The organism is Salmonella sp. 32070601201500089SM (assembly GCF_017573605.1).
Taxonomy (GTDB): domain Bacteria; phylum Pseudomonadota; class Gammaproteobacteria; order Enterobacterales; family Enterobacteriaceae; genus Salmonella; species Salmonella enterica.
This window is the reverse complement of sequence record NZ_JAGETK010000009.1, coordinates 173,015-230,685: the sequence shown is the minus strand read 5'-3', so window position 1 is coordinate 230,685 and position 57,671 is coordinate 173,015. Positions and strand designations below refer to the sequence as shown.

The following is a 57,671-nucleotide window of genomic DNA, read 5'->3' as shown; positions in this document are numbered from 1 at the left end:
AAGACGACGGGGATTAATGGCAACCGCAGCCGCCTTTACCACCACCACCGCAGCAGCCTTCGCCGCCGTGCTCGTGACCATGGTCATGACCATGACCGCCACAGCAGCCGTCTTCACCGTGATCGTGGTGGTGATCGTGCGCGCCGTGAACATGACCGTGAGCCAGTTCTTCTTCAGTCGCTTCACGAATCGCAACAACTTCTACGTTAAATTTCAGATTCTGGCCCGCCAGCATGTGGTTACCATCAACCACAACGTGATCGTCTTCCACTTCGGTAATCTCTACCGGTACCGGGCCCTGGTCGGTTTCCGCCAGGAAACGCATCCCTACCTGCAGTTCATCAACGCCCATAAAGACGTCTTTAGGCACACGCTGCACCAGATTTTCGTCATACTGGCCGTAAGCGTCGTTCGCGCCAACAGCGACATCAAATTTGTCGCCAACTTCATGGCCTTCCAGCGCGGTTTCCAGACCAGAGATCAGGGAGCCGTGACCGTGCAGGTAATCCAGCGGCGCACTCACCGGAGACTCATCAACCAACACACCGTCTTCTGTACGTACCTGATAGGCCAGGCTGACCACCAGGTCTTTTGCTACTTTCATGATATCTCCTGAGCATGGGAAGAATAGTGGCGCAGATTGTAGCGGAATTCTGCAGCCGTGTACCCCTTAGCTTAAAAAAACCTGCGGCATATCGCTAGTCCGGATGAAAAATCCCGATCACTTGCTCTTCTTTGCGAACATGCTCGCGAACGTCTTTATCCGCTTCCCGCATTTGATGCCCGCACTTAACGCATTCAACAATATCGACATTATTTTCACGCCACATCGCCATTGTGTCCTGCGCCTGACAGGCCGGACATTTCGCGCCTGCAATAAAACGTTTACGGATTGCCATTGTTTTACCCCTACTCAAATTCATCCCAGCCATCCAACTGGCGCCGTTCCTGTTGCATTTCGCGCTGAAAAATCTCCTCCAGCTCGCGTCGGGCCTCTCTGGCGCGCGAAATCTGTACCATGTCGCTATGCTCCGGGATCAGCTCCCGCAACATTCGCATATCCAGCCGGCGAAAATGCAACTGCGCGCGTTGCGCCTGATGCGGATGCATACCTAACGACACCAGAGTTTTACGTCCCAGTTCCAGCGCGCTGGAAAACGTTTCACGGGAAAACTGCGTGACGCCAGCCTGTAATAACTCATGGGCCTCCACACGTCCACGCGCTCGCGCAAGAATATGCAGATGAGGAAAATGCTGCTGACACAGCGCCACCAGCTTCATCGTGTCTTCCGGTTCATTACACGTGATGACTATCGACTCTGCCGCTTCCGCGCCCGCAGAACGCAGCAGCTCGACTTGTGTAGCGTCGCCGTAATACACTTTATAACCATATTTGCGCATCAGATTAACGGCGCCGATATCGCGTTCCAGCACGGTGATACGCATCTTATTTGCCATCAATAAGCGAGCGATCACCTGACCAAAACGGCCAAAGCCGACGACAATCACCTGGGGCTTATCATCCTCAACCCACGGCTTTTCATCATTCTCTTCCGGGCCATTAAGACGGCGCGATAACCACTTATCAATCCCTTTCATCAGTAGCGGCGTGGTCATCATTGATAATGTGACAGTCACCAATAATAACGCCATCTGATCGCCCTGAAACAGGCGCTGAGAAGAGGCGGTAGAAAAGAGCACAAAAGCGAACTCGCCCCCCTGACTCAGCACGCTGGCAAACTGCATCCGTTCAGAACTTCTTATTCCATATAGCCGCGCCAGCAGATACAGCGTCAGCATTTTTATGACGACCAGAATAACAACGCTCGCCGCCACCCACAGTAAATGGGTATAAAGTACGCCGAGATTTAGCGACATACCGACGGAGATAAAGAACAGCCCAAGCAGTAAACCTTTAAAGGGATCGATAGCGTTTTCCAGCTCATGCCGGTATTCGCTCTCTGCCAGTAAAACGCCGGCAATGAAGGTTCCCAGGGCCATCGACAGTCCCAGCGCGTCCATAAATAAGGCGGCGCTCAACACCAGCAACAGCGTCGCGGCAGTGAAGACCTCCCGCACGCCGGACGCAGCAATAAAACGAAATACCGGGCGCAACAGGTAGCGGCCGCCAATCAGCATTACCGCGAAAGCCAGTACCTTCATTGCCACTTTAAACCAGTCGAAATGCTCGTCGGCCGATCCCGCCAATAAAGGCACCAACGCCAGCGCGGGGATCACCGCTAAATCCTGAAACAGTAAGACGGAAAACCCTAACTGCCCGGACTCGCTACGATTCATGCCTTTCTCGCGCATCAGTTGTAGCGCCATCGCCGTCGAAGACATCGCCAGGCCAATCCCGCCGACGACCGCCGCCTGCCATAAGAAATCAGCAAGCATCAATAATCCCGCCAGCACCGCCGCGCTTAACAGCACCTGAGCAGCGCCGACGCCGAAGATAGAGCGCCGCAGTTGCCAAAGCCGTGACGGATTGAGTTCGAGACCAATGATAAACATCAGAAACACGACGCCCAGTTCGGAAAAGTGCAGGATCTCGTCAACATCGCTGATAAATCCCAGCCCCCACGGACCGATGGCGATTCCCGCCAGCAAATACCCTAGCACCGCGCCGATGCCCAGCCTCGCGGCCAGCGGCACCGCCGCTACCGCCGCGAAGAGGAACAACACTCCCGCGGTCAATAAATCAGCACCTTCCATCAATAGCCTCCCGCGCTCACAGGATTCGCCAGCCACTCGCCATAGGCTTTCGCATGACTGGCCAGCGTCTGCGGCGACTGGCGGCGCGCCCAGTACACAATAATGGGCGGCATCCAGTGCATCCGGCACATGGCCGCGGTCAGTTCAAAAGGGCGGAGTACATCGCTCATTGGATAGCGGTTTAGCGCGTCATACCGGTAAGCGCTCTCCGGCTCGCCGGTCGTAATCACGCTACGCCAGTACTTTCCCACCAGTTGGTTTCCCCCTGGTCCGCTGGCGAACCCCCGACTCAAAACGCGATCAAGCCATTCTTTCAGTAAAGCCGGACAGCTATAGGTGTAAAGGGGATGCTGAAAAACAATGACGTCGTGCTCACGTAACAGGGCTTGTTCATAGGGCGTGTCGATAAAAAAATCAGGATAGCGCGCATAAAGATCGTGCACGGTTACGTTATTGTGCTGTATGGCCGGTTTAAGCAGTACCCGGTTAGCAACCGAGTCCTGAGATTCCGGATGGGCATACAACAGCAAGACTTTCGCTGGCTGAGACATCAATCCCCCTCCCGGTTGTTTTGGGTCGATACATGCCATTCTTCAGGCCGCTTCTACGTTGACAGCGTTTGTTCAACTCAGAAACGTACTCCATGTCCGCCGCTGGGGATTAATGAGAGATATTCTTGTCCCTCACCAAAGGCGGCCTGAATGATTTTGTGTATCGTTGTTGTTTTGAGCTACCATTGCGCTCCAGCGCGGCGGTACGCCCGAATATTACATTATCATAATGATAAATTAACATAGTCTGAACATACGGCGCCTTATGATTGTTTTCTCCTCGTTACAAATTCGTCGCGGCGTGCGCGTCCTACTGGACAATGCCTCGGCTACCATTAATCCAGGCCAGAAAGTCGGCCTGGTGGGTAAAAACGGCTGCGGTAAATCTACCCTGCTGGCATTGCTAAAAAATGAAATCAGCGCCGATGCCGGGAGTTTTACCCTGCCCGGAACCTGGCAATTAGCGTGGGTGAATCAGGAAACACCTGCGTTGCCTCAGCCAGCGATTGAGTATGTCATTGACGGCGACCGTGAATACCGGCAGCTGGAGGCGCAGCTTAACGACGCCAACGAACGTAACGACGGACATGCTATCGCCTCCATACATGGCAAGCTGGACGCCATCGACGCATGGACCGTTCGTTCGCGCGCCGCCAGCCTGCTACACGGTCTCGGCTTCTCTAACGATCAGCTGGAACGTCCGGTCAGCGACTTTTCCGGCGGCTGGCGGATGCGCCTTAACCTGGCCCAGGCGCTGATTTGCCGTTCCGATTTACTGCTGCTCGACGAACCGACCAACCACCTCGATCTGGATGCCGTCATCTGGCTGGAAAAATGGCTGAAGAGCTATCCGGGCACCCTGATTCTGATCTCCCACGATCGCGATTTTCTTGACCCGATAGTGGATAAAATTATCCATATCGAACAGCAGACTCTGTTCGAGTACACCGGCAACTACAGCGCGTTTGAAGTTCAGCGCGCCACGCGCCTGGCGCAGCAGCAGGCGATGTATGAGAGTCAGCAGGAGCGTGTGGCGCATCTGCAAAGCTACATCGACCGTTTCCGCGCCAAGGCCACCAAGGCCAAGCAGGCGCAAAGCCGTATCAAGATGCTGGAGCGTATGGAGTTGATTGCGCCGGCTCATGTCGACAACCCGTTCCATTTCAGCTTCCGCGCGCCGGAAAGCCTGCCGAACCCGCTGCTGAAGATGGAAAAAGTCAGCGCAGGTTATGGCGATCGCATCATTCTGGAATCCATCAAGCTGAACCTGGTGCCCGGCTCGCGTATCGGCCTGCTGGGCCGCAACGGCGCGGGGAAATCGACGCTGATCAAGCTGCTGGCGGGCGAACTGGAACCGTTGCACGGTGAAATCGGCCTCGCCAAAGGCATTAAGCTCGGCTACTTCGCCCAGCACCAACTGGAGTTCCTGCGCGCGGATGAATCCCCGTTGCAACATATGGCGCGTCTGGCGCCGCAGGAACTGGAGCAGAAGCTGCGCGACTATCTCGGCGGCTTCGGTTTCCAGGGCGACAAAGTAACGGAAGAGACGCAACGCTTCTCTGGCGGCGAGAAAGCGCGTCTGGTGCTGGCGCTGATCGTCTGGCAGCGTCCAAACCTGCTGCTGCTCGATGAACCGACCAACCACCTGGATCTCGACATGCGTCAGGCGCTCACCGAAGCGCTGATTGATTTTGAAGGCGCATTGGTCGTCGTGTCGCACGACCGCCACCTGATTCGCTCCACCACTGACGACCTCTATCTGGTTCACGACAAAAAGGTCGAACCGTTCGACGGCGACCTGGAAGATTATCAGCAGTGGCTGAGCGACGTGCAGAAGCAGGAAAACCAGGCCGACGACGCGCCGAAGGAAAACAACGCCAACAGCGCCCAGTCACGCAAAGATCAGAAGCGTCGCGAAGCCGAGCTACGCACTCTGACGCAGCCGCTGCGTAAAGAGATTACCCGTCTGGAAAAAGAGATGGAAAAGCTCAACGCCCAGTTAGCACAGGCGGAAGAGAAGCTTGGCGACAGCAGCCTGTATGACCCAAGCCGTAAAGCGGAGATGACCGAGTGTCTGCAACTGCAGGCCAGCGCCAAATCCGGGCTGGAAGAATGTGAAATGGCATGGCTTGAGGCGCAGGAGCAGCTTGAGCAGATGATGCAGAACGACTAAGAGCCTATCCCATTAGGCTATTTTATTCGCCATTTTAGGGCCGGGCAGTGCTCGAAATCCTCACGTACTATGTGTACGCTCCGGTTTCTGCGCGCTGTCCGGCCCCAAACTGGCTTCAACAATTACGCCTACTGGGATAGGCTCTAACGCACGGGGCGGACGATGAACCTGTCTATCACCGATGACATTACCTTCCGCAAGCTCACCATCTTAATGATGCTTGTGGAGAAGGGTAACATCGCCCGCACCGCCGAGGCGCTGCACACGCTGGAAGAGAACGTTCGTGGTCCGCTGTTCGTCCATAAAGGCCTCTTCGGTACTCGTCCCGATATAAAGGTTACCGTTGCGGTCGGCAGCACCGGAACAGAAACCTGCGTTATGTGATTTAGCAGCAAAGGTTGCCGTGATTTATTTTCGTCAGCGCGTCGTTCACGCCAAATAATTCAAACGTCACCTCATCAACGCCAAGATTTTTCAGACGCGCAGTGTGTTTTTTAATATAAGCCTGCGCCGTTTCTTCGGATTCAAACAAGTAAATGCCGCCAGCTTGCTGGTTTTTCTCGCTTTCTGTCCAGATTTTCCAGATGAAGCCCGGCTCCTCATTGATAGACTCCGCCAGCCCGACCAGTTGCTGAGTCATCTCCTCGCCAAAAGGGCCGCTAAAGTTAAAATGGATCTGTAAAAGTGTCTTCGACATGCCTTCTCCTTGAGTCACATAACTATCGTGTTGCCACACTACCACGATTAATTCGGCTGATGCAGAGGTTCACGCGATTTCTGTGGGGTATTGCGCGCGCCTTGCATACCGCCCCCTCTGGTGAAATGAGGCGCAATTTTATTTCGCCAGACGACCAATTGAACGTAAAATCACATATTGACTAATCTGTGAACCTTATGCGCGGTATAGTATTGTTTCCAATTATCAATTGTTCTGGTGCTATGGTTGAGATCACGTCCACAGAAATGACCCCGCCTGTCAATGACTCGCATGAATTTATTCCCATGCGTGGCATTCGTAATCGCCATTTACAAACTATGCTGCCGCGTTTAATCCGCCGCAAAGTGAAGTTCAACGCCCACTGGCAGCGGCTGGAGCTACCGGACGGCGATTTTGTCGATCTGGCATGGAGCGAAGATCCGCAACAGGCAAAGCATAAACCGCGGCTGGTGGTCTTTCACGGTCTGGAAGGCAGCCTGAACAGCCCCTATGCCCACGGGCTGATTGAGGCGGCGCAAAAGCGCGGCTGGCTGGGCGTGGTGATGCACTTTCGCGGCTGTAGCGGCGAGCCCAACCGTCTGAATCGTATTTACCACTCCGGTGAAACGGAGGATGGAGCCTGGTTTTTACGCTGGCTACAGCGGGAGTTCGGCGCCGTTCCGACAGCCGCCGTGGGCTATTCGCTCGGCGGTAATATGCTGGCGTGCCTGCTGGCGAAAGAAGGCCGCGATATTCCCATCGAGGCGGCGGTAATTGTTTCTGCACCTTTCGTTCTCGAAGCCTGTAGCTACCACATGGACAAAGGGTTTTCCCGCGTCTATCAGCGTTATTTGCTTAATCTGTTAAAAGCGAATGCGTCACGCAAGCTGGCGGCATATCCCGGGTCGCTGCCGGTGAATCTGGCGCAACTGAAATCAATGCGCCGTATTCGCGAGTTTGACGACCTGATCACCGCGAAAATTCACGGCTTTGCCGACGCCATCGACTACTATCGTCAGTGTAGCGCCATGCCATTGCTTAACCAGATTGCTAAACCGACGCTGATTATTCACGCTAAAGACGATCCGTTTATGGATCATCATGTGATCCCTAAAGCGGAAGATCTGCCCCCGCAGGTGGAGTATCAGCTGACTGAGCATGGCGGACACGTAGGATTTATCGGCGGTACGCCGCTGCGCCCTGAAATGTGGCTGGAACGCCGAATTCCTGACTGGCTGACAACGTACCTGGAGGCGTCATCATGATCATTCCCTGGCAGGGGCTCGCCCCCGACACGCTGGACAACCTGATCGAAAGCTTTGTGTTGCGCGAAGGCACCGATTATGGTGAACATGAACGTTCGCTTGAACAAAAAGTCGCTGACGTAAAACGCCAACTGCAATCCGGCGAGGCCGTGCTGGTATGGTCTGAATTACATGAAACGGTCAATATTATGCCGAAAAAGCAGTTTCGCGAATAAAACGCCTTTGCCGACAATACATTATTACTAAAGCTCAATCATGGAGTTGCCATGTCAGCCAAACATCCGGTGATAGCAGTAACAGGGTCAAGCGGCGCGGGGACCACCACCACCAGCCTCGCGTTTCGTAAAATTTTCGCGCAGTTAAATCTGCACGCCGCCGAGGTGGAAGGCGACAGTTTTCATCGTTACACCCGCCCGGAAATGGATATGGCGATCCGCAAAGCGCGTGACGCCGGGCGGCATATCAGCTATTTTGGGCCTGAAGCCAATGACTTCAGCCTACTGGAACATACCTTTATTGAGTACGGGCAGACGGGTAAAGGCCAGTCGCGTAAATATCTGCATACCTATGATGAAGCCGTACCGTGGAATCAGGTTCCCGGCACGTTTACGCCCTGGCAGCCGCTACCCGAACCGACCGATGTGCTGTTTTATGAAGGACTGCACGGCGGCGTCGTCACCCCGCAACATGATGTCGCGCGTCATGTTGATCTGTTGGTTGGCGTGGTGCCTATCGTCAACCTCGAGTGGATTCAGAAACTGATTCGCGACACCAGCGAGCGCGGACACTCCCGTGAAGCGGTGATGGATTCCGTGGTGCGTTCCATGGACGACTACATCAATTACATTACGCCGCAGTTCTCGCGTACCCATATTAACTTCCAGCGCGTACCGACCGTCGACACGTCCAATCCGTTCGCCGCAAAAGGTATTCCCTCGCTGGATGAGAGTTTTGTGGTGATCCATTTCCGCAATCTGGAAGGGATCGATTTTCCCTGGCTTCTGGCGATGCTCCAGGGCTCGTTCATTTCTCACATTAATACATTAGTGGTGCCGGGCGGCAAAATGGGGCTGGCGATGGAGCTGATTATGTTGCCGCTGGTGCAGCGATTAATGGAAGGCAAAAAAATCGAATAACCGCGGTGAAATGCCCGATGGCGCTACGCTTATCGGGCCTACGAGATAAAAACGGGTAGGCCGGATAAAGCCACGCCGCCATCCGGCATCACATGTTACGCCGCAATCACTTCATACGAATGGGTAATATTGACCGCTTTTTCCAGCATTAGCGCCACCGAGCAATATTTTTCCGCGGAGAGATCGACAGCGCGCGCGACGGCAGCCTCTTTCAGATCGCTGCCGGTAACGATAAAATGCAGATTAATGTGCGTAAACAGGCGCGGCGCGTCTTCCCGGCGCTCGGATGTCAGCTTCACTTCGCAGTTGGTGACATTCTGACGGCCCTTTTGCAGGATTGATACCACATCAATAGCGCTACATCCGCCAGCCGCCATTAATACCATCTCCATCGGACTCGGCGCTTTGTCACCGGAGTTGCCATCCATTAAAATCTGGTGGCCGGAGGAGGACTCTCCGAGGAACGTGAGCCCTTCAACCCACTTTACACGCGCTTGCATATTTCGTAACTCCAATGTTTCAATTTTCCTGAAAGATTACGCGCATACAACAAAAGTCGCAATGGAAGGCGACCTGGGTCATGCTGAAGCGAGACACCAGGAGACACACGGCGAAAGCTATGCTAAAACAGACAAGATGCTACAGTAATACATTGACGTACTGCATGTATGCAGAGGACATCACATTACAGGCTACAATCTATTTTCGTAGCCCCCTTCCCAGGTAGCGGGAAGTATATTTTTGCAACCCCAGAGACAGTGCCGTTTTCTGGCTCTGGAGACAGCTTATAACAGAGGATAACCGCGCATGGTGCTTGGCAAACCGCAAACAGACCCGACTCTTGAATGGTTCTTGTCTCATTGCCACATTCATAAGTACCCGTCAAAGAGCACGCTGATTCACCAGGGTGAAAAAGCAGAAACGTTGTACTACATCGTTAAAGGCTCCGTGGCAGTGCTGATCAAAGATGAAGAAGGGAAAGAAATGATCCTTTCTTATCTGAATCAGGGTGATTTTATTGGTGAACTGGGCCTGTTTGAAGAAGGCCAGGAACGCAGCGCCTGGGTACGTGCGAAAACCGCATGTGAGGTCGCTGAAATTTCCTACAAAAAATTTCGCCAATTAATCCAGGTCAACCCGGATATTCTGATGCGCCTCTCTTCCCAGATGGCTCGTCGCTTACAAGTCACCTCTGAAAAAGTAGGTAACCTCGCCTTCCTTGACGTCACCGGGCGTATCGCTCAGACGCTGCTGAATCTGGCGAAACAGCCCGATGCCATGACGCACCCGGATGGGATGCAGATCAAAATCACCCGTCAGGAAATCGGCCAGATCGTCGGCTGCTCCCGCGAAACCGTTGGTCGTATTTTGAAAATGCTGGAAGATCAAAACCTGATCTCCGCGCATGGCAAGACCATCGTCGTCTACGGCACCCGTTAATCCCGTCAGAATGGCGCGTTTTATCATGCGCCATTTTTGTTTGCATCGATGTGGCGAAGACTGATTTATCACCCAGAGATTAATTACGCACTACGGCAAACGCTGGTGCTGTGCCTGCCTGTGGCTGTTGGTTTATTGATAGGCCAGCTACACCTGGGCTTGCTTTTCTCTCTCGTTCCCGCCTGCTGCAACATTGCAGGTCTGGATACCCCGCACAAACGCTTTTTTAAACGCCTGATCATCGGCGCATCGCTGTTCGCCGGATGCAGTCTGGTAACGCAACTTCTGCTGGCGGAATCCATCCCCCTGCCGTTGATCCTGACCGGGCTGACGCTGGTGCTTGGCGTGACGGCGGAAATTAGCCCGCTTCACGCGCGGCTACTGCCAGCGTCGCTGATTGCCGCCATCTTTACCCTGAGCCTTGCGGGATACATGCCCGTCTGGGAGCCGCTGCTCATTTATGCGCTGGGCACGCTATGGTACGGCGTGTTTAACTGGTTTTGGTTCTGGCTATGGCGCGAACAGCCGCTGCGCGAGTCATTGAGTTTGTTATACCGTGAACTGGCCGATTATTGTGAAGCGAAATACAGCCTGCTCACCCAACATATCGATCCGGAAAAAGCGCTGCCTCCCCTGCTGATACGCCAGCAAAAAGCGGTCGATCTCATTACCCAGTGTTACCAACAGATGCATATGCTTTCGGCGCACAACAATAATGATTACAAGCGCCTGTTGCGGGCTTTTCAGGAAGCGATGGATTTGCAGGAGCACATCTCCGTCAGCTTGCATCAGCCGGAAGAGGTACAGAAACTGGTAGAACGCAGCCATGCGGAAGAGGTGATTCGCTGGAATGCGCAAACGGTCGCCACCCGTCTGCGCGTGCTGGCGGATGACATTCTTTATCATCGTCTGCCGACGCGCTTCTCCATGGAAAAACAGATTGGCGCTCTGGAGAAGATCGCCAATCAGCATCCTGAAAATCCGGTAGGCCAGTTCTGCTATTGGCACTTCAGTCGAATCGCCCGTGTGCTGCGTACTCAGCGACCGCTGTACGCCCGCGACCTGATGGCCGATAAACAGCGTCGTTTGCCGCTACTTCCGGCGCTGAAAAATTATATGTCTCTTAAATCGCCGGCGCTACGCAACGCCGGACGCATCAGCGTGATGATGAGCATCGCCAGTCTGATGGGCAGTGCGTTGCACCTGCCTAAACCGTACTGGATACTCATGACGGTGCTGTTTGTCACCCAAAACGGCTATGGCGCGACACGCGTGCGTATTCTGCACCGTTCGGTCGGAACGCTGGTCGGCCTGGTGATTGCCGGCGTCACGCTGCACTTACATATTCCCGAAAGCATTACGCTGGCGGTCATGCTGGTACTCACGCTGGCAAGTTATCTGATTATTCGTAAAAACTACGGCTGGGCGACGGTCGGCTTTACGGTGACGGCGGTATACACCATCCAGTTACTGACGTTAAACGGAGAGCAGTTTATTGTGCCGAGGCTGATCGATACGCTGATTGGCTGTTTAATTGCCTTTGGCGGCATGGTCTGGCTGTGGCCGCAATGGCAAAGCGGGCTATTACGTAAAAACGCCCATGATGCGCTGGAAGCCGATCAAGAAGCTATCCGACTGATCCTCAGTAACGATCCGCAGGCCACCCCGCTCGCTTATCAAAGAATGCGGGTCAACCAGGAGCATAACACGTTATTCAACTCGTTAAATCAGGCAATGCAGGAACCCGGATTCAATACCCACTATCTGTCGGATATGAAACTATGGGTCACGCACAGCCAGTTTATTGTCGAGCATATCAACGCTATGACGACGCTGGCGCGGGAACACACCATGCTGACGCCGGATCTGGCGCAGCGCTATCTGGAATCTTGCGAGATTGCAATTCAGCGCTGCCAGCAGCGCCTGGAGTACGACAGGCCAGGCGGCTCCGGCGATGTCAATATTCTGGAGTCGCCGGACATGCCGTCACATGGCTTATTGAGCACTCTGGAACAACATTTACAGCGCATCATTGGCCATCTGAACACCATGCACACCATTTCGTCGATGGCCTGGCGTCAGCGTCCGCATCACGGTATCTGGCTGAGTAAGCGGCTACGGGATACAAAAAGTTAAGACCGACTGCCGGATGCGCTACGCTTATCCGGCAATCCGCCATCAGGCCACCACCTTCCCTACCGCCTGCGCAAAGCGCTGCATTCCTTCATGGATATCCGCCTCTTCCACCACCAGCGACGGGGCAAAACGCATCACGTCGGCTCCGGCATTGAGCACCATCACGCCGGCCTCCGCGCCTGCGTACAGAAAATCGCGCGCCCGACCTTTGTACTCCGGTTTCAGTTCCGCGCCAATCAGCAGCCCCATGCCGCGAATATCGCTGAAAATGTCAAATTGCTCGTCAATCGCCTGCAAATGTTGCACAAACTGTTGCCGCTTAGTGTGAATGCCTTGTAGTACCTCTGGCGTATTAATAATATCGAATGCCGCGCCAGCCACCGCACAGGCCAGCGGATTACCGCCATAGGTTGAACCATGCGAACCGACATGAAAGGCCGAGGCGATCTCCTGCGTGGTCAGCATGGCGCTCACCGGAAAACCGCCGCCTAACGCTTTGGCGCTGGTGAGGATATCCGGCGTGACGCCGTAGTGCATATAGGCAAACAGGTCTCCGGTGCGCCCCATCCCGCACTGCACTTCATCAAACACCAGCAACGCCTGATGCTCGTCACACAGGTCGCGTAACCCTTTGAGGAATTCCGGTGTAGCCGCCTGCACGCCGCCTTCACCCTGAATCGGCTCGACCACCACCGCGCAGGTGTGGTCATCCATTACCGCTTTTACCGCATGAAGATCGTTGAAGGGAACGTGAATAATATCGGCGGGTTTCGGCCCAAAGCCGTCGGAATATTTTGGCTGCCCGCCGACAGAGACAGTAAACAAGGAACGGCCATGAAAGGCGTTATGGAAGGCAATGATTTTCGTTTTGAACGGGCTATGGCGCACGCAGGCATAATGACGCGCCAGTTTAAAAGCGGTTTCGTTCGCTTCGGTGCCGGAATTCATAAACAGCACGCGCTCGGCAAACGTGGCGTCGATCAGTTTACGTCCCAGACGCAACGCCGGTTCATTGGTAAAAACGTTACTGGTATGCCACAAGGTTTCCCCCTGGGATTTCAGCGCCTCGACCAGCGCCGGATGGCAATGGCCCAGCGCAGTCACTGCAATCCCGCCGGCGAAATCGATATACTCTTTGCCCTGCTGATCCCATACGCGGCTGCCTTTACCTTTGACCGGAATAAAGTCCGCCGGTGCATAAACAGGCAGAATCACCTCATCAAAAGTTGCGCGCGTAATAGCCGTTTGTTCAGTTGCCATATCATTACCACCCGGTTAAGCAGAAAATTCAGTGAAATTATACTCACAAAATATGAATAAAAAATCACTCAATGACAACCATTAATCAACGTTGAAGAAAATTTTCCAGTAGCGCGTGTCCCTGTTCGCTAAGAATACTTTCCGGGTGGAACTGCACGCCTTCCAGATCCCACTCGCGGTGGCGAATGCCCATAATCTCCTGCGTTTCGCTCCAGGCGGTGATCTCAAAACACTCTGGCAACGTGGCAGGGTCGACAATCAGCGAGTGGTAACGTGTCACGGTTAACGGGCTGGGCAATCCCCGAAACACGCCCTGTCCATTATGCGTAACAGGTGACGTTTTACCGTGCATCACTTTCGCTGCCCGCACCACCGACGCGCCAAAGGCCTGCGCCATCGCCTGATGACCCAGGCAAACGCCCAGCATCGGAATACGTCCGGCATAATGGCGGATGACCGCCAGTGAAATGCCAGCGTCATTTGGCGTACAGGGGCCAGGAGAGATAACGATTTTTTGCGGGTTCAAAGCGTCAATGTGCGCCAGCGTCAGCGCATCATTGCGCCGAACCTGCACTTCCGCGCCCAGTTCACAAAAATACTGGTAGAGGTTCCAGGTAAAGGAATCATAGTTATCGATAAGCAGGATCATGGCGGCTCCGGGTCAGTAGAACCACCCTATTTTACTCAGTTTCGCGAGCTTCGCTTATCGCTTTCTGAAAAATCGCCCGCAAAGCGGAGAGATCGCCCATCGCGCCGCTCTGGTTCGCCTGCTTCCATGTTTCAACCGCAATACCTTGCCAACTCAGCGCGTAGCCTGCATGTAGCGCCAGTTGTTCAAAGAAGATGCGCTGCGCCAGCCCGCTCCCCAAACGAAACGGATGAAGCACATTAATTTCACAGTAGTAATGCGCCAGCCGCTCGACAAACTTCTCGTGCGCCAGACCAACCAGGTAGCCCTCTTCTTCCAGATCCTGCATCAGAGCGTTGCCCTCTTTTTCGATATAGGCAAAGTGGCAGAAACGGGTATCGCCCTGGTAAATATCGACCTCCCGCAGTTGCCCTGCCCAGTCGAAAATATCCTGATAGAGCTGGCGATGAATCGCGCACAGATGAGGCAAGCCGCGTACCAGCGGCCCCAGTTCAATCGTAGCGGCGCGGAGCGCGGTCATTTCGTATGCCGCTTGCGCCAGTCGCTGGGCCTGATGAATCCCAAGCCGATTACGCATCACATTCAGCCCCGGATAAAGGTACGGATCGCGTCCTTCGCCAAATTTATCGCTCATAGTGCCTCCGAAGCTCGTCAAGACGTGCCAGCGCTTCATCGGCGGTCAGGGTTACTAAGGGGATCTCAATACCTTCGAGACGGCAGCTTTGCTGGAAGTTAACGTTGCGCCGCTGTTCCCAAAAGCGTGACTTTTGTTTATCGGTAAGTTTCTTCACCGGGCCTCCCTGAATATGTCTGTGCTTGACCACAAGTATAAGCAGCAATTTCAGGTTACGCTGAGACAGGGAGAAAACGCGGGCGGCTCGCACCCGCGCAGGCATGTTTTATGGCAGGACTTTCGCGGAAAGGATAACGACTGGTTTTGTCGGCACATTCTGATAAGGCCCGACATCGTGCGTCGGTACCTGTGAGATTTTATCGGCGACATCCATACCTTTTACCACTTTACCAAATACCGCATAGCCAAAGTCGCGCTGGCCGTGGTCGAGAAAAGCGTTATCCGCGACGTTAATAAAGAACTGGCTGGTGGCGCTGTCTTTATCTGCGGTGCGCGCCATCGCGATCGTGCCGCGAGTATTACGCAGACCGTTGTCGGCTTCATTCTTAATCGGCGGATTCGGTTTCTTCTGCTGCATCTGCTCGTTAAAACCACCACCCTGAATCATAAAGCCAGGAATAACGCGGTGAAACGTAGTGTTGTTATAGAAACCACTGTTGACGTAATCGACAAAGTTTTTCACAGAAACCGGCGCTTTCTGGCTGTTCAGCTCCAGCTCAATATTCCCGGCGGAGGTGGTTAACAGCACATGAGGATCACCTTTTGCTGCCAACGCTACGGGAGAAAGAGCAGAAAGAGCGAAAACAGCTGCGACAGCCGCCAGAGTCGATTTGAGCATGAGATTTCCTTAAAGAGAGCAGAAATAAAGCAAGTGGAATGATTCTAAAGAGCCTTCCTGGGCCAGGCCAGCCCTTTACCTAATTTTACGTACATGAAACAAATGTAACGTTACGACGCAACGCCTTGTCCTTGCAATATGATGTGACAAACATCACATTAAAAAATGTAATGAACATTACTATCACTAATAATTATTTAAATACATCACAAAAACGCCTAAAATCTGCCCGCTTAACGCGCCCTCCACGCGCTTCACTTCTCTTCAAGGCCAGACATGACTAACAGCAACCGCATCAAGCTCACATGGATCAGCTTTCTTTCCTACGCCCTGACCGGGGCGCTGGTGATTGTCACCGGGATGGTGATGGGAAATATCGCAGACTATTTTCATCTGCCCGTTTCCAGTATGAGTAACACCTTTACTTTTCTGAACGCCGGGATTTTGATCTCGATCTTCCTCAACGCGTGGCTGATGGAAATCGTCCCGCTGAAAACACAGCTACGCTTTGGTTTTATCCTGATGGTGCTGGCGGTGGCCGGGCTGATGTTCAGCCATAGCCTGGCGTTGTTCTCAGCGGCGATGTTTGTGCTGGGGCTGGTCAGCGGGATCACCATGTCGATTGGCACCTTCCTGATTACGCAACTGTATGAAGGGCGTCAGCGCGGTTCCCGACTGCTGTTTACCGACTCCTTCTTCAGCATGGCGGGGATGATTTTTCCTATGGTCGCCGCCTTCCTGCTGGCGCGTAGTATTGAGTGGTACTGGGTCTACGCCTGCATCGGCCTGGTCTACCTGGCGATTTTCATCCTGACCTTCGGCTGTGAATTTCCGGCGCTGGGTAAACATGCGCAGCACTCTCAGGCGCCTGTCGTCAAAGAAAAATGGGGCATTGGCGTACTGTTTCTGGCCGTCGCCGCGCTGTGCTATATCCTCGGTCAATTAGGCTTTATCTCCTGGGTGCCGGAATACGCCAAAGGCCTCGGCATGAGCCTGAATGACGCCGGGGCGCTGGTGAGTGATTTCTGGATGTCCTATATGTTTGGCATGTGGGCGTTCAGCTTTATCCTGCGCTTTTTCGATCTGCAACGCATTCTGACCGTACTGGCGGGTATGGCGGCGGTACTGATGTATCTGTTTATTACCGGCACGCAGGCGCATATGCCGTGGTTTATTCTGACGCTGGGCTTCTTCTCCAGCGCCATTTATACCTCCATCATTACGCTGGGATCGCAGCAAACGAAAGTGGCCTCGCCTAAGCTGGTTAACTTTATTCTGACCTGCGGCACTATCGGAACGATGCTGACCTTCGTCGTCACCGGCCCGATTGTAGCGCACAGCGGCCCACAGGCGGCGTTACTCACCGCGAATGGTCTGTATGCGGTGGTCTTTGTGATGTGCTTTGCGCTCGGCTTTGTATCCCGTCATCGTCAGCATAGCGCGCCGGCTACGCATTGATAATCCTTGCCGGATGGCGACATCGCCCTCCGGCACTCTATCCCCCCTCCTGACGGGGTAGGCCTGTTGGTCTAAAAACAACTCATTTTGTATGTTATTTGTACAAACCTGAAAAGCCTGACAATTCCGCCACTTATAAAAATCCAGACAAATCAGCCATATACCCATTAAGAGGTATATAAAGGTGAATTTGATTTACATCAATAAGCGGGGTTGCTGAATCGTTAAGGTAGGCGGTAATAGAAAAGAAATCGAGGCAAAAATGAGCAAAGTCAGACTCGCTATTATCGGTAATGGTATGGTCGGCCACCGCTTTATTGAGGATCTCCTTGATAAATCCGACGCTAGCCTGTTCGACATTACCGTGTTCTGTGAAGAACCCCGTAAAGCCTATGACCGTGTCCACCTGTCATCCTACTTCTCTCACCACACCGCGGAAGAGCTCTCTCTGGTGCGTGAAGGATTTTACGAGAAGCACGGCGTAAAGGTACTGGTTGGCGAACGCGCAATTACCATTAACCGTCAGGAGAAAGTGATTCACTCCAGCGCGGGTCGTACCGTTTATTATGACAAGCTGATCATGGCGACCGGTTCCTATCCGTGGATCCCGCCGATTAAAGGCTCCGAAACCCAGGATTGCTTCGTTTACCGTACCATTGAAGACCTCAACGCTATCGAAGCCTGCGCCCGTCGCAGCAAGCGCGGGGCGGTGGTCGGCGGCGGTCTGCTGGGGCTGGAAGCCGCTGGCGCGCTGAAAAACCTCGGCGTGGAAACGCACGTCATTGAATTTGCGCCAATGCTGATGGCGGAACAGCTCGATCAGATGGGCGGCGAGCAGCTACGTCGCAAGATCGAAAGCATGGGCGTGCGTGTACACACCAGTAAAAACACACAAGAGATTGTTCAGCAGGGTAACGAAGCGCGTAAGACTATGCGTTTTGCCGATGGCAGCGAGCTGGAAGTCGATTTTATCGTCTTCTCTACCGGTATTCGCCCCCGCGACAAGCTGGCTACCCAGTGCGGTCTGGCCGTCGCGCAGCGCGGCGGGATCGTGATTAACGACACCTGCCAGACGTCTGACCCAGATATCTACGCTATCGGCGAGTGCGCCAGTTGGAACAACCGCGTTTACGGTCTGGTCGCACCAGGCTATAAAATGGCCCAGGTCGCCGTTGACCATATCCTCGGCAGTGCAAACGCCTTTGAAGGCGCGGATCTCAGCGCCAAACTGAAGCTGCTGGGCGTGGACGTCGGCGGCATCGGCGACGCGCATGGCCGCACGCCGGGCGCGCGTAGCTACGTTTACCTCGATGAAAGCAAAGAAGTCTACAAACGTCTTATTGTCAGCGAAGATAACAAAACGCTGCTCGGCGCAGTACTGGTCGGCGACACCAGCGATTACGGCAATTTGCTGCAACTGGTACTGAACGCCATCGAACTGCCGGAAAACCCGGATTCGCTGATCCTGCCGTCGCACGCGAGCAGTGGTAAACCCGCTATCGGCGTGGATAAACTGCCGGACAGCGCGCAGATCTGCTCCTGCTTCGATGTGACTAAAGGCGATCTGATCGCCGCTATCAATAAAGGCTGCCATACCGTGGCGGCGCTGAAAGCGGAAACCAAAGCCGGAACCGGCTGCGGCGGCTGCATCCCGCTGGTGACGCAGGTACTGAACGCCGAACTGGCGAAACAGGGTATTGAAGTCAACAACAACCTGTGCGAGCACTTTGCTTATTCTCGTCAGGAACTGTTCCACTTAATCCGCGTGGAAGGTATCAAAACCTTTGAAGAACTGCTGGCGAAACACGGTAAAGGCTACGGCTGCGAAGTGTGTAAGCCGACCGTCGGTTCGCTGCTGGCGTCGTGCTGGAACGAATACATCCTCAAGCCGCAGCACACGCCGTTGCAGGATACCAACGATAACTTCCTGGCGAATATTCAGAAAGACGGCACCTACTCGGTGATCCCGCGCTCGGCGGGTGGTGAAATCACGCCGGAAGGTCTGGTGGCCGTGGGTCGTATCGCCCGCGAGTTTAACCTCTATACCAAAATCACCGGTTCTCAGCGTATCGGTCTGTTCGGCGCGCAAAAAGACGATCTGCCGGAAATCTGGCGTCAGTTGATTGAAGCGGGCTTCGAAACCGGTCACGCGTACGCCAAAGCGCTGCGAATGGCGAAAACCTGCGTCGGCAGCACCTGGTGCCGCTACGGCGTGGGCGACAGCGTCGGTTTCGGCGTGGAGCTGGAAAACCGCTACAAAGGCATTCGCACCCCGCACAAAATGAAGTTCGGCGTCTCCGGCTGTACCCGTGAATGTGCGGAAGCGCAGGGTAAAGACGTCGGTATCATCGCCACTGAGAAAGGCTGGAACCTGTACGTCTGCGGTAACGGCGGCATGAAACCGCGTCATGCGGATCTGCTGGCAGCCGATCTCGATCGCGACACGCTGATCAAGTACCTCGACCGCTTTATGATGTTCTACATCCGTACTGCCGACAAACTGACCCGTACCGCGCCGTGGCTGGATAATCTGGAAGGCGGCATCGAGTATCTGAAATCGGTCATCATCGACGATAAGCTGGGCCTGAACGAACATCTGGAAGAAGAGATGGCGCGCCTGCGTGCAGCGGTGGTCTGCGAGTGGACGGAGACCGTCAACACGCCAGCGGCGCAGGTTCGTTTCAAACACTTCATCAACAGCGACAAACGCGACCCAAATGTCCAGGTTGTGCCTGAACGCGAACAGCATCGTCCGGCCACGCCGTATGAACGCATCCCGGTCACTCTGGTGGAGGAAAACGCATGAGCCAGTGGCAAAACATCTGCAAAATTGATGACATCCTGCCGGGAGCCGGCGTCTGCGCGCTGTCAGGCGGCGAGCAGGTGGCGATTTTCCGTCCTTACCATAGCGATCAGGTGTTTGCGATCAGCAACATCGACCCGTTCTTTGAGGCCAGTGTGCTGTCTCGTGGGCTGATTGCGGAACACCAGGGCGAACTGTGGGTCGCCAGCCCGTTGAAAAAGCAGCGCTTCCGCCTGAGCGATGGTTTATGCATGGAAGATGAGCAGTTTTCTGTGAAACATTACGACGCGCGGGTGAAAGACGGCGTGGTGCAGTTGCGCGGTTAATTATTTTTGGGAGGCGCAACGCCTCCCCTTTTTTGTATTTTTTTTTCATTTTAATTGTTATCACAAAATCATTTGTACTGCATCGCGGCGGCAACTGAGCAACAAATTCGTCAGGAACGAATTTGAACAGCCGCTGGCTGCCTTCGGTGAGGGACAAGGATGTCCCTCATTAATCCCCAGGAACATAGTTCACTATGTGACTGGGGTGAGCGAGGGCAGCCAACAAAGAGGCAGTGCAAAGGATGAAGTGAGAAAAGGATAATCAAATGTTTACAGACACTATTAATAAGTGTGCGGCTAACGCTGCGCGCATCGCACGCCTGTCGGCGAATAATCCGCTCGGCTTCTGGGTCAGTTCGGCAATGGCCGGGGCTTATGTCGGTCTCGGCATCATTCTTATTTTCACCCTCGGCAATCTGCTCGACCCGTCCGTGCGTCCTTTGGTGATGGGAGCGACCTTCGGTATCGCCTTAACGCTGGTCATCATCGCCGGTTCCGAACTGTTTACCGGCCACACCATGTTCCTGACGCTGGGCGTCAAAGCAGGCACCATCAGCCACGGTCAAATGTGGGCTATCCTGCCGCAAACCTGGCTCGGCAACCTGGTCGGTTCCGTGTTTGTCGCCCTGCTTTACAGCTGGGGCGGCGGCAGTTTGTTGCCGGTCGATACCAGCATCGTTCACTCAGTCGCGCTGGCGAAAACCACCGCGCCCGCCACGGTACTGTTCTTCAAAGGCGCGCTGTGTAACTGGCTGGTTTGTCTGGCAATCTGGATGGCAATCCGCACCGAAGGCACGGCAAAATTTCTTGCTATCTGGTGGTGTCTGCTGGCGTTTATCGCTTCCGGCTACGAGCACTCCGTCGCGAATATGACGCTGTTCGCCCTCTCCTGGTTTGGTCATCACAGCGACGCCTATACCCTGTCCGGAATCGGACACAACCTGTTATGGGTCACTCTGGGTAATACTTTGTCCGGCGTCGTGTTCATGGGATTGGGTTATTGGTATGCTACGCCGAAATCGGAGCGTCCTGTTCCGCAAAAAACCAACCAAATTAAGGTTACAGCCAACCATTAAGGGGTAATGTCGTGGACCATTTGCCTATATTTTGTCAATTACGCGACCGCGACTGTCTGATCGTCGGCGGTGGCGATGTCGCAGAACGCAAAGCACGGTTACTGCTGGAAGCAGGCGCACGTTTAACGGTCAATGCGCTAACCTTTATTCCACAGTTCACCGTATGGGCAAATGAAGGCATGTTGACTCTGGTTGAGGGTCCGTTCGACGAAACGCTTCTCGACTCGTGTTGGCTGGCGATCGCGGCCACCGACGACGATACCGTCAACCAGCGTGTCAGCGACGCGGCGGAGTCACGCCGTATCTTCTGCAACATGGTGGATGCGCCGAAAGCCGCCAGCTTTATCATGCCCTCCATTATTGACCGCTCGCCGCTGATGGTCGCCGTCTCCTCGGGCGGCACTTCCCCAGTGCTGGCGCGTCTGCTGCGCGAGAAACTGGAATCGCTGCTGCCGCAGCATCTGGGGCAGGTCGCGCGCTATGCCGGGCAACTCCGCGCCCGAGTGAAAAAGCAGTTTGCCACGATGGGCGAGCGTCGTCGCTTCTGGGAAAAATTTTTCGTCAATGACCGGCTGGCGCAGTCGCTGGCGAATGCCGATGAGAAAGCGGTTAACGCGACAACCGAACGCCTGTTTAGCGAACCGCTGGATCACCGTGGCGAAGTCGTGCTGGTCGGCGCCGGGCCGGGCGATGCCGGACTGCTGACGCTGAAAGGGTTACAACAAATCCAACAGGCGGATATCGTGGTTTACGATCGCCTCGTCTCCGACGACATTATGAACCTGGTACGCCGCGATGCCGATCGGGTCTTTGTGGGGAAACGCGCGGGTTACCACTGCGTCCCACAGGAGGAAATCAACCAGATCCTGCTGCGTGAAGCGCAAAAAGGTAAACGCGTGGTACGCCTGAAAGGCGGCGATCCCTTTATCTTTGGTCGCGGCGGCGAAGAGCTGGAAACGCTGTGTCATGCCGGTATTCCTTTCTCGGTAGTGCCGGGGATTACCGCGGCTTCCGGCTGCTCCGCCTACTCCGGTATTCCGCTAACTCATCGCGATTACGCCCAGAGCGTACGTCTGGTCACGGGTCACCTGAAAACCGGCGGCGAGCTGGACTGGGAAAACCTGGCGGCAGAAAAACAGACGCTGGTGTTCTACATGGGGCTGAATCAGGCAGCGACTATCCAGGAAAAACTGATCGCATTCGGTATGCAGGCCGATATGCCGGTTGCGCTGGTAGAAAACGGTACCTCTGTGAAGCAACGCGTCGTCCACGGTGTGCTGACGCAGCTCGGTGAATTAGCGCAACAGGTTGAAAGCCCGGCGCTGATTATCGTTGGCCGGGTCGTTGGCTTACGCGATAAATTAAATTGGTTCTCTAATTATTAATTAAAATAAAGCCCTGAATAACAGGGCTTTATTTTACAACCACTCGTAATCTCAAATTATTTTTACTTAAAAGTGAATTAAGAAACTAACTTTAAATACACCGGACAAATTTAAATAATAATAATTCTGCCTAAAAACCCTTTTACTCGTCAAATTCACCTCTTATTCATTCATACAATAAATAACACCGTTAAGCACTCAATTTGACCTGACCTGGTTATCGGGTGATAAAATAAACACTAAAGCATAATTTTTCTTCTGGCCATTTCATCATTGCCTGTACCGCTCTCTGCATATGTTTAGTACGCAAGGAAAATATTAATTAAGGATGAACCCTATGCAAAAGAAAAAACTTATTTCTATCGCTATCGCTTTAACGCTACAAAGTTATTACATTCCGGCCATCGCCGCAGAAAATAACGATGATGAAAAAGAATGTCCCAGTAATATCTCCTCCCTGCCTAAAGAAAAACGCGCAAAACTTTCACCGACCTGCCTTGCTACACCTGAAAATGATAATCACTGGGGCTGGGTTGCTGGCGGCGTTGCTGCACTGGTCGCAGGTGTGGCTATTGGCGTTGAAAATAACGGTGGCGGAGATTCTAATCATTCTTATACCCCCCCTACGCCCGATAATGGCGGCGACGTTACCCCACCCGACGATGGCGGCAACGTCACCCCGCCTGACGATGGCGGCGATGACAATGTGATCCCGCCCGACGATAGCGGCGATGACGATGTAACCCCGCCCGACGATAGCGGCGATGACGATGTAACCCCACCCGACGATAGCGGCGATGACGATGTAACCCCACCCGACGATAGCGGCGATGACGATGTAACCCCGCCCGACGATAGCGGCGATGACGATGTAACCCCGCCTGATGATAGCGGCGATGACGATGTAACCCCGCCCGACGATAGCGGCGATGACGATGTGACCCCGCCCGACGATAGCGGCGATGACGATGTGACCCCGCCTGACGATAGCGGCGATGACGATGTAACCCCGCCCGACGATAGCGGCGATGACGATGTGACCCCGCCCGATGATAGCGGCGATGACGATGTAACCCCGCCCGATGATAGCGGCGATGACGACGACACGCCCCCAGATGACTCTGTTATTACCTTCAGCAACGGCGTCACCATCGATAAAGGCAAAGACACCCTGACCTTCGACAGCTTCAAACTGGATAACGGCAGCGTTCTTGAGGGTGCCGTGTGGAATTATTCAGAACAGGACAACCAGTGGCAGCTCACCACCGCGGACGGTAAAACGCTGAACGTCACCGGCTGGGACGTGACCGACGCCAATGCCGCCGTGATTGAAGGCACCCAGGAAAACGGTCTCTACTGGAAGTACGACAGCCGGGGCTATCTGATTATTGCCGACGATAACACCACCGTTATCAGCGGCGATGACCAGGCGCATAATTCCGATCGCGGCATGGATATCAGCGGCCAGGATCGCACCGGCGTGATTATTTCCGGCGATAGAACCGTCAACACGCTCACCGGGGACTCCAGTGTGACCGACGGTGCCACCGGCATGGTTATCTCCGGTGACGGCACCACCAACACCATTTCGGGCCACTCCACGGTGGACAACGCCACCGGCGCGCTGATTTCCGGCAACGGCACCACCACCAATTTCGCCGGTGACATTGCCGTGAGCGGCGGCGGCACCGCCATCATCATCGACGGCGACAACGCCACGATTAAGAATACCGGTACCTCTAACATCAGCGGCGCAGGCTCCACCGGCACCGTCATTGACGGCAATAACGCCCGCGTCAACAATGACGGTGATATGACCATCACCGACGGCGGCACCGGCGGCCACATTACCGGCGACAACGTGGTTATCGATAACGCCGGGAGCACTACCGTCAGCGGCGCAGACGCCACGGCGCTGTATATCGAAGGCGACAACGCGCTCGTTATCAACGAAGGTAATCAAACTATCTCTGGCGGCGCCGTCGGTACGCGCATTGACGGCGACGACGCCCATACCACCAATACCGGTGATATCGCGGTGGATGGCGCGGGCTCTGCCGCCGTGATTATCAACGGCGACAACGGCAGCCTGACCCAGGCGGGCGATCTGCTGGTCACCGACGGCGCGATGGGCATCATCACCTACGGTACCGGAAATGAAGCAAAAAATACCGGCAACGCCACCGTACGTGATGCGGACTCGGTGGGTTTTGTGGTTGCAGGCGAAAAAAACACCTTCAAAAACAAAGGGGATATTGACGTCAGCCTTAACGGCACTGGCGCGCTGGTGAGCGGCGATATGTCGCAGGTTACGCTGGATGGCGATATTAACGTTGTCTCAGTCCAGGACAGCGAAGGCGTATTTAGCTCAGCGACAGGCGTGAACGTGAGCGGCGACAACAACGCCGTTGATATCACCGGCAACGTAAATATCAGCGCCGACTACGGGCAGGATGATCTGGCTGCCGGGGCTCCCCCGTTAACCGGCGTTGTTGTCGGCGGTAACGGCAATACCGTTACCCTTAATGGCGCGCTGAATATTGATGACAACGATCTGTCCGCCACCAGCGGACAATACCTGGACGTTGTTGGCCTGAGCGTAACAGGTGATGATAACGACGTTGAGATTGACGGCGGTATTAATATCACCCACAGCGAGGATCCACTTGATGGAACCTCTGCAGACATTACCGGCATCAGCGTCAGCGGTAACAGTACCGTTACGCTAAACGGTCATTCTACCATTGATACCAACACGGTAGTGGGGGGTCACGTTGTACTGGCGCGGGTCAACAACGGCGGCTCCCTGATTCTGGGTGATGACTCAGTTGTTGACGTTAATGTCAGTTATATACCCACAGGCTATTACACCTACAACGCGTTGCTGATGGCTGATGGCGAAGGCACATCAATTGAAAATAAAGGCGATATTACAAGCCATGGCGTGTATTCCGTCATTCGCGCAGATAACGGCTCGGAAGTCAGCAACAGCGGAGATATTCTGGTCTACGCGACCAGTAGCAACAGTAGTGAGGATCGTGCAGCCATCACAAGGGCTAGTGGCGAGGGATCGGCTGTTCATAACAAAGCCGGCGGCGATATCACCCTCATTTCTAACCAGACGCCGCAGGGCAATGGCGGTATTGGCACATACCCACTGGAATGGTACACCCACACCTTTTACGCCATGATGGCTTCGGATTATGGCGATGTCGTTAACGATGAGGGCGCCACTATCCATTTGCAGGGCGCGGGCGTATATGGCGTCGCTGCCAGCAAAGGAACAGCGTCAAACGCAGGCGATATCTATCTGGACGGCTTTGTCCCGACGCTGGATGATGAAAACAACATCACCGACACAAATTACTGGAAACCGTCGCAGCTTTATCTCACCAGTTCGGGGATGGTGGCAGGTTCCACCAGCAGTGGTAATGGCGACGCCACCGCTATCAACACCGGCAATATTACCGTCAACAACGCCGGGTTCGGCATGATGGCGCTTAATGGCGGCACCGCCATTAACCAGGGCGTGATCACCCTGACCGCCGATGACGGCGTGACCGGTCAGGCAGACGAGCTGGTCGGGATGGCGGCGCTCAACGGCGGCGTCGTCATCAACGACACCAGCGGCGTGATTAACATCGACGCCGATTACGGCCAGGCGTTTCTGAGCGACAGTTCCAGCTACATCATCAATAACGGCTCTATCAACCTTAACGGCAGCCCGATGGATGATACTGATTCACACATGGGCGGCACGCCAACGGACAAAATCTGGATTCAGTCTCTGCCCGGCAGCGGCGACAGCGACACCAGGACCTCCGACACAGGTTTCTTCACCGCCGGTACGCTGGCCAACTACGGTACTGAAACCCTGAACGGCGATGTGGACGTTAACGGGGGCTGGCTGTACAACGAAGCGGGCGCCTCGCTCACCGTCAACGGCACCGTGACGATTAACGGCGGGGCTAACGCGCTGGCTAACTACGGGACGCTGGACGCGGACGCTATTTCCACCTGGCACAGCCTCTTTAATGAAGCGGACGGCAGCATCACCACCGATCTGTTAACCCTTAATGGCGACGTCACTTTTTACAATAACGGCGATTTCACCGGCTCCATAGCGGGCACCAGCTACCAGCAGGAAATCGTCAATACTGGCGATATGACGGTGGCGGAAGATGGCAAATCGCTGGTCAGCGGCAGCTTCTATTTCTATAACGAAGAGGACGCAACGCTTACCAACAGCGGCAGCGCGGTGGAAGGCGGCGAGAACACCATCATCAATCTGACGCGCGCCAACGATTCGCTGACCCAGGTGAACAGCGGCACCATCACCGCCACTAACGGTTACAGCGCCATCACCACGGTCAACGGCAGCAATGACCCCAAATGGATCTGGAACACCGCAACCGGCGTGATTAACGGTATTAACCCGGATGCGCCGCTAATCAATTTGGGCCGCGGCTATAACTTCGGCAACCAGGGCACTATCAACGTGCAGGGCGATAACGCCGTGGCGATTAGCGGCGGCACCAGCAGTTATGTCATTAACCTGGTCAATAGCGGCACCATCAACGTCGGTACCGAGCAGGGCAAGGAGGACGGCACCAACGGCACCGGGCTTATCGGCATCAAGGGCAACGGTAATGCCACCACCATAAACAACACCGCAGACGGCGTGATCAACGTTTACGCGGATGACTCGTATGCGTTTGGCGGCACAACCAAAGCCATCATCAACAACGGCGAAATCAACCTGCTGTGCGACAGCGGCTGCGACATCTACGCGCCGGGTACTACGGGCACGCAGAACGACCATAACGGGACAGCGGACATCGTCATCCCGGATGCGACTACCGCCCCGACCGAGGGCAGCATCCCGACGCCGCCAGCGGATCCCAACGCGCCGCAGCAGCTCTCCAACTATATTGTTGGCACCAACGCCGACGGTAGCTCCGGTACGCTGAAAGCCAATAACCTGGTGATTGGCGACAACGTGAAGGTGGATACCGGCTTTACCAGCGGTACGGCGGATACCACCGTGGTGGTGGATAACGCCTTCACCGGCAGCAATATCCAGGGCGCGGACAACATCACTTCCACCAGCGTGGTGTGGAACGCCCAGGGTAGCCAGGATGCCGACGGCAACGTTGACGTCACCATGACCAAAAACGCCTATGCCGATGTGGCCACCGACAGCTCGGTAAGCGACGTGGCGCAGGCGCTGGACGCCGGTTACACCAACAACGAGCTGTACACCAGCCTTAATGTGGGGACTACCGCCGAGCTGAACAGCGCACTGAAGCAGGTGAGCGGTGCTCAAGCCACCACGGTATTCCGTGAAGCGCGTGTACTCAGCAACCGCTTTACCATGCTGGCCGACGCCGCGCCGCAAATTAAAGATGGTCTGGCGTTCAACGTGGTGGCGAAAGGCGACCCACGTGCGGAGCTGGGCAACGACACCCAGTACGACATGCTGGCATTACGCCAGACGTTGGATCTCACCGCCAGCCAGAATCTGACGCTGGAGTACGGTATTGCGCGTCTGGATGGCGACGGTTCGAAAACTGCGGGCGATAACGGCCTGACAGGCGGCTACAGCCAGTTCTTTGGCCTGAAGCACAGCATGGCGTTTGATGAAGGTCTGGCGTGGAACAACAGCCTACGCTATGACGTGCATAACCTCGACAGCAGCCGTTCTGTTGCCTATGGCGATGTCAACAAAATTGCCGATTCCGACATGCGTCAGCAGTACCTTGAGTTTCGCAGTGAAGGGGCGAAAACTTTCACCATGATGAGTGATACGCTGAAAGTCACGCCGTATGCCGGAGTGAAATTCCGTCACACCATGGAAGATGGCTACAAAGAGCGCAGCGCCGGAGATTTTAACCTGTCCATGAACTCTGGCAACGAAACGGCGGTAGACTCTATTGTCGGCCTGAAGCTGGATTACGCCGGGAAAGACGGCTGGAGCGCCACAGCTACCCTGGAAGGCGGCCCGAACCTGAGCTACAGCAAGAGCCAGCGTACAGCGTCATTACAGGGTGCGGCGGGTCAATCGTTCGGCGTGGATGACGGTCAAAAAGGCGGCGGCGTTAATGGTCTGGCAACCATCGGCGTGAAATACAGCAGCAATGATACCGCGCTACATCTGGATGCCTACCAGTGGAAGGAGGACGGTATCAGCGATAAAGGCTTTATGCTTAACGTTAAGAAAACATTTCGTTAAATAAACGACATTATATAACACTAATAAAGGCCGCTTATTATTAATCGGCCTTTTTAAATCATATCATCTGGTAAAGATAAAGTCCTTATTTGGACTACCTGTATAGTTTAATAATTGCTATCGTACTATACGCTAAATAGATCTTATATTTATTCCATCAGTAGTGCTCGTTTTATCAACAAGGATTTTGACATGTTTAAATTTGTAAAAATTGCCGTTGTGGCAGGGGTTCTGGCGACGCTCACTGCTTGTACTGGTCATATCGAAAACAAAAAAAATAACTGCAGCTACGATTATTTGCTGCACCCTGCAATTTCTATTTCTAAAATTATTGGCGGTTGCGGCCCGGCTGCCGATCAATAATAGAAACGACTGCGCAGATACAAAAAAACCGGGATTTTCCCGGTTTTTTTACAGGTCTGATAAACGGTACGGCGCAAATGTCTTGTCCAACTTACGCTCGTTGGTAGGCCCGATAAGCTAGCGCCATCGGGCAAGCAATAACCGTTACGGTTTCGCCACAAAGCCAATGGCTTCGTAAACGGCTTTCAGCGTTTCGGCCGCACGTGCGCTGGCTTTTTCCGCCCCGTCTTTCATCACCTTCTGCAAGAACGCTTCGTCGTTGCGGAAACGGTGATAGCGCTCCTGCAACTCAGACAACATTCCGGAAACCGCCTCCGCCACTTCGCCTTTCAAATGGCCATACATTTTACCTTCAAACTGTTTTTCCAGTTCAGGAATGCTCTGACCGGTCACGGCGGAAAGAATATCCAGCAGGTTAGAGACACCCGCTTTCTCTTTCACATCATAACGCACTACCGGCGGCTCGTCGGAGTCAGTGACCGCACGTTTGATTTTCTTCACTACCGATTTCGGATCTTCCAGCAGGCCGATCACGTTATTACGGTTATCGTCCGATTTGGACATTTTCTTTGTCGGCTCCAGCAGCGACATCACGCGCGCGCCGGATTTTGGAATAAACGGTTCCGGTACTTTGAAAATATCTCCATACAGCCCGTTGAAACGCTGGGCGATATCGCGGCTCAGTTCCAGATGCTGCTTCTGATCTTCGCCTACCGGCACCAGATTGGTTTGGTACAACAGGATGTCTGCCGCCATCAACACCGGGTAATCAAACAGGCCGGCGTTAATGTTTTCCGCATAGCGCGCAGATTTATCTTTAAACTGCGTCATACGGCTCAGCTCGCCGAAATAGGTATAGCAGTTTAGCGCCCAGCCAAGCTGCGCATGTTCCGGCACATGGGACTGAACGAAAATAGTGCTCTTTTCAGGATCAATACCGCATGCCAGGTACAGCGCCAGCGTATCCAGCGTCGCTTTACGTAGCTGCTGCGCGTCCTGACGCACGGTAATAGCATGTTGGTCTACGATGCAGTAGATGCAATGATAGTCATCCTGCATGTTTACCCACTGACGCAATGCCCCCATATAGTTGCCAATGGTCAATTCACCTGAGGGCTGTGCGCCACTAAAAACGATGGGCTTAGTCATTTTTTATTTCCTGGTTATCGCTATGCGGAAGCCCAAGTGCGGGCAAAAGGTCGTTAAAACTGTCATAAATGACGTCCGGCTCGCTAAGGGCGATCGCTTCGCCATAATTGTAGCCGTATGTCAGGCCAACCGAAGGGCAGCCCGCCGCTTTTGCAGCCTGAATATCATTACGCGAATCGCCGACAAAAAGCATCTGCTCCGGCATCATGCCCAGCCGGCTTGCCACCAGCAACAGCGGCTCCGGATGCGGCTTCTTATTTTGCACATCATCGCCGCCGATAACCACACCAAAGTATTTGGCGATATCAAGCGATTCCAGCAACGGCGCGACGAACGGCGTCGGCTTATTCGTCACCAGACCTAATGACAATCCGCTGGCGTGCAGCGCGCCCAGCGTGTCGGCGACATGCGGAAATAAAAAGGTGCCCTCTTCCGCCACTTCGCCATAATACCTGTCGAACAGTTTACGCAGAATGCGTACCTGTTCCTCGGCAGGAATATCTTCATCAACGGGCGGTTTCCCCAACGTCTTACGCAGCGTGGCGCGCTCCTCGCGAGCCCAGGTCAGCGCGCGTTCCATCAATACGTCTGCGCCGTTACCAATCCAGGTAATCACGCGCTCCTCGCCCGCGACCGGCAGTTCCAGCGCATACAGCGCCATATCCACCGCCGCGGCAAGACCCGGCGCGCTATCCACCAGCGTACCGTCAAGATCAAAGGCGACGCCCCGAATATTCTGCAACTTATTCATGACTTACCTTTGCCAGCTCACTGCGCATTTCATCAATCACTTTTTTGTAGTCAGGCTTATCGAAAATTGCCGACCCCGCAACAAACATGTCCGCACCAGCTGCGGCGATCTCGCCGATATTGTTCACCTTCACGCCGCCGTCCACTTCCAGGCGAATGTCGTAACCGGACGCATCAATGCGGCGACGCACTTCGCGCAGTTTATCCAGCGTCTGCGGAATAAAAGACTGGCCGCCGAAGCCTGGGTTCACGGACATCAGCAGGATCACATCCAGTTTGTCCATGACGTAATCGAGATAACTGAGCGACGTTGCCGGGTTGAATACCAGCCCCGCTTTACAGCCGTGTTCTTTAATCAGCTGTAGCGTGCGGTCAACATGTTCGGAGGCTTCCGGGTGAAAGGTAATGATGCTCGCGCCAGCGGCGGCAAAGTCGGGCACGATACGGTCGACTGGCTTGACCATCAGGTGGACATCAATAGGCGCGGTAATACCGTACTGACGCAGGGATTTCAGCACCATCGGGCCGATAGTCAGGTTCGGCACATAGTGATTATCCATGACGTCAAAGTGTACAACATCAGCACCAGCAGCCAGCGCTTTGGCGGTGTCTTCACCCAGGCGAGCAAAATCAGCCGACAGAATTGAGGGGGCAATCAAATACTGTTTCATCCGCTTCTCCTTGAGAATTATTTTCTTGCAGGCGTTGCGACTCCTGGTTGGTACAGAGCCAGCAGTTCGTCCACCTTTTTACGTGTGCCGCCGTTGCTGCTTATACTGCGTCTAACTTTGACGACATGCAATTTTGCGAGTTGATACCACTCGCGTGTGAGCGCCGTATCATGGTTGGAAATGAGCACCGGTATCCGGTTACTGACCAGATTCTCAGCGATTTCCGCCAGATGCGCTTGTTGCGTCAGGCTAAAACTATTGGTGTGATACGCTGTGAAGTTAGCCGTGGCGGACAACGGCGCATAAGGCGGATCGCAATAGACCACCGACGACTTGTCCGCACGCGCCATACTGTCTGCGTATGACTCACAGTAAAAGAACGCATTCTGCGCTTTTTCTGCAAAGTGGTACAACTCCGCTTCCGGGAAGTAAGGTCTTTTATAACGACCAAACGGTACATTAAATTCCCCGCGTAAGTTATAGCGACAGAGTCCGTTATAACCGTAGCGGTTCAGATATAAAAACAGTACCGCCCGACGAAAGGGGTCCTGGCAGGTGTTGAACTCCTCACGGAGTTGGTAATAGACCTCAGCCTGGTTAGTTTCAGGCATAAACAGCTCGCGCGAAGCCTGTACGTACTCGTCAGTACGTAACTTCACGATGTTATAGAGGCTAATAAGGTCGCTGTTGATATCGGCGAGGATATAACGAGAAAAGTCGGTGTTAAGAAACACCGATCCGGCACCCACAAAAGGTTCGACAAGGCACTCGCCTTTTGGCAAATGTCGTTTGATATCATCAAGCAGAGGGTATTTTCCCCCTGCCCACTTCAAAAAAGCGCGATTTTTTTTCATGCTGACTAACTAATTACACCTTCTCCGGCTGTGGAGAAAGCTCCGACAGCATCCTGCGCTTTAGGCTGTGCCGCGTTGCTTTACGGCGCATTTGACGGTAGCAAATGCGCCCCTCGCGCCTGTCCTGAACAAAAATAGCTGTCAGCGACACTCACAGGCAATTGCAGGACACAGCCTGGATTATTTCAGATCGGCCTGAACCTGATGCAACGGTTTTGCCCACGGGTTTTTCGCCTGCACATCGGCAGGTAAGGTGGACACCGCACGTTTAGCATCTTCTTTCGAAGCATACATCCCCGTTACCAGCACATACCACGGTTGTCCATTACGCGTCGTCTCGTATACCACATAATTTTTCAGGTTCTCTTTCTTCGCCCAACCGTTCAGGTTGTCGTAATTTGAAGAACTACTGAGCTGCAATGTGTAGTGGCTGGATGGCGCGCTCTTTAATGCGCCAACGTTGCCAGCGCTTTTCCCGCCGCCTGCGACAGGCGTCGTCGAGGCTTGCGCTGGCTTCGCGGTTTGTACCGGCGCAGCGCTTGCCGTCGCTTGCGGCGCAGTCGTCGTGGTGGTCGCTTTCGGCGTCGCGGCCGGCGCTGCCGGTTCCGTGCGTTTCACTGGCGCGACCGGTTTCTTCGGTTCCGCAGGCGTGGTTTTCGCCGTGGTCTGCGGTTTCTTAGGTTCAATAACGGCCTGTTTACGTTCCGGACGCGTGGTATGACGCTCAGTAGGTTCGCTAACCGCCGCCTGACGCGTCGTGCTGCCATTGCGAACTGGCGCGACGGTTGCAGGCTCTGTCGGCAACGTAGAATTCACCGCAACATTGTTCATCTGCTCTGGATTCTGCGTCAGCGCATTATTCAGATCGCCCTGCACTTCCACGCGCTGCTGACCGTCAGTGACTACAGGCGACTGTCCCTGCGTCGGCGTTGAAGAAATCGGCGGCAACGAAATATCCTGCGACGTATTGCCCGCGGTTTGTTCTGCGGAGGTGGCGCCCGGCGCAGGCTGGGTCGCATTCGCCTGATCGGCGGCGTTACCGGAAAGATCAATACTCTTTTCGCCAGAGGCCGACGGCTCGCTGGAAGACGTTGAGGGGGCTTTCAGCGCGGAGCCGATACCGATAATCAACAGCAGCAGCACCAATACGCCAACGCCCATCATCATGTACTGACGAGAGGCTGGCTTATGGGCCGCTTTTTTACGCTTACGTGGACGGCGTTCAACACGCTCTTCGTCCACCGTATCGTCTTCATCGGATTCGTACTCTTCTTCAACTTCAGGTTCTTCACTACGCGCTTTACGCGTACGCGTCGGACGGCGATCGTCGGCATCCAGATCAACGTCATCAAAGTTGATCTGCGGCTCATTATCGCGTTCTGAAGATTGACGAGAACGACCAGTACGACGATCGCTGGGATCGGGTTTCAGCTCGTCTTCTGGTTTGAATTCATCCATTTAACACCCCACTCAAAGGTTAATGCTTACGACATTGCACATAACCTGAAGCTAAAAAACTGACATCTACGCAATATCAGTTTGACCTTTCTTGTTGTTACGCCTGCTGACAGTCAGCAATCGCGCTAAGAACGACTTCGTGCGACACTCCGCCGCGCACTTCACTTTTCCCTATGGCCAGCGGAAGCACTAAACGCAGCTCCCCCGCTAACACTTTTTTATCTCGCAGCATGTGCGGCAAATAGTCCTGCGCGGACATCTCGCAAGGGCCATTGACTGGCAACCCGGCCCGTTCGAGTAGCGCGATGATGCGCTGCGTATCAGCAGAACTGAACTGCCCCAAACGCTCGGATGCGCGCGCAGCCATCACTATACCTGCGGCAACGGCTTCACCATGTAACCAATTGCCATATCCCATTTCCGCTTCAATGGCGTGACCAAAGGTATGCCCAAGATTCAGTAAAGCACGTAAGCCCGCTTCACGCTCGTCGGCGGCAACAACTTCGGCTTTCAGCTCGCAACAACGACGAATACAGTACGCCATCGCCGGGCCGTCCAGACGCAATAGCGCATCCAGATTACCCTCAAGCCAGGTGAAGAAGTCTGCGTCGAGTATAATGCCGTATTTGATCACCTCTGCCAGCCCCGATGCCAGTTCGCGTGCGGGAAGCGTTTTCAGGCAATCAAGATCGACAACCACAGAAGCGGGTTGGTAAAACGCGCCAATCATGTTTTTGCCAAGGGGATGGTTGACGGCGGTTTTCCCGCCCACGGAAGAATCAACCTGCGACAGTAAGGTAGTTGGTACCTGGATGAAACGAACGCCTCGCTGGTAGCTGGCCGCCGCAAAACCGGTGAGATCGCCAATCACGCCGCCGCCAAGCGCGACCAGAGTGGTATCACGACCATGCGGTTTTTTCAGTAACGCCGTAAACACCGTATCCAGCACCGTCAGGCTCTTATACTGCTCGCCGTCCGGAAGAATCACGCTGTCTACGTTAACGCCCGCCCGTTCGAGCACGCCGCGAACCTTGTCCAGATAAAGCGGCGCCAGGGTTTCGTTGGTCACTAACATGACCTGATCGCCTGATTTCAGCGGCAAGAATGAAGCTGGTTCGTTAAACAAACCAGCCGCGATGGTGATCGGGTAACTACGTTCCCCGAGAGTGACTGTAATCCTCTCCATGACGCGACATCCACCTTAGTTACTTGTGCCCGCTTACCCAGCGTATTCTGCTTGAATTAGTTGCTTTCCAGCATATGAATAATCTGGTTTGCCACAACCTTAGCGCTTTGATCGTCGGTGCGAATGGTGACGTCGGCAATCTCTTCGTACAGCGGATTGCGTTCGTTAGCCAGCGCTTCCAGAACTTCGCGAGGCGGCGCTTCAACCTGCAACAGCGGGCGTTTTTTATCACGCTGCGTGCGCGCCAGTTGTTTTTCGATGGTCGTTTCAAGGTAGACCACGACGCCACGCGCGGAGAGACGGTTACGCGTTTCACGCGATTTTACAGAGCCACCGCCGGTTGCCAGCACAATACCCTGTTTTTCCGTCAATTCGTTGATAACTTTTTCTTCACGATTACGGAAGCCGTCTTCACCTTCAACATCGAAGACCCAGCCCACATCAGCTCCGGTTCGTTTCTCAATCTCTTGATCAGAATCGTAAAATTCCATATTGAGTTGTTGAGCTAACTGGCGCCCAATAGTGCTTTTTCCGGCACCCATAGGCCCAACCAGAAAGATATTGCGTTTCTCTGCCATTTTTTCGGTACTACTAAGACTATTCGTTAATGGTAAACCCGCTTCACAGACACCCAGCGCAGCAGGACATGAACTGAAACCTCATAAGATATTGCGAGAGTCAGACTGAAAATTATCTCAATACTCAAGCGGGTTTGGCAACTGAATAAATCACCAAGCCTGATTGTTGCAAAACCCGAGTTAGCGTTGCCGGATGGCGACCAGAACAACATATCCGGCCTACAAATTGCTCTACTTTCAAACAATTGTGCGCAATCCGCAGAACCAATACGTCTGCATCAGCGGACATTCAGCCGTTTATCATCGGTCTTATGCACACCTTCGGCAAGGCAAAGCGCATTAATCAATGCGTAAGCAACGAAAAGCACGACTCTCAAATCGGTACTCCTTGTATGCTAAATACATCCGCACGTCAAATCCCGCAGATGCGTTCAGTGCAAAAACAGCGCTTTTTTACGCATAAATTATTCTGTCGCCACCAGTCTGGGGGTGATAAACACCACTAATTCGCGTCGCTCGTCCTCTTTGCCGTCATGGCGGAAGAGCTGACCAAGCCAGGGAATATCCCCCAACAGCGGCACGCTATCGCTACCCGATTTATTTTTTCGCGAAAAAATACCGCCCAGCGCCAGCGTCTCGCCGCTTTTTACCTCTACCTGCGTTTCAATTTCCTGTTTATCTATCGCCAGCACTTCGCCGTCAGCCTGTTGTAGTACCTGACCGGGAACATTCTGGCTGATATGTAACTTCAGGCGGATGCGCCCTTTTTGCAAAACGGTGGGCGTCACCTCCATCCCCAGCACCGCTTCTTTAAATTCCACGGAGGTCGCGCCGCTTTCGCCGCTGGAAACCTGATAAGGAATTTCGCTGCCTTGCTTGATACTGGCTGGCTGCAGATGGGAAGCCAGCAGCCGGGGGCTGGCGATAATATCCAACTGCTGCTTTTGCTCCAGCGCTGACAGCTCCAGATCCAGCAAGCGTCCGTTAATGCGCCCGATGTTAAACCCGACGCGTGAGGTGGCGGCAGCGACGGATAAATCACTGGAAAGCGTCGTCACGTCACCCACCGCGCCCGCTTGCGTCGCGTCAGCCAGCGTCCACTTTACGCCCAGTTCCCGTAGACTCTTTTCGTTAATGGTGACGATATGCGCCGCCAGCTCCACCTGCGCCACCGGCAGATCCATTTGCGATACCCATTTTTCCAGCTCCGCCAGGGCCGCGCGGTTATCGCGCAACAACAGGCGGTTGGTGCGCTTATCTACCATGATGGTTCCCTTCGCGCTCAGGAGTTTCTCGCCCGCTTTCGCCAGTTCGCCGGCCTCGGCGTATTGCAGGCTAATGCTGCGGTTTTCCAGCGGTAAATTAGCCTGAAGCCTTAACCGCTCGGCATCCTGCCGCGCACTGTGTTCTTTCTGCCAGGCCTGTGAATGAACATGGAGAATATTCCCCTCCTGACGCAGCACCAGCCCCGCGCTATTGACCACCGTCTGAAGCGCCTGTTTCCACGGCACATCCGTCAGATGTAGCGATAATGTCCCGCTGACGTCCGGCGACACCACCAGATTCTGCCGCTCCTGTTCGGCTAAAGCCTGCAAAACCTGCACCACAGGGACGTCATCAACCACCAGCGTCACTTTCGCCGCTTTTCCCGCCTGCGCGGCGGGCATCAAGGCTATCAGTATTATGGCTATCCATCGCTTCATTGTCCGCTCCCTGACGTAGCCACCGCCACTGCGGCGGCGCACAATTTTTACCGGTCGTTAACGTTAAGGCTTCCGCCGTCAGGCGGACAATCGTCCAACCGTTTTCCAGCGTCTGCCCTTCTTCCACTCGTCGCCATTTTTGCTGACTGTCTTTAAGAATGCCTGTCCATCGCTCGCCTTTACGCACCGCGCCCTGATATCGCCACTGCGAGAGTTCCGCTATCCGGCAGCGATCTTCCGGCGGGCGGAAGGGATCGCGCATTCCTGTCAACATCAGCAAACAAAAACAGAGCAATACACCGCGGCTAACCTTCATTCGCCAGGCGCTCCAGTTGCAGCGTCATCAATAATTCCGCCCCCTCTTTACACAATGAAAACCGACTTACGCTCATCTCGCTTTCGGCCAACCGGACAAACAGCGACGGCACCGCATCCCAGGACGTTTTCAGCGCCAATTCTCCCCCCTGCGCCGATGGCTGCCAGTGCAGCAAACGCAGGGGAGGCGCCTGGAAATCTAACGGCGAAAAAGGACGCGGATTTTCCACGGTGCGCCCGAAAAGCGGTTCAGCCGCGACGCTCAGACGACGCAGATGACGCCACTGTTGCCGGGCGGCCTCGCGCTGCTGGCTTAACCGCATTTGTTGCGTATCCAGCGTTTTCCAGCCGGGATAGCCCACAGATAACGCAACCGTCAGCGTCAGGCACAGCACGCCTGCATACCAACCAAAAACCCGACCACGCCGCGACATCCCGTACCAGATATCAAAGAGCGCGTTCACGGGCGGCGCTCCTCGTTAACTGATAATGGAACTGCCAGCGCCCTTGCGCATCCTGCCGCGTGGCGCCCGTGCGGTTTAGCGGAAAACTGACATAGTGACGAAGCGATGTCTCAAGCGTGAGCAGGGCGTCAAACGTTCTCGCCAGCCCTTCCAGCTCTAGCGTCTCTTGCTGATAATTGAGGCTTGTCAGCCATGCCTGCTCTGGCAACAGGTTGGCAAGGTCAGTCAAGATAGATTGCCAGGCTTGCGTCAGTTCACGCTGCGCCTGACGTTGTAATCGCGCCTGTTGCTGCCGCTGACGCTGCTGCAACTGCGGTATGTTCGCCGCAAGCGCCGTCGTGTGTCCGTTTTCCGCCGTCAGTAGCAGTTCATTAATCCTCCCCTCCTGCCAAAAAACCAACCGGGCGATCGTCGCGAGGCTTGCTATCAGCAGCAGTGACGCGCCCCATACCACGCACCACAGCCGCAGACGCGCTACGTAATGTTGGCGCCGCCAGGGGAGCAAATTGACAGAATGCGCCATCAGCGTATCTCCCCTATGGCTAAACCCAGCGCAATCGCAAAGCGATAACCGTCCGGCGGAACCGGCGGTTGGCGGACGGTAACGGCGCGCCAGGGGTCGAATTCGCCTTCGGCGCATAACGAAATATGTTCCGGCACGACGGATAACGTTGCGGCAAGGTCATGCAGCGTCGTCGCATCGCGCGCCGATTTACGCCCCCACGCATAGCGCGTCGCCCACAGCCACTGGCTCTCATCGCGCCAGACCAGACATTGCCGCCCCGAAGGTATAAACGGCAGCAAGCGCTGTAACGCGCAGGCATCGGGCGTTACAGCAGCGATGCGCACATTGAGCGTTTGCGCCAGCGTTAACAGCGCTGAAATTTCTTTGCTTTGCACGGCGGTAACGTTGAACGCGGGGCTCAGCGCATCGTCCTGAAAGTCGAAACGCAATAAGTCCGGATCCATATCCAGCTCACGCGCCATCGTTTGTGAAAGCCATGCGACTTGCTCACGTTCCCGCAGACGCATCGGCGGATGTGGAAAAGCGCGTTGCAATGTCCGATTTGCGGGAAAAGAGAGATAAATACGGTGACGTAGCGGCAGCTCACGGCTCCAGGGTCGCAGTACGTGAGCCAGCGATTGCGGGTCAGGAATCGTACCCTCTGCCGTGGAGGCGTTCATCAGCGGCAGTCGCCACCAACGTTGCAGGGACCAGCCCGATGCGCCGCGAATAACGGCGATGGCCAGCGCTTCATGCTGCTGAATATGCAATCCTATTTGCCAGGTTTTAAAAGCCATAACGGTCGATCTCCTTATCACCCGTCGCGTTAACGGGTATATCAATGCGTCTGGCTTGCCTTTATACTACCGCGCGTTTGTTTATAAACTGCCCAAATGACACTAAATGGGAAATCTCCAGTGAAGTTCGTAAAGTATTTATTGATCCTTGCAGTATGTTGCATCCTGCTGGGAGCAGGCTCGATTTATGGCCTTTATCGCTATATTGAGCCGCAGCTACCTGACGTCGCGACATTGAAAGATGTGCGTTTGCAAATTCCGATGCAGGTTTACAGCGCGGATGGCGAACTTATCGCGCAATATGGCGAAAAACGTCGTATTCCCGTTACGCTCGATCAAATTCCGCCGGAAATGATCAACGCCTTTATCGCCACCGAAGATAGCCGCTTTTATGAGCATCACGGCATTGACCCGGTAGGTATTTTCCGTGCGGCCAGCGTCGCGCTCTTCTCCGGTCACGCATCGCAGGGAGCAAGTACCATTACCCAGCAACTGGCGCGAAACTTCTTCCTTAGCCCCGAACGCACGCTGATGCGCAAGATCAAGGAAGCGTTTCTGGCGATTCGTATTGAGCAGTTGCTGAATAAAAATGAGATCCTCGAACTCTATCTGAACAAGATCTATCTCGGCTACCGCGCCTATGGCGTTGGCGCGGCGGCACAGGTCTACTTTGGTAAGACGGTCGACCAGCTTAGCCTAAGCGAAATGGCGGTTATCGCCGGGCTACCGAAAGCGCCTTCTACCTTTAACCCGCTCTACTCGATGGATCGGGCGATAGCGCGCCGTAACGTAGTGCTTTCGCGAATGTTAAGCGAGGGATATATCACTCAGGCGCAGTACGATCAGGCCCGTAGCGAACCTATCGACGCAAATTATCACGCGCCGGAAATCGCCTTCTCCGCGCCTTATCTGTCGGAAATGGTGCGCCAGGAAATGTATAACCGTTATGGCGAAAGCGCTTACGAAGATGGTTATCGTATTTACACGACCATCACCCGCAAAGTGCAGCAGGCCGCGCAACAGGCGGTGCGTAATAACGTGCTGGACTATGACATGCGCCACGGTTATCGCGGCCCGGCGAATGTGCTATGGAAAGTGGGCGAAACAGCGTGGGACAGTAAAAAAATTACCGATACGTTGAAAGCGTTGCCGACCTACGGACCGCTGCTTCCCGCCGTGGTCACCAGCGCTAATCCGCAAGAGGCGACCGCTGCGCTTGCCGACGGTACGTCCGTTTCGCTACATATGGAAGGAATGCGTTGGGCGCGGCCTTACCGCTCGGATACACAGCAGGGACCGACGCCGCGTAAAGTTACCGATGTCGTCCAGACAGGTCAGCAAATCTGGGTTCGTCAGGTGGATAACGACTGGTGGCTGGCGCAGGTACCGGAAGTGAACTCCGCGCTGGTTTCGCTTAACCCGCAAACTGGCGCGGTACTGGCGCTGGTCGGCGGTTTCGATTTTAATCAGAGTAAATTTAACCGCGCGACGCAAGCTTTGCGTCAGGTGGGGTCGAACATCAAACCGTTCCTCTACACCGCCGCAATGGATAAAGGGCTGACGCTCGCCAGTATGCTCAACGATGTGCCGATTTCCCGCTGGGACGCCGGGGCAGGTTCAGACTGGCGTCCGAAAAACTCCCCGCCGCAGTACGCCGGACCGATTCGTTTACGCCAGGGGCTGGGGCAGTCGAAAAACGTGGTGATGGTACGCGCCATGCGCGCCATGGGCGTCGACTATGCGGCGGAATATCTGCAACGCTTCGGCTTCCCGGCGCAGAATATCGTGCATACCGAATCGCTGGCGCTGGGCTCCGCCTCCTTCACGCCGATGCAGGTTGCGCGCGGTTATGCGGTGATGGCGAACGGCGGTTTCCTGATCGACCCGTATTTCATCAGCAAGATTGAGAACGATCAGGGCGGCGTGATCTTCGAAGCGAAACCGAAAATCGCCTGCCCGGAGTGCGATATCCCGGTCATTTACGGCAATACGCAGAAATCCGACGTGCTGGAAAACACCAATGTGGAAGAGGTCGCGGTTTCGCAAGAGCAGCAAAACAGCGCCGTACCGATGCCTGAGCTGGAACAGGCAAACCAGGCGCTGGTCGCGCAAAACGGCACGCAGGAGTACGCGCCGCATGTGATCAATACGCCGCTGGCGTTTCTGATCAAAAGCGCGCTGAACACCAATATCTTCGGCGAACCCGGCTGGATGGGTACCGGCTGGCGTGCGGCGCGCGACCTTAAACGTCGCGATATCGGCGGCAAAACCGGTACGACCAACAGCTCGAAAGACGCATGGTTCTCCGGCTATGGTCCTGGCGTCGTCACTTCCGTATGGATCGGCTTTGACGATCACCGCCGTGATTTAGGCCGCACTACCGCTTCCGGCGCGATCAAAGATCAAATCTCCGGCTATGAGGGCGGCGCGAAGAGCGCGCAACCTGCATGGGACGCCTATATGAAAGCCGTACTGGAAGGCGTGCCGGAACAGCCGCTAACGCCGCCGCCGGGCATCGTCACGGTGAATATCGACCGCAGTACCGGACAACTGGCGAGCGGCGGTAACAGCCGTGAAGAGTATTTCATCGAAGGCACGCAGCCGACACAACAGGCGGTACACGAGGTGGGAACTACCATTATTGATAATGGTGAAACACACGAACTGTTCTGATCAAAAAAGGCGCTCCGGCGCCTTTTTTATTGTGTTTAGCGGATGACGGCGAACGGGAGACGAACTTTCCGTTGGCTTGATCAACGCCGCGCCATCAGGCAATTCGGCCCTGCGCTTTCAACCACTCGCGTACCAGAAACAGCGCGCTGACGTTGCGGGCCTCGTTAAAATCGGGGTCTTCCAGCAGATCCATTAAATGCGCCAGCGGCCAGCGTACCTGCGGCAATGGCTCAGGCTCGTCGCCTTCCAGCGACTCCGGATAGAGATCTTCCGCCACCACGATATTCATTTTGCTGGAAAAATAAGAGGGCGCCATGCTGAGTTTTTTTAAGAAGGTCAGGTTATGCGCGCCAAACCCGACCTCTTCTTTGAGCTCCCGGTTCGCCGCTTCAAAAACGGTCTCGCCCGGGTCGATCAATCCTTTCGAGAAGCCCAGCTCATAGGATTCGGTTCCCACCGCATACTCACGAATAAGAATCAGATGCTCATCAACGATCGGCACAATCATTACCGCCTCACGGGTTGATGGTCGCATACGTTCATACACGCGACGCACGCCGTTGCTGAACTCCAGATCCACGCTTTCTACGTTAAACAGTCGGGATTGTGCGACGGTTTCCACTTTCAGAATGGTGGGTTTTTGTAATGATTTGCTCATTGTGAGAATCTTTGCAGTGTAATCTGTGGTCATTGTGCGACATACCGCACGGTTTCGGCAATGCGAATTGCCGTTTATTTACATTTATGTAACGTAATAAAAATTAATTCTTATTTCAAATTAAAAGTCAATAGGTTGAAATAACTCCAGGAATTTGCTGATATTCCGTTTTTGGTGGTATTGCTATGATTTGCCTTCACTGGGATGCGCTTTACAATGCTCAAGTTCAACTCCACGCTTGCCGATAGCCAACCACAGAAAAATGTTTATTGGACAGGGTGCGACTGACCACGCCTGACAGACTTAGTAAGATGGGGAAAGCATGAGCACCATTCTGATTTTTATAGCTGCTTTGCTGGCCTGCTCTCTACTGGCAATATGGCGGTTCCGGGTAAAGTCCAGACGAGGGAGTTTACCGTGGATCAGCGCCTTTCAGGACGCGCAAACGCGTAAACTGTTGCCCGAAGAGCGCAGCGCGGTAGAAAACTATCTCGATAACCTTAGCCAGATCCAGCAAGTTCCGGGGCCGACAGGCGCCAGTGCTGCGCCCATCTCGCTGACGCTGAACGCGGAAAGCAACAGTGTCGTGATACTGACCCACTCCATCACCCGCTACGGCATTACCACTGACGATCCTAATAAATGGCGCTACTACCTCGACTCCGTCGAAGTCCATCTGCCGCCTTTCTGGGAACAGTACATCAATGATGAAAACAACGTTGAGCTGATCCTCACGGATACGCTGCCGCTGGTGATCTCTTTAAACGGCCATACGCTGCAAGAGTATATGCAGGAGTCGCGCGGCTACGCGCTACAGAATACGGCCTCTACGCAGGCGTCGATTCGCGGCGAAGAGAGCGAGCAGATTGAGCTGTTGAATATCCGTCAGGAGACCCACGAAGAATATGCGCTCAGCCGCCCGGCTGGCTTGCGCGAAGCGTTGTTAATCGTCGCCTCCTTTTTGTTATTCTTTTTCTGTCTGATAACGCCAGACGTTTTTGTACCGTGGATGATAGGCGGCGCTATCCTGCTGCTGGCAGCCGGACTTTGGGGGCTTTTTGCGCCGCCGTCGAAAAGCGCGCTGCGGGAAATTCACTGTCTGCGGGGAACGCCCCGCCGCTGGGGACTGTTTGGGGAGAATAATCAGGAGCAGATTAACAATATTTCGCTGGGCATCATCGACCTTATTTACCCTGCCCACTGGCAACCCTACATTACGCAGGATCTTGGGCAACAAACGGATATTGATATTTACCTTGATCGCCATGTCGCGCGCCAGGGCCGGTTTTTATCCCTGCATGATGAAGTGAAAAACTTCCCGTTGCAGCACTGGTTACGCAGCACTGTTATTGCTATCGGTTCGCTGCTGGTGTTGTTTATGCTGCTGTTCTGGATCCCGCTGGATATGCCAATCAAGTTCACGCTATCGTGGATGAAAGGCGCGCAAACCATTGAAGCGACAACGGTAAAACAGCTTGAAAAAGCTGGCGTGCGGGTGGGCGATACGCTGCACCTGAGCGGTAAAGGAATGTGTAATATTCATTCCGGCGCGACCTGGAGCGGCCAGTCTAACTCACCGTTTATGCCGTTCGATTGCTCGCAAATCATCTGGAATGACGCGCCTGCGCTACCGCTGCCGGAATCAGACCTGGTGAATAAAGCGATGGCGCTAAGCCAGGCGGTAAATCGTCAGCTCCATCCAAAACCCGAAGACGACTCGCGTGTAAGCGCATCTTTACGCTCCGCGATCCAAAAATCGGGCATGGTATTATTAGATGACTTTGGCGATATTGTTCTGAAAACCGCTGAGTTGTGCGCGGCGGAAGACGAGTGCGTGCGCCTGAAAAATGCGCTGGTTAATCTCGGTAACAGTAAGGACTGGAACGCGCTGGTGAAACGCGCGAACGCCGGCAAACTGGACGGCGTCAACGTGCTGCTACGCCCCGTAAGCGCAGAGTCGCTGGAAAATCTGGTCACGACCTCAACGGCGCCGTTTATTTCTCGCGAGACCGCGCGTGCCGCCCAGTCGCTGAATAGCCCCGCTCCCGGCGGATTCCTGATCGCTAGCGATGAAGGCAGCGAACTGGTTGATCAGGCCTGGCCGTCAACGCCGCTGTATGACTATCCCGCGCAGGAACAGTGGAGCGCCTTCCAGCGTCTGGCGCAAACGCTCATGCAGACGCCATTTAGCGCCGAGGGCATTGTCACCAGCGTGTATACCGATGCCAACGGTACGCAGCATATCAGCCTGCATCGTATCCCCGATAAATCCGGCTGGTGGCGTTACCTCGGTACCACGCTGCTGATGTTGGCAATGATAGTGAGCGCGGTCTACAACGGCATTCAGGCGTTCAGACGTTATCAACGCCACCGTACCCGTATGGCGGACATCCAGGAATACTATGAAAGCTGCCTCAATCCCAGGTTAACCGTCTCTCCGGAAAATCTCATCTGATAGCGCCGCCGTGCGACAGGGTATGCTACCCTGTCGCGCAAATTGCGTTACCCTGGAGTTCCCCATGCATATTGATATTGACTGGCAAAACGTGGATACCGTTTTGCTGGATATGGACGGCACGCTGCTCGATCTCGCGTTCGATAACTATTTCTGGCAAAAGCTGGTACCGGAAACCTACGGCGCGCAGCAGGGTATTTCGCCGCAGGACGCGCAGGAATATATTCGTCAGCAGTATCATGCCGTACAGCATACGCTAAACTGGTACTGTCTGGATTACTGGAGCGAGCGTCTGGGTCTGGATATTTGCGCCATGACGACGGCGCAAGGGCCGCGCGCCGTTTTGCGCGACGATACCGTACCGTTTCTGAATGCGTTAAAAGCCAGCGGAAAACGTCGGATTCTGCTCACCAATGCGCATCCACATAACCTGGCGGTGAAGCTGGAGCATACCGGTCTGGCCTCACACCTTGATTTATTACTTTCCACCCACACATTTGGTTATCCCAAAGAGGATCAGCGGTTATGGCGCGCTGTCACTGAGGAAACGGGAATAAGCGCAGAGAAAACGCTGTTTATCGATGACAGCGAACCGATTCTCGACGCCGCCGCCCGGTTTGGTATTCGCTACTGTCTTGGCGTGACGAATCCCGATTCCGGTCTGGCGGAAAAGCACTATACGCGCCATCCGTCCCTGAACGACTACCGCCGTCTGATCCCCTCGCTGATGTGAAGGAGACGCCATGAAAGAAAAGTCCTCCGTTGAGGTCAGACTGGATAAATGGCTGTGGGCCGCGCGTTTTTATAAAACCCGCGCGATGGCCCGCGAGATGATTGAAGGCGGTAAGGTGCATTACAACGGCCAGCGCAGTAAGCCGAGCAAAATCGTCGAGCTGAACGCAACCCTTACCCTGCGTCAGGGAAATGACGAACGGACGGTGATCGTTAAAGCCATCACCGAACAGCGCCGTCCGGCCAGCGAAGCCGTCGCTCTGTATGAAGAGACGGCGGAAAGCGTGGAAAAACGCGAAAAAATGGCGCAGGCGCGCAAGCTTAACGCCCTGACCATGCCGCATCCGGACAGGCGACCGGACAAGAAAGAGCGCCGCGACCTGTTACGATTTAAACACGGCGACAGCGAATAACTGTCACCCGCAAGAGAGATGATTATGCCGCAACATGACCAATTACATCGTTATCTGTTTGAAAACTTTGCCGTTCGCGGCGAGCTGGTGACCGTTTCGGAAACCTTGCAACAGATCCTCGACAATCATACCTACCCGCAGCCGGTGAAAACCGTACTGGCCGAACTGCTGGTCGCCACTAGCCTGCTGACCGCGACGCTGAAGTTTGCCGGCGACATTACGGTACAGCTCCAGGGCGACGGGCCGTTAAGCCTGGCGGTGATCAATGGCAATAATCAGCAGCAGATGCGCGGCGTGGCTCGCGTTCAGGGCGATATCCCTGACAATGCGGATCTCAAAACGCTGGTTGGCAACGGCTATCTGGTGATCACCATTACGCCGGAAGAGGGTGAGCGCTATCAGGGCGTAGTGGGTCTGGAAGGCGATACTCTGGCGGCGTGCCTGGAAGATTACTTCCTGCGCTCCGAGCAGTTGCCGACGCGCCTGTTTATTCGTACCGGCGATGTCGACGGTAAACCGGCGGCAGGTGGAATGTTGCTCCAGGTGATGCCAGCACAGAACGCGCAGGCGGAGGATTTCGACCATCTGGCCATGTTGACGGAAACCATTAAAAGCGAAGAGCTGCTGACGTTACCGGCAAATGACGTGTTGTGGCGTTTGTATCACGAAGAAGAAGTCACGCTCTACGATCCGCAAGATGTTGAGTTCAAATGCACCTGTTCACGCGAACGTTGCGCGGGCGCGCTGAAAACATTGCCAGATGAAGAAGTGGACAGCATTCTGGCGGAAGAAGGCGAAATCGATATGCACTGCGATTACTGCGGCAATCATTACCTGTTCAATGCGATGGATATCGCGGAGATCCGTAACAACGCCTCTCCTGCCGATCCACAGGTTCATTAATCGCCTCTTAGTCGGCAACATCATTGTCTGATGGCGGCGCTTATCTGGCCTACAGCATCCCGCTCCGTAGGCCGGATAAGGCATTTATGCCGCCATCCGGCAAAAAGCTTACTCGTTGTAGTAATCCACATCCAACCGCTGACCATCAACAATGATATCGCGCCAGGCTTTGGGGGCTGAGTCTAACCGATGCCCGGCAATCGCGTGCAACAGTTGCGTCTTAGAAAACCCGTCCGGCAGTCGGGCGAACGCTTTCTGCGTCCATTTCCCCTCTTTTAAGCCGTAGACCTGGCTCTCGGCAACAATAAAGTTATACAGCACCTGCTCAGGCTGACCGTCGCCGTTAAGATCCTGACTCACCAGCACGCAGGCATCCGGTTCAAGGCAGGAATCGTCCGAATAACTCTGCTCTTTGACAAACGCCCAAAATGCGGCATCCGGCTTCTGGCTACCGGGCGCAATCATCACCACCCGCGCTAAATCGTCCGCCGTCGGAGAGACCTTATTTCTCTGCAAAAACGTCATCAGTTCACGATTGCGCTTTCTGTTCTGCGTAAACGCCTCGTCATCCCGCAACGATTTCAGCGCTTCCTGGCCAGGTTTGCCGCTGTGATCCAGCATATACAGGCTGATCTGATCCGCAGTAATTTTACCGCTATGGTAACGCGCCATATGGCTGTTGACGCTAATACGCCAGACATCAAGTACAGGCGAGGCCAGCAACAGCAATATCACCAGCGTCAGCAAAGAGACGCTCAGTATCACCTTGCCTTGCCACTCACCAAGGTCGCGTCCGCGGCGTAACAGACCGATCAGATAACCGAAGGACCATACCAGCAAGACAGACGCCGTCAGCGCGCCATACAGACGATCCGGCGTCCAGCCGTATTGCTGAATGCGTACCCATAACGCCCAGCCCGCCAGCAGCATATATATCGGGGCAACGCACAGCGAGGCGCTAATCATGCCGCGTAGTACGCGCGGATAGGGTAATACGCGCTTTTGCGGTTCGTTGACAATCGCCACGAGGAGCAGCAGCATCAGCGTCAGCGTGGATAGCAGCCCCGCAGCGGAAACACGCGCAGAAATCGCCTCCAGTCCGGTAAAGGGTAACGTCACAATAAACAGCAATGCCAGCAGCGACACCACTGGCAGTAAACCCGTCGCGATCAGCGTCAGCAGCTTTTGCACCGCCGCCACAAGGCGCGACTGCGTGCGGGCGAGAATGACCGCCAGCGCCGTAATCAGGCCGATGGTCACATAAATAAAGGCTTCAGTTTCAAAGAAAAGGGTGCTGAAAAAGCGGATGCCCACCAGCCTGAATAGCGCGCTCCAGAGCAGAAGCACCAGCCAGAACAGTCCGTTGGCGACCAGGACGATAAACAATGTCAGTACGTTATGCCATAACCGCAGATAAAACTGGGGATAACGCGCCGAACCGGTTTGCGAATGTAACTGATATTGCATCCAGGGTAATACCAGCATCGCCATCAACACAAGCCGGAGACCATATAGCCAGAGGAGCTCGGCCAGGCGCCATTTCTCCACCGTCTCAACCTGCCATTTCAGCCAGCCGCTCATTGCCAGCACGACCACAAAGGTCAGCCCCAGCCAGCCCCACAGCGCGCGCTGTTTAAAAGAAACCACGGTAAGCAATAGCATTGACGACAACGCTATCGTCGCAGGCATACCATAGAACAGCCAGTCGCTATTTTGTGGTACCAGCCAGGCCATCAGCAGGTAGCACAAGACGCCCTGCAGCAAACCGGTGAGCAACATACCCCAGCGAGTAGTACGTGAAAGCGCTACACTTTCCATGTCGTTATCCAGAATGATGAGAAAGCCGCATTATTGCATCATCTGTTCACCGCCAGGCGTCGTCATGCATAATTCAGAAAAAAACGCAGAGAGGTGAATCGATATTGTTAATGTTGGTGTTACGTAACTTTCTTACATGAATGCGATTACAGTCACATTATGTCGGTCAAAAACACTTCCTTTTAACGTTTTCAGAACATTTTCCACAACAAAAGTAGGTTTCCTGCCATAATAACCGCCGCTGCGTGACAGGAGTCACAGTGTTTTTCGTCAATCGTGATTTTGTCCAGATACGTAAATCTATGAGCCTTGTCGCGGTTAACCAACCTCAAAAAACCTTACTATTTTCGGTAATATATATTGGCTAAGGAGCAGTGATATGCGCGTTAACAATTTAACCCCGCAAGATCTCAAGGCTTATGGTATCAACGACGTCCAGGATATCGTTTACAATCCCAGCTACGACACCCTTTATCAGGAAGAACTTAATCCTGGTCTGGAAGGCTATGAGCGTGGCGTGTTAACTAACCTGGGCGCTGTTGCCGTTGATACCGGTATTTTTACCGGTCGTTCGCCTAAGGATAAGTATATTGTTCGCGACGACACCACGCGTGATACGCTGTGGTGGTCCGATAAGGGTAAAGGTAAAAACGATAATAAGCCGCTTTCCCAGGAAACCTGGCAACACCTGAAAGGTCTGGTGACGCATCAGCTTTCTGGTAAACGCTTATTCATTGTTGATGCGTTCTGCGGCGCAAATGCCGATACGCGTCTTTCCGTGCGCTTTATTACGGAAGTCGCCTGGCAGGCCCACTTCGTTAAAAATATGTTCATTCGCCCAACGGACGAAGAGCTGGTAGGCTTCAAACCTGACTTTATTGTCATGAACGGCGCGAAGTGCACCAACCCGCAGTGGAAAGAGCAAGGACTGAACTCGGAAAACTTCGTGGCGTTCAACCTGACTGAACGTATTCAGCTTATTGGCGGCACCTGGTACGGCGGCGAAATGAAAAAAGGGATGTTCTCGGTAATGAACTACCTGCTGCCGCTCAAAGGTATCGCCTCAATGCACTGTTCCGCCAACGTGGGTGAAAAAGGCGATGTCGCGGTCTTCTTCGGCCTTTCCGGTACCGGAAAAACCACTCTGTCCACCGACCCGAAACGTCGTCTGATTGGCGATGATGAGCACGGTTGGGATGACGACGGCGTGTTCAACTTTGAAGGCGGCTGCTACGCCAAAACCATCAAACTGTCGAAAGAAGCGGAGCCAGAAATTTATCATGCGATTCGCCGTGATGCGTTGCTGGAAAACGTCACCGTGCGCGAAGACGGCACCGTTGATTTCGACGATGGTTCCAAAACCGAAAACACCCGCGTCTCTTACCCGATCTATCATATCGATAACATCGTTAAGCCCGTGTCCAAAGCAGGTCACGCCACCAAGGTTATCTTCCTGACGGCGGACGCCTTCGGCGTGTTGCCGCCGGTTTCCCGTTTAACCGCTAACCAGACGCAGTACCACTTCCTGTCAGGTTTCACCGCTAAACTGGCCGGCACCGAACGCGGCGTCACCGAACCGACCCCCACCTTCTCCGCCTGCTTCGGCGCCGCGTTCCTGACGCTGCACCCGACGCAGTATGCTGAGGTGCTGGTGAAACGTATGCAGGCAGCAGGCGCGCAGGCTTATCTGGTTAACACCGGCTGGAATGGCACCGGCAAACGTATCTCCATCAAAGATACGCGCGCAATTATCGACGCCATTCTGAACGGTTCTCTTGATAACGCGGAAACCTTCCGTCTGCCGCTGTTCGATCTGGCGATCCCGACTGAACTGCCAGGCGTGGATACCCACATTCTCGACCCGCGTAACACCTACGCGTCGCCGGAACAATGGCAGGAAAAAGCCACCGCGCTGGCGAAACTGTTCATTGAGAACTTCGAGAAGTATACGGATACCCCGGCAGGCGAAGCGCTGGTTAGCGCCGGACCGAAGCTGTAAGGAACAGGCCGGATGGCGGCTTTGAACGGCGTCATCCGGCGTTGAGAAGAAAGGGAGGGTAATACCTCCCTTTCTTATGCCTCTTTTGTCGTCCCCTGGACGCGAGCCACAGGAACCGGCAGCCAGGCGCGAATTGACAAGCCGCCACGCTCGCTGGTGCCAATCTCCAGCATCCCGTTATGGTTATCGATAATGCGCTGCACAATCGCCAGCCCCAGCCCTGTACCGCTGGTGCTACGGGCGCTGTCGCCACGCACGAAAGGCTGGAACAGATGTTTACGCTGCTCCGGCTTAATGCCCGGCCCGTCATCTTCTACCTGGAACCAGGCGCGATGCGACTCGGTGCCGCTGCTGACCTTAATCCAGCCGTTGCCATAGCGGGCAGCATTGACCACCATATTCGCCACCGCGCGCTTAATCGAGAGCGGGTGCATTTTCACCTGGATGCTGCCTGCCTGAAGCGCAGTGTTAATCTCACGCTCATAGCCGCTTTCCGCCGCAATCACCTCGCCCAGCACGGAATTGAGATCCGCCATCTCCATTGGCATTTCCTGACCGGTACGCAGATAGTCAATAAACTGTTCGATAATGGCGTTACACTCTTCGATGTCTTTATTGATCGACTCCGCGAGATAACCGTCTTCCTCGCCCATCATCTCCGTCGCCAGACGAATACGGGTCAGCGGCGTGCGCAAGTCGTGGCTGACGCCCGCCATCAATAGCGTACGGTCATCGGCCAATTGTTTCACGCCGGCTGCCATATGGTTAAACGCCCGGGTCACAGAGCGCACCTCAGAGGCGCCATATTCACGCAGCGGCGGCGGAATAATTCCCTTCCCTACCTGCAAAGCGGCATGTTCAAGATCCACTAACGGTCGATTCTGTATACGAATAAACAGCCACGCGCCGCCTATCGCCAGGAGCATGATCGCCAGCGTGTAACGGAAAAGCGGAGAAAAATCGCCCTGATGAATTTCAGTCAGCGGCACGCGCACCCAGATATTGGGCGACAGCCAGGTTTTGAGCCACACGACGGGCGAGCTTTTGTTGACCTCAACGCGCACTTCCGTCGGGCCGCCTAATTGCTGCGCCATCTGGTGGCTTAAGAATTCGTAGTGTTGCGCCCAACGCAGCCCGGCCTCTTCAGCGGCTTCGTTGGTGTAGAGAGAGATCCCCAGCTCGCGATAGATTTCCCGGCGAAACGCAGGCGGCACGACTAACTGCGTGCCGTCCTCCAGTTGCAGCTTATCGGTCATCAGCATACGGACTTCGTAAGCCAGAACCTTATTAAACTGCTGGAGGCTCGGCAAAATCGCGAAGTTCAGCACCACCAGGTAGGTCGTCACCAGGCTGACGAACAGCAAGGTGACGATGAGCAACAGCGTGCGGGCAAATGAACTTCGCGGCGAGAAGCGCATTCGCCTCATGCTTTAGAACCGTCCGGTACGAAGACGTAGCCCAGGCCCCATACGGTCTGAATATAACGCGGATGCGCCGGATCTTCTTCCACCATACGGCGCAGGCGGGAGATCTGGACGTCGATGGAGCGTTCCATCGCGGAATACTCGCGGCCACGGGCCAGATTCATCAGCTTGTCGCGAGAGAGCGGCTCGCGCGGATGGCTGACTAACGCTTTCAGTACCGCAAACTCCCCGCTGGTCAGCGGCATCGGTTCATCTTCACGGAACATCTCGCGCGTACCGAGGTTCAGTTTAAACTTACCGAACGCGATAACGGCCTCTTCCTGCGACGGCGCGCCGGGCAGTTCGTTTGCCTGACGACGTAGCACGGCGCGAATACGCGCCAACAGCTCGCGCGGGTTAAACGGTTTAGGAATGTAGTCATCGGCGCCGATTTCCAGCCCGACGATACGGTCAACTTCTTCACCCTTCGCCGTGACCATAATGATCGGCATTGGATTACTTTGACTACGCAGGCGACGACAAATCGACAGACCATCTTCACCTGGCAGCATTAAATCCAGTACCATGAGATGGAAAGATTCACGGGTCAGCAGACGATCCATCTGCTCGGCGTTAGCGACGCTTCGAACCTGGAAGCCCTGCTCGGTCAGATAACGTTCCAGTAGCGCCCGCAGACGCATATCGTCATCAACCACCAGAATCTTATAATTCTCTTGCATTGTCTGTACTCCCAAAGGTTCGCAACAAATGTAAGTGTGTATTCTTAAAAAAGCTCACGTGAGTCACCAGCAAATTCTGGTATGAATTTCAGGCTAAATTGTTACAAAGCATATTTAACAGCAGCTTAAATATACAATTAATCGGCAACCCCATTATTTATTCTGTCGGGACGATCACGTTATACCCCGTGTGCGCAATATCGACAGCAAAGGTAAATCAACGAGATGAAAACGCCCCTGATCACCCGCGAAGGGTACGAAACACTCAAACAAGAGCTCAATTATCTCTGGCGTGAAGAGCGCCCGGAGGTCACCAAAAAAGTGACCTGGGCTGCGAGTCTGGGCGACCGCAGCGAGAATGCCGACTATCAGTATAATAAAAAGCGCCTGCGTGAGATCGACAGACGCGTCAGATATCTGACCAAATGCATGGAAAATCTCAAAATCGTGGATTATTCCCCGCAGCAGGAGGGCAAAGTCTTCTTCGGCGCCTGGGTGGAAATTGAAAATGATGACGGCGATACGCTGAAGTTCCGCATTGTCGGCTACGATGAAATTTTCGGACGTAAGGATTACATCTCTATCGACTCGCCGATGGCGCGGGCGCTACTGAAAAAAGAAGTGGGCGATCTGGCGGTGGTCAACACCCCTGTCGGCGAAGCAAACTGGTACGTCAATGCGATCGAATACGTCAAATAAGACAAGAAGAATCCTAAGCCCCCGCTGATGGCTGGCATTTTTGCCAGCCAATCCGTATAACTATCCCCTGATTTTTATCCTGAAGACGAAGCTAACCCATGATGAATGATTCTTTCTGCCGCATTATTGCGGGTGAAATCCAGGCAAATGCCGGACAGGTTGAAGCTGCCGTTCGCCTGCTTGACGAAGGGAACACCGTGCCGTTTATCGCACGTTATCGTAAAGAAATCACCGGCGGTCTGGATGACACGCAGTTGCGTAACCTGGAAACGCGTCTGGGCTATCTGCGTGAGCTGGAAGACAGGCGTCAGGCCATCCTCAAGTCCATTTCCGAACAAGGCAAACTGACCGATGAGCTGGCTGGCGCCATCAACGCTACGTTAAGTAAGACCGAGCTCGAAGACCTCTACCTACCCTATAAACCTAAACGCCGCACCCGTGGACAAATCGCCATTGAAGCCGGCCTTGAGCCGCTGGCCGATCTGCTCTGGAACGAGCCGTCCCACGATCCTGACGTGGAAGCGGCAAAGTACATTGATGGCGACAAAGGCGTGGCGGACACGAAAGCCGCGCTCGACGGCGCACGCTACATTTTGATGGAGCGCTTTGCCGAAGACGCCGCATTGCTGGCGAAAGTGCGTGATTACCTGTGGAAGAACGCCCATCTGGTCGCCACAGTCGTGAGCGGCAAAGAGGAAGAAGGGGCAAAATTCCGCGACTACTTCGACCATCATGAGCCCATTGCTAACGTCCCGTCTCACCGTGCGCTGGCCATGTTCCGTGGTCGTAACGAAGGCATTCTGCAACTTTCGCTCAATGCCGACCCACAGTTTGATGAGCCGCCGAAAGAGAGTTACTGCGAGCAAATCATCATGGACCATCTCGGCCTGCGGCTGAATAACGCCCCGGCGGATAGCTGGCGCAAAGGCGTAGTGAGCTGGACGTGGCGTATCAAAGTCTTAATGCACCTCGAAACCGAACTGATGGGTACCGTGCGCGAACGTGCGGAAGACGAAGCGATTAACGTGTTTGCGCGTAACCTGCACGACCTGCTGATGGCAGCCCCCGCAGGCCTGCGCGCCACGATGGGCCTTGATCCTGGCCTGCGTACCGGCGTAAAAGTCGCTGTCGTTGACGGCACCGGCAAGCTGGTGGCGACGGATACCATTTATCCGCATACCGGTCAGGCGGCCAAAGCGGCTACCGTGATCGCCGCGTTGTGCGAAAAATACCACGTCGAACTGGTCGCGATTGGCAACGGTACGGCCTCGCGTGAAACCGAACGCTTCTATCTCGACGTACAGAAACAGTTCCCGAACGTGACGGCGCAGAAAGTGATCGTCAGCGAAGCGGGGGCGTCCGTGTATTCCGCTTCTGAGCTGGCGGCGCAGGAGTTTCCGGATCTCGACGTCTCCCTGCGCGGCGCGGTCTCTATCGCGCGTCGTCTGCAGGATCCGCTGGCGGAACTGGTGAAAATCGATCCGAAATCGATCGGCGTCGGCCAATATCAACACGATGTCAGCCAGACGCAGCTGGCGCGTAAGCTGGATGCGGTGGTCGAAGACTGCGTAAACGCCGTCGGCGTCGATTTGAATACCGCCTCCGTGCCGCTGCTGACCCGCGTCGCAGGCCTAACGCGCATGATGGCGCAAAACATCGTCGCCTGGCGCGATGAGAACGGTCAGTTCCAGAACCGCCAGCAACTGTTGAAGGTGAGCCGTCTGGGGCCGAAAGCGTTTGAGCAGTGCGCGGGCTTCCTGCGTATTAACCACGGCGATAACCCGCTGGATGCGTCCACCGTCCACCCGGAAGCCTATCCGGTTGTCGAACGCATTCTGGCGGCGACGCAGCAAGCGCTAAAAGATCTGATGGGCAACAGCAACGAATTGCGTCACCTCAAGGCCGCTGATTTTACCGACGATAAATTCGGCGTGCCGACCGTGAGCGATATCATCAAAGAGCTGGAAAAACCGGGCCGCGACCCGCGTCCTGAATTTAAAACCGCGCAATTCGCCGATGGCGTTGAAACCATGAACGACCTGCTACCGGGGATGATTCTGGAAGGGGCGGTCACTAACGTCACTAACTTCGGCGCGTTTGTCGATATCGGCGTTCATCAGGATGGCCTGGTGCATATCTCCTCGCTCTCGAATAAGTTCGTCGACGATCCACACACCGTGGTAAAAGCTGGCGACATCGTGAAGGTGAAAGTGCTGGAAGTGGATCTGCAACGTAAGCGTATTGCGCTGACGATGCGTCTGGACGAACAGCCCGGCGAAACCGCCGCTCGCCGCGGCGGCGCCGCCGATCGCGCGCAGGGCAACCGCCCGGCGTCAAAAGCGGCGAAACCGCGCGGTCGTGACGCCCAGCCAGCCGGTAACAGCGCCATGATGGACGCGCTGGCAGCGGCAATGGGGAAAAAACGCTAATCGGGTAATACGCAGGCCGGGTTACTTCTTATCCGGCCTGCGATTTTGCAATACGTCCAACCCTTTCTTTTTTAATTAACAATTAAATCTTACCCATTAGAATCTGTTAATTAATTTTCTTCTGCTATCTGCACTATTAATTATCACTTTATTAACAGATGAAACCTTAATTAAACATTAAAAACGGTGGATATTTGCACATTAGGGGTATTTGCAAAAAGACAAATAAATGTTGAGCCATATCAACATCGGCGCAAATTATCGCTTATTTGTACATTCCGTCACATTTTAATCGTTGAAGATAGAAACCATTCTCATTATCATTGTGTTGTTGATTATTTACTCTTTCCTTCGTTGGCTAAACATCGGGTCTCCTGCCGCCCCCCTGAGCGCCGCATGAGGTATACATCCAGTTAGTAAGAAACAAGTAGGTCGTATGCAATTCACTCCTGACACTGCGTGGAAAATCACCGGCTTTGCGCGTGAAATCAGCCCGGCGTATCGTCAAAAACTGCTTTCGCTCGGCATGTTGCCCGGCTCTTCATTTAATGTTGTCCGCGTCGCGCCCTTAGGCGATCCGATCCATATCGAAACACGACGCGTGAGTCTGGTTTTACGTAAAAAGGATTTGGCGTTAATAGAAGTGGAAGCGGTTTCCTGTTAATACAGTGAGTCTATAAAAATGAAAAAATTAACCATTGGTTTAATTGGTAATCCTAATTCCGGCAAGACCACCTTATTTAACCAACTCACCGGCGCGCGTCAGCGCGTGGGGAACTGGGCGGGCGTCACCGTCGAGCGTAAAGAGGGCCAGTTCGCGACAACTGACCACCAGGTCACGCTGGTAGATTTACCCGGCACCTATTCTCTGACGACCATCTCGTCACAAACCTCTCTCGACGAACAGATCGCCTGCCACTACATCCTGAGCGGCGACGCCGACCTGTTGATAAACGTTGTGGACGCCTCCAATCTGGAGCGCAACCTCTATTTGACGCTGCAACTGCTGGAGCTGGGTATTCCCTGTATTGTCGCGCTCAACATGCTGGATATCGCCGAAAAACAGCAGGTTCGTATTGATGTCGACGCTCTGTCCACGCGTCTGGGTTGCCCTGTCGTACCGCTGGTATCGACTCGCGGTCGCGGTATCGAGGCGCTGAAACTGGCCATTGACCGTCACAA

The 57,671-nt window shown here is 54.4% G+C and carries 51 protein-coding genes (1 of these 51 cut by a window edge); 24 read left to right on the top strand and 27 right to left on the bottom strand.

What is annotated here, in order from left to right; translation table 11 throughout:
* Nucleotides 1-13: 13 nt before the first annotated feature.
* From slyD to kefG, 4 genes are all read right to left on the bottom strand, one after another.
* A complete protein-coding gene (slyD, locus tag J4728_RS16035) occupies nt 14-604 on the bottom strand; it encodes a peptidylprolyl isomerase (protein ID WP_000861341.1) in 591 nt (196 codons plus the stop codon).
* A 94-nt stretch (nt 605-698) separates the two neighbouring features.
* On the bottom strand, nt 699-899 hold the full coding sequence (locus J4728_RS16030; RefSeq protein WP_001007735.1) for a YheV family putative zinc ribbon protein: 201 nt from the start codon (nt 897-899) through the stop codon (nt 699-701).
* Nucleotides 900-909: 10 nt separating this feature from the next.
* A complete protein-coding gene (kefB, locus tag J4728_RS16025) occupies nt 910-2,715 on the bottom strand; it encodes a glutathione-regulated potassium-efflux system protein KefB (protein WP_000398133.1) in 1,806 nt (601 codons plus the stop codon).
* Nucleotides 2,715-3,266 carry a glutathione-regulated potassium-efflux system ancillary protein KefG gene (gene kefG, locus J4728_RS16020; protein WP_000081820.1) on the bottom strand — a complete coding sequence of 184 codons (552 nt, stop codon included), beginning with the start codon at nt 3,264-3,266 and terminating at the stop codon, nt 2,715-2,717. The genes kefB and kefG overlap by 1 nt, the downstream gene beginning before the upstream one ends.
* 265 nt (nt 3,267-3,531) lie before the next feature.
* On the opposite strand from kefG, the gene J4728_RS16015 reads away from it, so the two are divergent.
* Entirely contained in the window at nt 3,532-5,439 is a 1,908-nt protein-coding gene (locus J4728_RS16015) for an ABC transporter ATP-binding protein (RefSeq protein ID WP_000634765.1), read from the top strand.
* A 162-nt stretch (nt 5,440-5,601) separates the two neighbouring features.
* Complete coding sequence (locus J4728_RS16010; protein ID WP_023204108.1) at nt 5,602-5,823, top strand: LysR family transcriptional regulator; 222 nt, start codon at nt 5,602-5,604, stop codon at nt 5,821-5,823.
* Nucleotide 5,824: 1 nt separating this feature from the next.
* On the opposite strand, the gene J4728_RS16005 is transcribed toward J4728_RS16010, so the two are convergent.
* Nucleotides 5,825-6,136: a monooxygenase gene (locus J4728_RS16005; RefSeq protein ID WP_023204109.1), complete on the bottom strand. Its 312-nt coding sequence runs from the start codon at nt 6,134-6,136 to the stop codon at nt 5,825-5,827.
* A gap of 197 nt (nt 6,137-6,333) precedes the next feature.
* Here J4728_RS16005 and J4728_RS16000 point away from each other — a divergent pair, with 197 nt between their 5' ends.
* The 3 genes from J4728_RS16000 to J4728_RS15990 are packed head-to-tail and all read left to right on the top strand — an operon-like array spanning nt 6,334 to nt 8,537.
* Nucleotides 6,334-7,401, top strand: a complete 1,068-nt coding sequence (locus J4728_RS16000; RefSeq protein WP_001214109.1) for a hydrolase — start codon at nt 6,334-6,336, stop codon at nt 7,399-7,401.
* Nucleotides 7,398-7,616 carry a YheU family protein gene (locus J4728_RS15995; protein ID WP_000586568.1) on the top strand — a complete coding sequence of 73 codons (219 nt, stop codon included), beginning with the start codon at nt 7,398-7,400 and terminating at the stop codon, nt 7,614-7,616. Before J4728_RS16000 ends, J4728_RS15995 begins: the two co-directional genes overlap by 4 nt.
* A gap of 51 nt (nt 7,617-7,667) precedes the next feature.
* The gene (locus J4728_RS15990; protein ID WP_001274690.1) at nt 7,668-8,537 is read left to right on the top strand and encodes a phosphoribulokinase; all 870 of its coding nucleotides are present in this window, start codon (nt 7,668-7,670) and stop codon (nt 8,535-8,537) included.
* Nucleotides 8,538-8,632: 95 nt separating this feature from the next.
* On the opposite strand, the gene J4728_RS15985 is transcribed toward J4728_RS15990, so the two are convergent.
* Nucleotides 8,633-9,037 (bottom strand): OsmC family protein, encoded by a 405-nt coding sequence (locus J4728_RS15985; RefSeq protein ID WP_001148919.1) that lies wholly within the window; start codon nt 9,035-9,037, stop codon nt 8,633-8,635.
* 307 nt (nt 9,038-9,344) lie between these two features.
* Between J4728_RS15985 and crp the strand changes: the two genes are divergently transcribed.
* Together crp and J4728_RS15975 are read left to right on the top strand one after the other, a co-directional pair.
* Nucleotides 9,345-9,977, top strand: a complete 633-nt coding sequence (crp, locus tag J4728_RS15980; RefSeq protein WP_000242758.1) for a cAMP-activated global transcriptional regulator CRP — start codon at nt 9,345-9,347, stop codon at nt 9,975-9,977.
* Between the two features lie 48 nt (nt 9,978-10,025).
* Nucleotides 10,026-12,113, top strand: coding sequence for a YccS/YhfK family putative transporter (locus J4728_RS15975; protein WP_208212055.1), 2,088 nt, complete (start codon nt 10,026-10,028; stop codon nt 12,111-12,113).
* Nucleotides 12,114-12,155: 42 nt separating this feature from the next.
* Here J4728_RS15975 and J4728_RS15970 read toward each other — a convergent pair whose 3' ends face one another.
* The 5 genes from J4728_RS15970 to ppiA form a co-directional block, all read right to left on the bottom strand.
* On the bottom strand, nt 12,156-13,373 hold the full coding sequence (locus J4728_RS15970; protein ID WP_000190020.1) for an aspartate aminotransferase family protein: 1,218 nt from the start codon (nt 13,371-13,373) through the stop codon (nt 12,156-12,158).
* An 85-nt stretch (nt 13,374-13,458) separates the two neighbouring features.
* A complete protein-coding gene (gene pabA / locus J4728_RS15965; RefSeq protein ID WP_000601878.1) occupies nt 13,459-14,022 on the bottom strand; it encodes an aminodeoxychorismate synthase component 2 in 564 nt (187 codons plus the stop codon).
* 31 nt (nt 14,023-14,053) lie between these two features.
* Nucleotides 14,054-14,656: a putative adenosine monophosphate-protein transferase Fic gene (locus J4728_RS15960; RefSeq protein WP_001280676.1), complete on the bottom strand. Its 603-nt coding sequence runs from the start codon at nt 14,654-14,656 to the stop codon at nt 14,054-14,056.
* Nucleotides 14,646-14,813 (bottom strand): YhfG family protein, encoded by a 168-nt coding sequence (locus J4728_RS15955; protein ID WP_001620545.1) that lies wholly within the window; start codon nt 14,811-14,813, stop codon nt 14,646-14,648. The genes J4728_RS15960 and J4728_RS15955 overlap by 11 nt, the downstream gene beginning before the upstream one ends.
* Before the next feature lie 108 nt (nt 14,814-14,921).
* Nucleotides 14,922-15,494, bottom strand: coding sequence for a peptidylprolyl isomerase A (ppiA, locus tag J4728_RS15950; RefSeq protein WP_000920482.1), 573 nt, complete (start codon nt 15,492-15,494; stop codon nt 14,922-14,924).
* Between the two features lie 276 nt (nt 15,495-15,770).
* Between ppiA and tsgA the strand changes: the two genes are divergently transcribed.
* The 7 genes from tsgA to J4728_RS15915 all read left to right on the top strand — a co-directional run bounded on the left by tsgA (nt 15,771) and on the right by J4728_RS15915 (nt 29,137).
* Entirely contained in the window at nt 15,771-16,952 is a 1,182-nt protein-coding gene (gene tsgA, locus J4728_RS15945) for an MFS transporter TsgA (protein WP_000185218.1), read from the top strand.
* A gap of 262 nt (nt 16,953-17,214) precedes the next feature.
* Nucleotides 17,215-19,758 (top strand): NADPH-nitrite reductase large subunit, encoded by a 2,544-nt coding sequence (gene nirB, locus J4728_RS15940; protein WP_076735976.1) that lies wholly within the window; start codon nt 17,215-17,217, stop codon nt 19,756-19,758.
* Nucleotides 19,755-20,081, top strand: coding sequence for a nitrite reductase small subunit NirD (gene nirD / locus J4728_RS15935; RefSeq protein ID WP_208212051.1), 327 nt, complete (start codon nt 19,755-19,757; stop codon nt 20,079-20,081). Before nirB ends, nirD begins: the two co-directional genes overlap by 4 nt.
* 266 nt (nt 20,082-20,347) lie before the next feature.
* Nucleotides 20,348-21,157 (top strand): nitrite transporter NirC, encoded by an 810-nt coding sequence (gene nirC / locus J4728_RS15930; RefSeq protein ID WP_000493576.1) that lies wholly within the window; start codon nt 20,348-20,350, stop codon nt 21,155-21,157.
* A gap of 11 nt (nt 21,158-21,168) precedes the next feature.
* Nucleotides 21,169-22,542 (top strand): siroheme synthase CysG, encoded by a 1,374-nt coding sequence (gene cysG, locus J4728_RS15925; RefSeq protein ID WP_001522210.1) that lies wholly within the window; start codon nt 21,169-21,171, stop codon nt 22,540-22,542.
* A 328-nt stretch (nt 22,543-22,870) separates the two neighbouring features.
* On the top strand, nt 22,871-28,774 hold the full coding sequence (gene bigA, locus J4728_RS15920; protein WP_208212050.1) for an autotransporter adhesin BigA: 5,904 nt from the start codon (nt 22,871-22,873) through the stop codon (nt 28,772-28,774).
* Nucleotides 28,775-28,966: 192 nt separating this feature from the next.
* The gene (locus tag J4728_RS15915; protein ID WP_000472323.1) at nt 28,967-29,137 is read left to right on the top strand and encodes a YhfL family protein; all 171 of its coding nucleotides are present in this window, start codon (nt 28,967-28,969) and stop codon (nt 29,135-29,137) included.
* A gap of 144 nt (nt 29,138-29,281) precedes the next feature.
* Here the strand turns inward: J4728_RS15915 and trpS are convergent, their stop codons facing one another.
* The 12 genes from trpS to J4728_RS15855 all read right to left on the bottom strand — a co-directional run bounded on the left by trpS (nt 29,282) and on the right by J4728_RS15855 (nt 39,567).
* Nucleotides 29,282-30,286 (bottom strand): tryptophan--tRNA ligase, encoded by a 1,005-nt coding sequence (gene trpS / locus J4728_RS15910; RefSeq protein WP_000165562.1) that lies wholly within the window; start codon nt 30,284-30,286, stop codon nt 29,282-29,284.
* Nucleotides 30,279-31,037, bottom strand: a complete 759-nt coding sequence (gene gph, locus J4728_RS15905) for a phosphoglycolate phosphatase (protein ID WP_208212049.1) — start codon at nt 31,035-31,037, stop codon at nt 30,279-30,281. Before gph ends, trpS begins: the two co-directional genes overlap by 8 nt.
* Nucleotides 31,030-31,707 carry a ribulose-phosphate 3-epimerase gene (gene rpe, locus J4728_RS15900; protein ID WP_000816285.1) on the bottom strand — a complete coding sequence of 226 codons (678 nt, stop codon included), beginning with the start codon at nt 31,705-31,707 and terminating at the stop codon, nt 31,030-31,032. The genes gph and rpe overlap by 8 nt, the downstream gene beginning before the upstream one ends.
* Before the next feature lie 17 nt (nt 31,708-31,724).
* Entirely contained in the window at nt 31,725-32,561 is an 837-nt protein-coding gene (dam, locus tag J4728_RS15895) for an adenine-specific DNA-methyltransferase (RefSeq protein WP_000742132.1), read from the bottom strand.
* Between the two features lie 180 nt (nt 32,562-32,741).
* Nucleotides 32,742-34,019 (bottom strand): cell division protein DamX, encoded by a 1,278-nt coding sequence (damX, locus tag J4728_RS15890; protein ID WP_208212048.1) that lies wholly within the window; start codon nt 34,017-34,019, stop codon nt 32,742-32,744.
* Between the two features lie 97 nt (nt 34,020-34,116).
* On the bottom strand, nt 34,117-35,205 hold the full coding sequence (gene aroB / locus J4728_RS15885) for a 3-dehydroquinate synthase (protein ID WP_000439824.1): 1,089 nt from the start codon (nt 35,203-35,205) through the stop codon (nt 34,117-34,119).
* Between the two features lie 56 nt (nt 35,206-35,261).
* The gene (aroK, locus tag J4728_RS15880; RefSeq protein WP_000818621.1) at nt 35,262-35,783 is read right to left on the bottom strand and encodes a shikimate kinase AroK; all 522 of its coding nucleotides are present in this window, start codon (nt 35,781-35,783) and stop codon (nt 35,262-35,264) included.
* 464 nt (nt 35,784-36,247) lie between these two features.
* A complete protein-coding gene (gene hofQ / locus J4728_RS15875) occupies nt 36,248-37,486 on the bottom strand; it encodes a DNA uptake porin HofQ (RefSeq protein ID WP_086811200.1) in 1,239 nt (412 codons plus the stop codon).
* Nucleotides 37,401-37,802 carry a DUF2531 family protein gene (locus tag J4728_RS15870; RefSeq protein WP_053445166.1) on the bottom strand — a complete coding sequence of 134 codons (402 nt, stop codon included), beginning with the start codon at nt 37,800-37,802 and terminating at the stop codon, nt 37,401-37,403. The genes hofQ and J4728_RS15870 overlap by 86 nt, the downstream gene beginning before the upstream one ends.
* Nucleotides 37,792-38,265: a hypothetical protein gene (locus J4728_RS15865; RefSeq protein WP_208212047.1), complete on the bottom strand. Its 474-nt coding sequence runs from the start codon at nt 38,263-38,265 to the stop codon at nt 37,792-37,794. Before J4728_RS15865 ends, J4728_RS15870 begins: the two co-directional genes overlap by 11 nt.
* Nucleotides 38,249-38,788: a PilN domain-containing protein gene (locus J4728_RS15860; RefSeq protein ID WP_000951382.1), complete on the bottom strand. Its 540-nt coding sequence runs from the start codon at nt 38,786-38,788 to the stop codon at nt 38,249-38,251. The genes J4728_RS15865 and J4728_RS15860 overlap by 17 nt, the downstream gene beginning before the upstream one ends.
* Nucleotides 38,788-39,567, bottom strand: a complete 780-nt coding sequence (locus tag J4728_RS15855) for a hypothetical protein (protein WP_023198911.1) — start codon at nt 39,565-39,567, stop codon at nt 38,788-38,790. The genes J4728_RS15860 and J4728_RS15855 overlap by 1 nt, the downstream gene beginning before the upstream one ends.
* A gap of 120 nt (nt 39,568-39,687) precedes the next feature.
* Here J4728_RS15855 and mrcA point away from each other — a divergent pair, with 120 nt between their 5' ends.
* Nucleotides 39,688-42,240, top strand: a complete 2,553-nt coding sequence (gene mrcA, locus J4728_RS15850; protein WP_000673808.1) for a peptidoglycan glycosyltransferase/peptidoglycan DD-transpeptidase MrcA — start codon at nt 39,688-39,690, stop codon at nt 42,238-42,240.
* A gap of 94 nt (nt 42,241-42,334) precedes the next feature.
* Here mrcA and nudE read toward each other — a convergent pair whose 3' ends face one another.
* Nucleotides 42,335-42,898 carry an ADP compounds hydrolase NudE gene (gene nudE / locus J4728_RS15845; RefSeq protein ID WP_000045725.1) on the bottom strand — a complete coding sequence of 188 codons (564 nt, stop codon included), beginning with the start codon at nt 42,896-42,898 and terminating at the stop codon, nt 42,335-42,337.
* 322 nt (nt 42,899-43,220) lie between these two features.
* On the opposite strand from nudE, the gene igaA reads away from it, so the two are divergent.
* The 4 genes from igaA (at nt 43,221) to hslO (ending at nt 47,401) form a co-directional block, all read left to right on the top strand.
* Nucleotides 43,221-45,353 carry an intracellular growth attenuator protein IgaA gene (gene igaA, locus J4728_RS15840; RefSeq protein ID WP_208212046.1) on the top strand — a complete coding sequence of 711 codons (2,133 nt, stop codon included), beginning with the start codon at nt 43,221-43,223 and terminating at the stop codon, nt 45,351-45,353.
* A gap of 64 nt (nt 45,354-45,417) precedes the next feature.
* Nucleotides 45,418-46,086, top strand: coding sequence for a GMP/IMP nucleotidase (yrfG, locus tag J4728_RS15835; RefSeq protein ID WP_001520508.1), 669 nt, complete (start codon nt 45,418-45,420; stop codon nt 46,084-46,086).
* 10 nt (nt 46,087-46,096) lie between these two features.
* Nucleotides 46,097-46,498 (top strand): ribosome-associated heat shock protein Hsp15, encoded by a 402-nt coding sequence (hslR, locus tag J4728_RS15830; protein WP_000660723.1) that lies wholly within the window; start codon nt 46,097-46,099, stop codon nt 46,496-46,498.
* A 24-nt stretch (nt 46,499-46,522) separates the two neighbouring features.
* Nucleotides 46,523-47,401, top strand: a complete 879-nt coding sequence (gene hslO, locus J4728_RS15825; protein WP_001135571.1) for an Hsp33 family molecular chaperone HslO — start codon at nt 46,523-46,525, stop codon at nt 47,399-47,401.
* Between the two features lie 108 nt (nt 47,402-47,509).
* On the opposite strand, the gene J4728_RS15820 is transcribed toward hslO, so the two are convergent.
* Complete coding sequence (locus J4728_RS15820) at nt 47,510-49,219, bottom strand: DUF4153 domain-containing protein (RefSeq protein ID WP_208212045.1); 1,710 nt, start codon at nt 49,217-49,219, stop codon at nt 47,510-47,512.
* 379 nt (nt 49,220-49,598) lie between these two features.
* Here J4728_RS15820 and pckA point away from each other — a divergent pair, with 379 nt between their 5' ends.
* On the top strand, nt 49,599-51,218 hold the full coding sequence (pckA, locus tag J4728_RS15815) for a phosphoenolpyruvate carboxykinase (ATP) (RefSeq protein ID WP_001265689.1): 1,620 nt from the start codon (nt 49,599-49,601) through the stop codon (nt 51,216-51,218).
* Nucleotides 51,219-51,292: 74 nt separating this feature from the next.
* Here the strand turns inward: pckA and envZ are convergent, their stop codons facing one another.
* Together envZ and ompR are read right to left on the bottom strand one after the other, a co-directional pair.
* On the bottom strand, nt 51,293-52,645 hold the full coding sequence (envZ, locus tag J4728_RS15810; RefSeq protein ID WP_001253818.1) for a two-component system sensor histidine kinase EnvZ: 1,353 nt from the start codon (nt 52,643-52,645) through the stop codon (nt 51,293-51,295).
* A complete protein-coding gene (gene ompR, locus J4728_RS15805) occupies nt 52,642-53,361 on the bottom strand; it encodes a two-component system response regulator OmpR (RefSeq protein WP_001157751.1) in 720 nt (239 codons plus the stop codon). Before ompR ends, envZ begins: the two co-directional genes overlap by 4 nt.
* A 225-nt stretch (nt 53,362-53,586) precedes the next feature.
* Between ompR and greB the strand changes: the two genes are divergently transcribed.
* From greB to feoB, 4 genes are all read left to right on the top strand, one after another.
* Nucleotides 53,587-54,060 carry a transcription elongation factor GreB gene (gene greB, locus J4728_RS15800; protein ID WP_000856695.1) on the top strand — a complete coding sequence of 158 codons (474 nt, stop codon included), beginning with the start codon at nt 53,587-53,589 and terminating at the stop codon, nt 54,058-54,060.
* A 98-nt stretch (nt 54,061-54,158) separates the two neighbouring features.
* Entirely contained in the window at nt 54,159-56,489 is a 2,331-nt protein-coding gene (locus J4728_RS15795) for a Tex family protein (RefSeq protein WP_000980658.1), read from the top strand.
* Between the two features lie 436 nt (nt 56,490-56,925).
* Nucleotides 56,926-57,153, top strand: coding sequence for a ferrous iron transporter A (gene feoA / locus J4728_RS15790; RefSeq protein WP_001160955.1), 228 nt, complete (start codon nt 56,926-56,928; stop codon nt 57,151-57,153).
* Between the two features lie 18 nt (nt 57,154-57,171).
* Nucleotides 57,172-57,671, top strand: the beginning of a protein-coding gene (gene feoB, locus J4728_RS15785; protein ID WP_208212044.1) for a Fe(2+) transporter permease subunit FeoB. 1,819 nt of this gene lie beyond the right edge of the window; the window shows 500 of its 2,319 coding nt (coding positions 1-500); the start codon lies at nt 57,172-57,174; the stop codon falls past the right edge of the window.

Coding starts and splice junctions, on each gene's coding strand:
- J4728_RS15870 (WP_053445166.1), bottom strand. CDS start 37,802: ATGAAGGTTAGCCGCGGTGTATTGCTCTGTTTTTGTTTGCTGATGTTG.
- J4728_RS16030 (WP_001007735.1), bottom strand. CDS start 899: ATGGCAATCCGTAAACGTTTTATTGCAGGCGCGAAATGTCCGGCCTGT.
- J4728_RS15975 (WP_208212055.1), top strand. CDS start 10,026: ATGTGGCGAAGACTGATTTATCACCCAGAGATTAATTACGCACTACGG.
- J4728_RS15995 (WP_000586568.1), top strand. CDS start 7,398: ATGATCATTCCCTGGCAGGGGCTCGCCCCCGACACGCTGGACAACCTG.
- igaA (WP_208212046.1), top strand. CDS start 43,221: ATGAGCACCATTCTGATTTTTATAGCTGCTTTGCTGGCCTGCTCTCTA.
- pckA (WP_001265689.1), top strand. CDS start 49,599: ATGCGCGTTAACAATTTAACCCCGCAAGATCTCAAGGCTTATGGTATC.
- dam (WP_000742132.1), bottom strand. CDS start 32,561: ATGAAAAAAAATCGCGCTTTTTTGAAGTGGGCAGGGGGAAAATACCCT.
- nirC (WP_000493576.1), top strand. CDS start 20,348: ATGTTTACAGACACTATTAATAAGTGTGCGGCTAACGCTGCGCGCATC.
- hslO (WP_001135571.1), top strand. CDS start 46,523: ATGCCGCAACATGACCAATTACATCGTTATCTGTTTGAAAACTTTGCC.
- J4728_RS16015 (WP_000634765.1), top strand. CDS start 3,532: ATGATTGTTTTCTCCTCGTTACAAATTCGTCGCGGCGTGCGCGTCCTA.
- nirB (WP_076735976.1), top strand. CDS start 17,215: ATGAGCAAAGTCAGACTCGCTATTATCGGTAATGGTATGGTCGGCCAC.
- bigA (WP_208212050.1), top strand. CDS start 22,871: ATGAACCCTATGCAAAAGAAAAAACTTATTTCTATCGCTATCGCTTTA.
- envZ (WP_001253818.1), bottom strand. CDS start 52,645: ATGAGGCGAATGCGCTTCTCGCCGCGAAGTTCATTTGCCCGCACGCTG.
- kefB (WP_000398133.1), bottom strand. CDS start 2,715: ATGGAAGGTGCTGATTTATTGACCGCGGGAGTGTTGTTCCTCTTCGCG.
- J4728_RS16010 (WP_023204108.1), top strand. CDS start 5,602: ATGAACCTGTCTATCACCGATGACATTACCTTCCGCAAGCTCACCATC.
- hslR (WP_000660723.1), top strand. CDS start 46,097: ATGAAAGAAAAGTCCTCCGTTGAGGTCAGACTGGATAAATGGCTGTGG.
- greB (WP_000856695.1), top strand. CDS start 53,587: ATGAAAACGCCCCTGATCACCCGCGAAGGGTACGAAACACTCAAACAA.
- nudE (WP_000045725.1), bottom strand. CDS start 42,898: ATGAGCAAATCATTACAAAAACCCACCATTCTGAAAGTGGAAACCGTC.
- nirD (WP_208212051.1), top strand. CDS start 19,755: ATGAGCCAGTGGCAAAACATCTGCAAAATTGATGACATCCTGCCGGGA.
- J4728_RS15795 (WP_000980658.1), top strand. CDS start 54,159: ATGATGAATGATTCTTTCTGCCGCATTATTGCGGGTGAAATCCAGGCA.
- pabA (WP_000601878.1), bottom strand. CDS start 14,022: ATGATCCTGCTTATCGATAACTATGATTCCTTTACCTGGAACCTCTAC.
- ppiA (WP_000920482.1), bottom strand. CDS start 15,494: ATGCTCAAATCGACTCTGGCGGCTGTCGCAGCTGTTTTCGCTCTTTCT.
- damX (WP_208212048.1), bottom strand. CDS start 34,019: ATGGATGAATTCAAACCAGAAGACGAGCTGAAACCCGATCCCAGCGAT.
- J4728_RS16000 (WP_001214109.1), top strand. CDS start 6,334: ATGCGCGGTATAGTATTGTTTCCAATTATCAATTGTTCTGGTGCTATG.
- J4728_RS15960 (WP_001280676.1), bottom strand. CDS start 14,656: ATGAGCGATAAATTTGGCGAAGGACGCGATCCGTACCTTTATCCGGGG.
- J4728_RS15970 (WP_000190020.1), bottom strand. CDS start 13,373: ATGGCAACTGAACAAACGGCTATTACGCGCGCAACTTTTGATGAGGTG.
- ompR (WP_001157751.1), bottom strand. CDS start 53,361: ATGCAAGAGAATTATAAGATTCTGGTGGTTGATGACGATATGCGTCTG.
- J4728_RS15855 (WP_023198911.1), bottom strand. CDS start 39,567: ATGGCTTTTAAAACCTGGCAAATAGGATTGCATATTCAGCAGCATGAA.
- crp (WP_000242758.1), top strand. CDS start 9,345: ATGGTGCTTGGCAAACCGCAAACAGACCCGACTCTTGAATGGTTCTTG.
- J4728_RS15860 (WP_000951382.1), bottom strand. CDS start 38,788: ATGGCGCATTCTGTCAATTTGCTCCCCTGGCGGCGCCAACATTACGTA.
- trpS (WP_000165562.1), bottom strand. CDS start 30,286: ATGACTAAGCCCATCGTTTTTAGTGGCGCACAGCCCTCAGGTGAATTG.
- J4728_RS15990 (WP_001274690.1), top strand. CDS start 7,668: ATGTCAGCCAAACATCCGGTGATAGCAGTAACAGGGTCAAGCGGCGCG.
- hofQ (WP_086811200.1), bottom strand. CDS start 37,486: ATGAAGCGATGGATAGCCATAATACTGATAGCCTTGATGCCCGCCGCG.
- J4728_RS15915 (WP_000472323.1), top strand. CDS start 28,967: ATGTTTAAATTTGTAAAAATTGCCGTTGTGGCAGGGGTTCTGGCGACG.
- J4728_RS15985 (WP_001148919.1), bottom strand. CDS start 9,037: ATGCAAGCGCGTGTAAAGTGGGTTGAAGGGCTCACGTTCCTCGGAGAG.
- slyD (WP_000861341.1), bottom strand. CDS start 604: ATGAAAGTAGCAAAAGACCTGGTGGTCAGCCTGGCCTATCAGGTACGT.
- yrfG (WP_001520508.1), top strand. CDS start 45,418: ATGCATATTGATATTGACTGGCAAAACGTGGATACCGTTTTGCTGGAT.
- gph (WP_208212049.1), bottom strand. CDS start 31,037: ATGAATAAGTTGCAGAATATTCGGGGCGTCGCCTTTGATCTTGACGGT.
- J4728_RS15820 (WP_208212045.1), bottom strand. CDS start 49,219: ATGGAAAGTGTAGCGCTTTCACGTACTACTCGCTGGGGTATGTTGCTC.
- feoA (WP_001160955.1), top strand. CDS start 56,926: ATGCAATTCACTCCTGACACTGCGTGGAAAATCACCGGCTTTGCGCGT.
- J4728_RS16005 (WP_023204109.1), bottom strand. CDS start 6,136: ATGTCGAAGACACTTTTACAGATCCATTTTAACTTTAGCGGCCCTTTT.
- tsgA (WP_000185218.1), top strand. CDS start 15,771: ATGACTAACAGCAACCGCATCAAGCTCACATGGATCAGCTTTCTTTCC.
- aroK (WP_000818621.1), bottom strand. CDS start 35,783: ATGGCAGAGAAACGCAATATCTTTCTGGTTGGGCCTATGGGTGCCGGA.
- kefG (WP_000081820.1), bottom strand. CDS start 3,266: ATGTCTCAGCCAGCGAAAGTCTTGCTGTTGTATGCCCATCCGGAATCT.
- aroB (WP_000439824.1), bottom strand. CDS start 35,205: ATGGAGAGGATTACAGTCACTCTCGGGGAACGTAGTTACCCGATCACC.
- rpe (WP_000816285.1), bottom strand. CDS start 31,707: ATGAAACAGTATTTGATTGCCCCCTCAATTCTGTCGGCTGATTTTGCT.